The organism is Phycicoccus avicenniae (assembly GCF_018139485.1).
Classification (GTDB): domain Bacteria; phylum Actinomycetota; class Actinomycetes; order Actinomycetales; family Dermatophilaceae; genus Phycicoccus; species Phycicoccus avicenniae.
The window spans coordinates 55,635-97,407 of sequence record NZ_JAGSNF010000023.1; the positions used below are offsets into that span (position 1 = coordinate 55,635).

General features: G+C 71.9%; 39 protein-coding genes (1 of these 39 running past the window's edge). 22 read left to right on the plus strand and 17 right to left on the minus strand.

The annotated features are described in order from the left end of the window. On the minus strand, nucleotides 1-186 hold the 5' portion of the coding sequence (locus KC207_RS15745) for a molybdopterin-dependent oxidoreductase (protein WP_211604272.1). It extends 1,974 nt beyond the left edge of the window; only the first 186 of its 2,160 coding nucleotides appear in the window; the start codon lies at nucleotides 184-186; the stop codon falls past the left edge of the window. Beyond that, nucleotides 183-980, minus strand: a complete 798-nt coding sequence (locus KC207_RS15750; RefSeq protein ID WP_211604273.1) for a crotonase/enoyl-CoA hydratase family protein — start codon at nucleotides 978-980, stop codon at nucleotides 183-185. Before KC207_RS15750 ends, KC207_RS15745 begins: the two co-directional genes overlap by 4 nt. 74 nt (nucleotides 981-1,054) lie before the next feature. Here KC207_RS15750 and KC207_RS15755 point away from each other — a divergent pair, with 74 nt between their 5' ends. Continuing rightward, the gene (locus KC207_RS15755; RefSeq protein WP_211604274.1) at nucleotides 1,055-1,723 is read left to right on the plus strand and encodes an acetate uptake transporter family protein; all 669 of its coding nucleotides are present in this window, start codon (nucleotides 1,055-1,057) and stop codon (nucleotides 1,721-1,723) included. 77 nt (nucleotides 1,724-1,800) lie between these two features. On the opposite strand, the gene KC207_RS15760 is transcribed toward KC207_RS15755, so the two are convergent. Continuing rightward, nucleotides 1,801-3,021, minus strand: a complete 1,221-nt coding sequence (locus KC207_RS15760) for an MFS transporter (protein ID WP_211604275.1) — start codon at nucleotides 3,019-3,021, stop codon at nucleotides 1,801-1,803. A gap of 245 nt (nucleotides 3,022-3,266) precedes the next feature. Between KC207_RS15760 and KC207_RS15765 the strand changes: the two genes are divergently transcribed. The 3 genes from KC207_RS15765 to KC207_RS15775 are packed head-to-tail and all read left to right on the plus strand — an operon-like array spanning nucleotide 3,267 to nucleotide 7,403. After that, nucleotides 3,267-3,731 carry a DUF2231 domain-containing protein gene (locus KC207_RS15765; RefSeq protein ID WP_211604276.1) on the plus strand — a complete coding sequence of 155 codons (465 nt, stop codon included), beginning with the start codon at nucleotides 3,267-3,269 and terminating at the stop codon, nucleotides 3,729-3,731. Nucleotides 3,732-3,762: 31 nt separating this feature from the next. Further along, complete coding sequence (locus tag KC207_RS15770) at nucleotides 3,763-5,844, plus strand: NAD(+) synthase (RefSeq protein ID WP_211604277.1); 2,082 nt, start codon at nucleotides 3,763-3,765, stop codon at nucleotides 5,842-5,844. Next, on the plus strand, nucleotides 5,841-7,403 hold the full coding sequence (locus tag KC207_RS15775; protein WP_249138800.1) for a fused MFS/spermidine synthase: 1,563 nt from the start codon (nucleotides 5,841-5,843) through the stop codon (nucleotides 7,401-7,403). Before KC207_RS15770 ends, KC207_RS15775 begins: the two co-directional genes overlap by 4 nt. On the opposite strand, the gene KC207_RS15780 is transcribed toward KC207_RS15775, so the two are convergent. Together KC207_RS15780 and KC207_RS15785 are read right to left on the minus strand one after the other, a co-directional pair. After that, complete coding sequence (locus tag KC207_RS15780; protein ID WP_211604278.1) at nucleotides 7,373-7,891, minus strand: GNAT family N-acetyltransferase; 519 nt, start codon at nucleotides 7,889-7,891, stop codon at nucleotides 7,373-7,375. The genes KC207_RS15775 and KC207_RS15780 overlap by 31 nt on opposite strands. A gap of 9 nt (nucleotides 7,892-7,900) precedes the next feature. Beyond that, complete coding sequence (locus KC207_RS15785; RefSeq protein WP_211604279.1) at nucleotides 7,901-8,491, minus strand: antibiotic biosynthesis monooxygenase; 591 nt, start codon at nucleotides 8,489-8,491, stop codon at nucleotides 7,901-7,903. Between the two features lie 45 nt (nucleotides 8,492-8,536). On the opposite strand from KC207_RS15785, the gene KC207_RS15790 reads away from it, so the two are divergent. Continuing rightward, a complete protein-coding gene (locus KC207_RS15790) occupies nucleotides 8,537-9,337 on the plus strand; it encodes an HAD-IIA family hydrolase (protein ID WP_211604280.1) in 801 nt (266 codons plus the stop codon). A 107-nt stretch (nucleotides 9,338-9,444) separates the two neighbouring features. Beyond that, the gene (locus tag KC207_RS16980; protein WP_282958983.1) at nucleotides 9,445-9,636 is read left to right on the plus strand and encodes a type II toxin-antitoxin system RelE/ParE family toxin; all 192 of its coding nucleotides are present in this window, start codon (nucleotides 9,445-9,447) and stop codon (nucleotides 9,634-9,636) included. A gap of 34 nt (nucleotides 9,637-9,670) precedes the next feature. Here the strand turns inward: KC207_RS16980 and KC207_RS15800 are convergent, their stop codons facing one another. From KC207_RS15800 to KC207_RS15815, 4 genes are all read right to left on the minus strand, one after another. Then, nucleotides 9,671-10,000, minus strand: coding sequence for a hypothetical protein (locus tag KC207_RS15800; RefSeq protein ID WP_211604281.1), 330 nt, complete (start codon nucleotides 9,998-10,000; stop codon nucleotides 9,671-9,673). After that, complete coding sequence (locus tag KC207_RS15805) at nucleotides 9,997-10,662, minus strand: HAAS signaling domain-containing protein (protein WP_211604282.1); 666 nt, start codon at nucleotides 10,660-10,662, stop codon at nucleotides 9,997-9,999. The genes KC207_RS15800 and KC207_RS15805 overlap by 4 nt, the downstream gene beginning before the upstream one ends. Next, nucleotides 10,659-11,003, minus strand: a complete 345-nt coding sequence (locus KC207_RS15810; protein WP_211604283.1) for a PadR family transcriptional regulator — start codon at nucleotides 11,001-11,003, stop codon at nucleotides 10,659-10,661. The genes KC207_RS15805 and KC207_RS15810 overlap by 4 nt, the downstream gene beginning before the upstream one ends. Nucleotides 11,004-11,483: 480 nt before the next feature. Next, a complete protein-coding gene (locus KC207_RS15815; protein WP_211604284.1) occupies nucleotides 11,484-11,645 on the minus strand; it encodes a hypothetical protein in 162 nt (53 codons plus the stop codon). Between the two features lie 45 nt (nucleotides 11,646-11,690). Between KC207_RS15815 and KC207_RS15820 the strand changes: the two genes are divergently transcribed. After that, nucleotides 11,691-12,203 (plus strand): hypothetical protein, encoded by a 513-nt coding sequence (locus KC207_RS15820; RefSeq protein ID WP_211604285.1) that lies wholly within the window; start codon nucleotides 11,691-11,693, stop codon nucleotides 12,201-12,203. A gap of 401 nt (nucleotides 12,204-12,604) precedes the next feature. On the opposite strand, the gene KC207_RS15825 is transcribed toward KC207_RS15820, so the two are convergent. Together KC207_RS15825 and KC207_RS15830 are read right to left on the minus strand one after the other, a co-directional pair. Continuing rightward, nucleotides 12,605-12,943 carry a type II toxin-antitoxin system PemK/MazF family toxin gene (locus tag KC207_RS15825; protein WP_211604286.1) on the minus strand — a complete coding sequence of 113 codons (339 nt, stop codon included), beginning with the start codon at nucleotides 12,941-12,943 and terminating at the stop codon, nucleotides 12,605-12,607. Next, on the minus strand, nucleotides 12,927-13,124 hold the full coding sequence (locus KC207_RS15830) for a hypothetical protein (protein ID WP_211604287.1): 198 nt from the start codon (nucleotides 13,122-13,124) through the stop codon (nucleotides 12,927-12,929). Before KC207_RS15830 ends, KC207_RS15825 begins: the two co-directional genes overlap by 17 nt. 286 nt (nucleotides 13,125-13,410) lie before the next feature. Between KC207_RS15830 and KC207_RS15835 the strand changes: the two genes are divergently transcribed. The 4 genes from KC207_RS15835 to KC207_RS15850 all read left to right on the plus strand — a co-directional run bounded on the left by KC207_RS15835 (nucleotide 13,411) and on the right by KC207_RS15850 (nucleotide 14,674). Next, nucleotides 13,411-13,767: a nucleotidyltransferase family protein gene (locus KC207_RS15835; protein ID WP_249138801.1), complete on the plus strand. Its 357-nt coding sequence runs from the start codon at nucleotides 13,411-13,413 to the stop codon at nucleotides 13,765-13,767. After that, nucleotides 13,764-14,084, plus strand: a complete 321-nt coding sequence (locus tag KC207_RS15840) for a HepT-like ribonuclease domain-containing protein (protein ID WP_211604289.1) — start codon at nucleotides 13,764-13,766, stop codon at nucleotides 14,082-14,084. The genes KC207_RS15835 and KC207_RS15840 overlap by 4 nt, the downstream gene beginning before the upstream one ends. Before the next feature lie 117 nt (nucleotides 14,085-14,201). Continuing rightward, nucleotides 14,202-14,435 (plus strand): ribbon-helix-helix protein, CopG family, encoded by a 234-nt coding sequence (locus tag KC207_RS15845; protein ID WP_211604290.1) that lies wholly within the window; start codon nucleotides 14,202-14,204, stop codon nucleotides 14,433-14,435. After that, nucleotides 14,432-14,674, plus strand: a complete 243-nt coding sequence (locus KC207_RS15850; RefSeq protein WP_211604291.1) for a toxin — start codon at nucleotides 14,432-14,434, stop codon at nucleotides 14,672-14,674. Before KC207_RS15845 ends, KC207_RS15850 begins: the two co-directional genes overlap by 4 nt. A 198-nt stretch (nucleotides 14,675-14,872) precedes the next feature. Here the strand turns inward: KC207_RS15850 and KC207_RS15855 are convergent, their stop codons facing one another. Next, nucleotides 14,873-15,355 (minus strand): MarR family winged helix-turn-helix transcriptional regulator, encoded by a 483-nt coding sequence (locus tag KC207_RS15855; RefSeq protein WP_211604292.1) that lies wholly within the window; start codon nucleotides 15,353-15,355, stop codon nucleotides 14,873-14,875. Between the two features lie 104 nt (nucleotides 15,356-15,459). Between KC207_RS15855 and KC207_RS16985 the strand changes: the two genes are divergently transcribed. From KC207_RS16985 to KC207_RS15890, 7 genes are all read left to right on the plus strand, one after another. Next, nucleotides 15,460-16,986, plus strand: coding sequence for an MFS transporter (locus KC207_RS16985; RefSeq protein ID WP_282958982.1), 1,527 nt, complete (start codon nucleotides 15,460-15,462; stop codon nucleotides 16,984-16,986). Further along, entirely contained in the window at nucleotides 16,983-17,747 is a 765-nt protein-coding gene (locus KC207_RS15865) for a TspO-related membrane protein (protein WP_211604293.1), read from the plus strand. The genes KC207_RS16985 and KC207_RS15865 overlap by 4 nt, the downstream gene beginning before the upstream one ends. Nucleotides 17,748-17,826: 79 nt before the next feature. Then, nucleotides 17,827-18,273, plus strand: a complete 447-nt coding sequence (locus KC207_RS15870) for an SRPBCC family protein (RefSeq protein WP_211604294.1) — start codon at nucleotides 17,827-17,829, stop codon at nucleotides 18,271-18,273. Between the two features lie 293 nt (nucleotides 18,274-18,566). Further along, on the plus strand, nucleotides 18,567-19,097 hold the full coding sequence (locus tag KC207_RS15875) for a KwaA family protein (RefSeq protein ID WP_211604295.1): 531 nt from the start codon (nucleotides 18,567-18,569) through the stop codon (nucleotides 19,095-19,097). Beyond that, a complete protein-coding gene (locus tag KC207_RS15880; RefSeq protein ID WP_211604296.1) occupies nucleotides 19,087-20,034 on the plus strand; it encodes a Kiwa anti-phage protein KwaB-like domain-containing protein in 948 nt (315 codons plus the stop codon). Before KC207_RS15875 ends, KC207_RS15880 begins: the two co-directional genes overlap by 11 nt. Before the next feature lie 5 nt (nucleotides 20,035-20,039). Then, nucleotides 20,040-20,672: a hypothetical protein gene (locus KC207_RS15885; protein ID WP_211604297.1), complete on the plus strand. Its 633-nt coding sequence runs from the start codon at nucleotides 20,040-20,042 to the stop codon at nucleotides 20,670-20,672. 249 nt (nucleotides 20,673-20,921) lie between these two features. Further along, on the plus strand, nucleotides 20,922-26,024 hold the full coding sequence (locus KC207_RS15890) for a hypothetical protein (RefSeq protein ID WP_211604298.1): 5,103 nt from the start codon (nucleotides 20,922-20,924) through the stop codon (nucleotides 26,022-26,024). A gap of 199 nt (nucleotides 26,025-26,223) precedes the next feature. On the opposite strand, the gene KC207_RS15895 is transcribed toward KC207_RS15890, so the two are convergent. The 3 genes from KC207_RS15895 to KC207_RS15905 all read right to left on the minus strand — a co-directional run bounded on the left by KC207_RS15895 (nucleotide 26,224) and on the right by KC207_RS15905 (nucleotide 29,933). Further along, nucleotides 26,224-27,261 (minus strand): ABC transporter ATP-binding protein, encoded by a 1,038-nt coding sequence (locus tag KC207_RS15895; RefSeq protein WP_211604299.1) that lies wholly within the window; start codon nucleotides 27,259-27,261, stop codon nucleotides 26,224-26,226. After that, nucleotides 27,258-28,757, minus strand: coding sequence for an ABC transporter permease (locus KC207_RS15900; protein ID WP_211604300.1), 1,500 nt, complete (start codon nucleotides 28,755-28,757; stop codon nucleotides 27,258-27,260). Before KC207_RS15900 ends, KC207_RS15895 begins: the two co-directional genes overlap by 4 nt. A gap of 147 nt (nucleotides 28,758-28,904) precedes the next feature. After that, entirely contained in the window at nucleotides 28,905-29,933 is a 1,029-nt protein-coding gene (locus KC207_RS15905; protein ID WP_211604317.1) for an iron ABC transporter substrate-binding protein, read from the minus strand. Nucleotides 29,934-30,083: 150 nt separating this feature from the next. On the opposite strand from KC207_RS15905, the gene KC207_RS15910 reads away from it, so the two are divergent. Further along, the gene (locus KC207_RS15910) at nucleotides 30,084-32,651 is read left to right on the plus strand and encodes a non-ribosomal peptide synthetase (RefSeq protein ID WP_211604301.1); all 2,568 of its coding nucleotides are present in this window, start codon (nucleotides 30,084-30,086) and stop codon (nucleotides 32,649-32,651) included. On the opposite strand, the gene KC207_RS15915 is transcribed toward KC207_RS15910, so the two are convergent. Beyond that, nucleotides 32,626-34,428: an aminotransferase class V-fold PLP-dependent enzyme gene (locus KC207_RS15915; RefSeq protein ID WP_211604302.1), complete on the minus strand. Its 1,803-nt coding sequence runs from the start codon at nucleotides 34,426-34,428 to the stop codon at nucleotides 32,626-32,628. The genes KC207_RS15910 and KC207_RS15915 overlap by 26 nt on opposite strands. 190 nt (nucleotides 34,429-34,618) lie before the next feature. Between KC207_RS15915 and KC207_RS15920 the strand changes: the two genes are divergently transcribed. Both KC207_RS15920 and KC207_RS15925 read left to right on the plus strand, forming a co-directional pair. Further along, nucleotides 34,619-35,260, plus strand: a complete 642-nt coding sequence (locus tag KC207_RS15920) for a TetR/AcrR family transcriptional regulator (RefSeq protein ID WP_211604303.1) — start codon at nucleotides 34,619-34,621, stop codon at nucleotides 35,258-35,260. Between the two features lie 29 nt (nucleotides 35,261-35,289). Continuing rightward, a complete protein-coding gene (locus tag KC207_RS15925) occupies nucleotides 35,290-37,869 on the plus strand; it encodes an MMPL family transporter (RefSeq protein ID WP_211604304.1) in 2,580 nt (859 codons plus the stop codon). Nucleotides 37,870-37,947: 78 nt separating this feature from the next. On the opposite strand, the gene KC207_RS15930 is transcribed toward KC207_RS15925, so the two are convergent. Next, entirely contained in the window at nucleotides 37,948-38,736 is a 789-nt protein-coding gene (locus tag KC207_RS15930) for a L,D-transpeptidase (RefSeq protein ID WP_211604305.1), read from the minus strand. Between the two features lie 242 nt (nucleotides 38,737-38,978). Between KC207_RS15930 and KC207_RS15935 the strand changes: the two genes are divergently transcribed. Further along, nucleotides 38,979-41,528: a beta strand repeat-containing protein gene (locus KC207_RS15935; RefSeq protein WP_211604306.1), complete on the plus strand. Its 2,550-nt coding sequence runs from the start codon at nucleotides 38,979-38,981 to the stop codon at nucleotides 41,526-41,528. Nucleotides 41,529-41,773: the final 245 nt, after the last annotated feature.

Sequence of the window (41,773 nt, forward strand, 5' to 3'; positions counted from 1 at the left end):
GGGCAGCGCGAAGGCCTTGGGGCAGATGTGGCCCCGGGAGAGCGGGTCGCCCTCGTGGCCGCGGATGCGGTCGACGGAGCCGTCCGCCCCGAGGGTCACCTCGAGCCCGCACATCGCCTCGCACAGGGTGCACGAGGTGTACCGGGTGCTCGCGCCGCCCTCGGGCCGCGTGCCGGCATCGCTCATCGGCCCCTCGGTCCGTAGTCGGCGGTCTCCCGGCGCAGGGCGGCCTGGCGGGCCCGGGCGGTGTTGGCCCGGCGCAGCAGCACGGCCTGCTCGAACCGCTCCCGGGCGAAGGTGCGGCGCGGGCCGGAGGTCCACGTCCGCTCGAGCACCCGCTTCGTCGCGGCGACCGCGTCGGGGGACCGGGTCGCGACCTCGGCGAGGAAGGCGTCGGCGGCGGCGAGCGGGTCGGCGTGCACCTCGCTCGCGAGCCCGAGCTCGACCGCGCGCGACCCGTCCACGACCTCACCGGTCATCGTGAGCCGCTTGGCGACGTCGAGCCGCACCTGCTGGGACAGCGCCTGGATCCCGCTCATGTCGGGGACGAGCCCCCAGCGCGCCTCGAGGACGGACCAGCGGGCGTCCGGCGTCGTGAACCGCAGGTCGGCCGCGAGCGCGATCTGCAGGCCGCCGCCGTAGCAGTGGCCGTGGACCGCCGCGACGACCGGCACGGGCAGCCGGCGCCACGCCCAGCACGCCTCCTGGAACAGGTTCGTCCCCCGCCAGGGACGCGGCACGAACGCGCGGGCGACCCGGGGCGGCTCACGCAGGACGGTCGCGAAGTCGAGACCCGCGCAGAAGGAGTCGCCGGCCCCGGAGAGGACGACCCCGCGCAGCGTCCGGTCGGTCCGCAGGCCGTGGGCGGTGTCCCGCAGCGCCTCGAGCGTGTCGAGCGTCAGGGCATTGAGCTTGTCCGGTCGCTCGAGCCGGACCCGGGCCACCCCGCCGTCGACCTCGCACGTCACCGGACCCGTCATGGGGCCAGCCTACGAGTTGTCGCAGGCCACCCCCGGCGGGCTAGCGTTCCGGGGGACGTCCACGAGAGGAACCGATGTCCGACTCCACCGAGCAGCCCTACCGGATCGTGCTGCGGCCCATCGCCAACCCGCTCCCCATCGGCATGCTCGCCCTGCTCGTGTCGACGTCCAGCGTCGCCGCCCTCCAGCTGGGCCTCGTCCCCACCGACCAGAGCCAGGTCGTCGGCCGCGCCGTCGTCGCCCTCGCCCTGGCCCTCCAGCTGCCCGGCGCCTACCTCGGGTTCCAGGCCCGTGACCCTGCCGCCGGCACCGGCATGGCCGTCCTCGGGTCGACGTGGCTCGTCGTCGGACTCACCCTCGCCTTCGGCACCCCCGGAGAGCCCGCGCCGGGGCTCGGGATGCTCCTGCTCGCCGCCGCGGCGGCCCTCATCGTGCCGATCGCGGCGTCGATCGCGAAGCCGGTCACCGTCCTCGTGCTCGGGACGAGCCTCGTTCGGTTCGCCGTGACCGGCGTCGCCCAGCTCACCGGGTCCGCGGGGTGGGAGACCGCGGCCGGTGTCCTCGGGCTCGCCCTCGGGGCCGTCGCGCTCTACGCCGCGATGGCCTTCGAGCTCGAGGACGTCCACCAGCGCAGCGTCCTGCCGCTCGGCCGGACCGGCCCCGCGCACCACGCGATGGAGGGCGGGATGCGCGAGCAGCTGAGCGGCATCGAGAACGAGGCCGGGGTCCGCCAGCAGCTGTGAGCCACCGCTGGGGCCGCCCGACGGGTCGGGCTTCCGATCGCCCGTCCGGGCCGGCCCCGGTGGGGCGACCCCCGGCCTCAGACGGCCGCGGGCACCTCGGGCGCCGGCTCGACGGGCGCCTGCGCCCGGGCCCGGACGTCCCGGCGGTGCAGGTGCACCGACAGCCAGAGCACTCCGAGGCCGAGGGCGGCGAAGCCGACCCCGACGACCGCCGGGGCGCGGTAGCCGTAGCCCGCGGCGATGACGAGGCCGCCGACCCACGCGCCGAGGGCGTTGGCGAGGTTGAGCGCGGCGTGGTTGCCGGCCGCGGCGAGGGTCTGCGCCTTCCCCGCCACCTGCATGAGCCGCAGTTGGAGGTTGATGACGAGCACCGAGGCGAGGACCGACGCCGCGACGAGGACGACGGCCACGCCCACGGCGCTGCCGGCGACGAGGGCGAAGAGGCCGAGCGAGACGCCGAGCCCGACCATCCCGATGACGACCGAGCGCAGCACCGACCAGTCGCCCATCCGCCCGGCGACCATGTTGCCGACGAGGCCGGCCACGCCGAAGACGAGGAGGTACAGCGGGACCGCGCCCTCGGACAGCCCGGTGACCTCGGTGATCGTCGGCGCGATGTAGGAGTACATGGCGAACATGCCACCGAAGCCGATGGCGGCGACGCCGAGGGTCAGCATGACCTGGACGTTGCCGAGCGCGGCGAGCTCGGAGCGGACCGTCCGGCTGCGGTCGGCGGTGAGGCGCGGGATGCTCGCGGCGACGAGGCCGACGGTGACGACACCGACGAGGGCGACGAGCCAGTACGCGGCGCGCCACCCGGCCTGCTGTCCGAGCCACGTCGCGCCCGGGACGCCGAGGATGTTCGCGATCGGGATGCCGAGCATCACGGTGCCGACGGCGCGGCCGGAGCGACCGGCCGGGACGAGGTCGACGGCGACGAGCGCGGCGAGCCCGAAGAACGCCCCGTGCGGGAGGCCGGCGAGGACGCGGGCCGCGAAGAGGGTCTCGTAGGTCGGGGCGAGCGCGCTGAGCACGTTGCCGACGGCGAAGGCGGCCATGAGCCCGATGAGCAGGCCCTTGCGCGGCAGCCGGGCGCCGAGGGCGGCGATGAGCGGGGCACCGACGACGACACCGAGCGCGTACGCGGAGATCGTGTGGCCGGCCTCGGGGATGCTCACGCCGACGCCCTCGGCGATCTGCGGCAGGAGGCCCATCGTCACGAACTCGGTCGTACCGATACCGACCCCTCCGAGGATGAGGGCGGTGAAGGCGAACCAGGGGTGGCGGGGTCGGGGCACGATGTCTCCAAGGAGCACGAGGGGGCGGATGTTCCCGGCACCGTCGCCGACCTTCCCATCGTCCCAGGCTGCGGGGATCCCTCCAACTCGCCGGAGCCGCCGTCCCACGGCCCGGCCGCCGTTGCACGGTCCGGCCGCCGTCTCACAGGATCCTGACAGGCGGGGGACAGCCCGCGCCCCGTCCCGCTCGGCACGGTCGGGGCACAGGTGGCGGCGACCCGTCGCCCCGGTCCTCAGGAGGTCCCGTGTTCGACACCGTCCTCGGTCTGCCGCTGCACCCGCTCGTCGTCCACGCCGTCGTCGTCCTCGCGCCGCTCACCGCCCTGCTCACGGTCATGGCCGTCGCGTCGACGCGGCTGCGGGAGCGGATCGGGGTCGCCCTCCCGGTGCTCGCGACGGTGACGTGGGTCGCCGCGTTCGTCGCCGAACAGTCCGGCGAGGCCCTCGAGGAGGCCGTCGGCGAGAGCGCCCTCGTCCGCGAGCACGCGGAGCTCGGCGAGCGGCTGCCGCTCGCGCTCCTCGTCGTCACCGTCCTCACGTGGGCGATGTGGGTCCTGCACCGGCGGGCGTCCCGCGCCGGGGACCGCCCGGGCAGGGCCGCGCGGATCGTCGACGTCCTCGCCGTGCTCGCCGTCGTCGTCCTCACGGTGCTCGTCGTCCTCGTCGGGCACTCCGGCGCCGAGGCCGTCTGGAGCGGCACCGGCGCCTGACGACGGCCACTGCGGGCCATAGGCTTCCGGTATGGACTTCCGCAACGTCTACGCCCAGGGGTTCGCCCGGGTCGCGGCGTGCACGCTGCCGGTCGCCCTCGCGGACCCGGCCGAGAACGCCCGTCGGATCGTCGAGCAGGTCCGGGCCTGCCACGACGACGGGGTCGCCGTCGCCCTCTTCCCCGAGCTGTCGCTGTCCGGGTACGCCATCGACGACCTCCTCCTCCAGGACGTCCTCCTCGACGCCGTCGACGCCGCGGTCCGCACCGTCGCCGAGGCCACGGCCGCGCTCACCCCCCTCGTCGTCGTCGGCGCCCCGCTGCGCCACGGCCACCGCCTCTACAACTGCGCCGTCGTCGTCCACCGCGGCGAGGTGCTCGGCGTCGCCCCGAAGTCCTACCTGCCGACGTACCGAGAGTTCTACGAGAAGCGCTGGTTCGCCGAGGGCACCGGCCAGGACTCGCAGTTCCTCGTCCGCCCCCAGTGGCCCGGCGCCGACGCCGACGGCGAGGTGCCGTTCGGGCCCGACCTCGTCTTCACCGCCGAGGACGTCCCGGACCTGCTCGTCCACGCCGAGGTCTGCGAGGACCTGTGGGTGCCGGTGCCGCCGAGCCACGAGGCGGCGATGGCCGGCGCGACCGTCCTGCTCAACCTGTCGGCCTCCCCCATCACCGTCGGCCGCGCCGAGGACCGCCACCTGCTCGCCCGGTCGGCGAGCAGCCGCTGCACCGCCGCGTACCTGTACGCCGCCGCGAGCGAGGGCGAGTCGACGACCGACCTGTCGTGGGACGGGATGACGATGGCCTACGAGATGGGCGACCTGCTCGGCGACAGCGAGCGGTTCCCCGACGGCCCCCGCCGCACCGTCGTCGACGTCGACCTCACCCGCATCCGGCAGGAGCGGATGCGCCAGGGATCCTTCGACGACAACGCCCGCGCGTACGCCGCCGACGACGCCGGGTTCCGGCTCGTGCCGTTCCGGGTCAAGCCGCCGACCGGCGACCTCGGTCTGCGCCGCACCGTCGACCGCTTCCCCTTCGTCCCCGACGACCCCTCGCGCCTGGCCCAGGACTGCTACGAGGCGTACAACATCCAGGTCCACGGCCTCGAGCAGCGGCTGCGGGCGATCGGCGGCGGTGACCCGGCCCGGGCCCCGCGCATCGTCATCGGCGTCTCCGGCGGGCTCGACTCGACCCACGCGCTCATCGTCGCGGCGAAGGCCTGCGACCGGCTGGGCCTGCCGCGCACCCACGTCCTCGGGTTCACGATGCCCGGCTTCGGCACGAGCGAGGGCACCCGGACTAACGCCCACCGGCTCATGGACGCGATGGGCATCGAGTGGGAGGAGGTCGACATCCGGCCGCTCGCCACCCGGATGCTCGAGGACCTCGGCCACCCCGCCGGCCGCGGCGAGGAGGTCCACGACGTGACCTTCGAGAACGTCCAGGCCGGCCTGCGGACCGACCTGCTCTTCCGCGCCGCGAACCAGCGCGGAGGCATCGTCCTCGGCACCGGCGACCTGTCCGAGCTGGCGCTCGGCTGGTGCACCTACGGCGTCGGCGACCAGATGTCGCACTACGGCGTCAACGCCGGGGTGCCGAAGACGCTCATCCAGCACCTCATCCGGTGGGTCGTCTCGTCCGGCCAGTTCGACGACGCCGCGACCGACGAGACGCTGCTCGCCGTCCTCGACACCGAGATCAGCCCGGAGCTCGTCCCGGCCAAGGACGGCGTGATCCAGTCGACGGAGGACACGATCGGCCCGTACGCCCTGCACGACTTCACGCTCTACCACCTGCTGCGGCGCGGGTCGCGACCCAGCCGGATCGCCTTCCTCGCCGAGCACGCCTGGCGCGACCTCGACGCGGGCGCGTGGCCGGCGGGCTACCCCGAGGACGACCGCGCCGCGTACGACCTCGAGGCGGTGCGGCATTGGCTCGGGGTGTTCCTGCGGCGGTTCGTCGGCAACCAGTTCAAGCGTTCCGCGCTGCCGAACGGCCCGAAGGTCGTCGCCGGTGGGTCGCTCTCCCCGCGCGGGGACTGGCGGATGCCGTCCGACGCCTCGGCCGCCGCCTGGCTCGCCGAGCTCGACGCGAACGTGCCGACGCCGTGAGCGCCGGCTCCGACCCCGGCGCCCCCCGGACCGGCGGCTCCCCCACGCCCGACGCCCCGGACGCGACGGCCGACGGAACCGGGATCGGCGACGTCGCCGCGTCCGTCCTCGTCTTCGGCTCCTCGTGCGCCGTCCTCGTCGTCGAGATCGTCGCGCTGCGGTTGCTCGCCCCGTACTTCGGGCTGACCCTCGAGACCTCGACCCTCGTCATCGGGCTCGCGCTCGCCGCGATCGCCGCCGGTGCCTGGCTCGGCGGCCGGTGGGCCGACGGGCACGACGCCCGCGGGCTGCTCGGCCGGCTGCTGTACATCTCCGGTGCGGTCGTCGCCGCGACACCGTTCCTCGTGCGGGGCGCCGGGTCGGTCCCGGACAGCGGGCTGCTGCTGCCGGTGACGACGGCGTGCATCGTCGTCCCCGGCGCGCTGCTGTCGGCGATGACGCCGATGGTGACGAAGCTGCGCCTGGCGACCCTCGAGCAGACCGGGTCGGTCGTCGGGCGGCTGTCCGGCATCGGCACGGCGGGCGCGATCACCGGCACCGTCGTCACCGGGTTCGTCCTCATCTCGACGGTCCCGGTGACCTGGATCATGGTCGGCCTCGGGGTGCTCCTCGCGGCCGGCGGTGTCGCCACCGAGGTGCACAGCCGGCGCGCAGTCGCCGCCGCGACCGCCGCGGGCGTCCTCCTCGTCGGGGCGGGCGGGGCGCTGCTCCTGCCGTCCGGGTGCGACTACGAGACGACGTACCACTGCGCCGTCGTGCAGGCCGACCCCGACCGCGAGGGCGGGCTGTCGCTCGTCCTGGACAACCTGCGGCACTCCTACGTCGACGTGGGCGACCCGGAGTACCTCGAGTTCTCCTACGTCAAGGCGCTCGCCGCCGCGACCGAGGCGTCCTACCCCGCGGGCGAGGCGATCGACGCCCACCACCTCGGCGGCGGCGGGCTCACCCTGCCGCGCTGGCTCGCGACGACCCGGCCCGGCACGACGAGCACCGTCTCCGAGATCGACCCGGGCGTCGTCGAGGTCGACGAGGAGCGCCTCGGCCTCGAGACCGGCCCCGACCTCGAGGTGCGCGTCGAGGACGCCCGGACCGGGCTCGACGCCATCGACGACGACTCCCGCGACCTCGTCGTCGGCGACGCGTTCGGCGGGGTGAGCGTCCCGTGGCACCTCACGACGGTCGAGGTCCTCGGCGAGGTGCGCCGCGTCCTCGGCGACGACGGGCTGTACGCCGCGAACCTCATCGACTACCCGCCGCTCGGGTTCGCCCGCGCCGAGGTCGAGACGCTCGGCGCCGTGTTCGACCACGTCGCCCTCGCCGCGACACCCGCGTCGGTGCGGAACGAGTCCGGTGGCAACCTCGTCGCGCTCGCGTCCGACGCCCCCATCGACACGGCCGCGTGGCAGGAGGCGCTCGACGCACGCGACGTCGGCTGGCAGGTCATCGAGGGGGCCGAGCTCGACGCCTGGGTCGGCGACTCCCCCGTCCTCACCGACGACTACGCGCCGGTCGACCAGCTGCTGACGCCCTACCCCTCGGCGAGGGCCGTCAGCGGCTGACCGTCGAGCCGGTACGTCGTCCACTCCGACTGCGGGACGGCGCCGATCGACTCGTAGAAGGCGATGCTCGGGGTGTTCCAGTTCAGGACCCACCACTCGAGGCGGCGGTAGTCCCGCTCCCGGCAGACCTGCGCGAGGGCGGCGAGCAGGCCCTTGCCGAGCCCTCCGCCGCGGTGCTGCGGGTCGACCCACAGGTCCTCGAGCCAGATGCCGTTGCGGCCGGTCCACGTCGAGTACGTGAGGAACCAGACGGCCATCCCGACGACCTCGCCGTCGACCTCCGCGAGGTGCGCGAACGTCGTCGGCGCACCCTCGTCCGGGAAGAGCGCGGCGCGGACGTGGTCCTCGGTCGACTCGACGGCGTCGGGCTCGCGCTCGTACTCGGCGAGGTCGTGGACCATCCGCTGGATCGCGGGGACGTCGTCGGGGCCGGCGGGGCGGATCGTCCAGGAACGGCCGGCCGGGGTCGTGCCATCGGTGCTCGTCATGGCGCCACCCTAGGAGCGAGCGCGGCGCCAGGGCGGGGGCTGTCCGTGGAGGAACCACTCCATCCGCCTCGTGATCCACGGCAGTGCCGCGTACGTCATGACCGGCGTCATGACGAGGATCGTCGCGAGCACCCGCAGGACGAGCGGCACCCGGTCGAGGCCGACGAGCGGGATGCCCGCGTTGACGACCACGCTCAGCGGGAAGAAGACGAGGAAGATCGTCACGGCCTGCTTCCACCGCGGCGGGGCGGCCGGGGCGGGGCGCAGGTCCTCGACGTCGACGGAGGTGGGGGCGTCGAACCAGCCCTCGATGCCCGTGCGCCGCTCGACCCGGGACTCGACGACGCCGAGCCCGACGGCGGCGTCGCGCCACCAGGCCCGCTCGTCCGAGGACTCCCACCGGTCGAGGGCGTCCGCGTCGGCGAAGCGGTAGAGCATCTGCCACGTGCCGTCACCGGGGTCGGGACGGACCCAGCCGGCGCCGAGGAAGCCGGGGAACTGGCCGGCGAGGCTGGTCCCGGTCTGGATCCAGCTCGTCATCGCGGCCTCCCGTCCCCCGGGGACGTGGCGCGTGACGGAGACGGTGACGGGTCCGGTCATGGGCGACATCATCCCGTGCGGCCGGGGAGGCGGGATGATGGCCCCATGACGACCCCGCGCCCGATCGAGACCTGGCTCACCGACATGGACGGCGTGCTCGTCCACGAGGAGGAGCCGATCCACGGGTCCGCCGAGTTCGTCGAGGCGCTGAAGCACGCCGGGCGGCCGTTCCTCGTCCTCACGAACAACTCGATCTTCACCCCGCGCGACCTACGGGCACGCCTGCACCGCAGCGGCATCGACGTGCCGGAGGAGTCGATCTACACGTCGGCGCTCGCGACCGCGGACTTCCTCGCGGAGCAGCGGCCGAACGGGTCGGCGTACGCCGTGGGCGAGGCCGGCCTGACGACGGCGCTGCACGACGTCGGCTACGTCCTCACCGACACCGACCCGGACTACGTCGTCCTCGGCGAGACCCGGACGTACTCCTTCGAGGCGATCACGAAGGCGATCCGGCACATCGAGGCCGGCGCCCGGTTCATCGCGACGAACCCCGACCCGAGCGGTCCGTCGACCCAGGGCACGCTGCCCGCGACCGGGTCCGTCGCGGCGCTCATCAGCACGGCGACGAGGCGCAAGCCCTACTTCGTCGGCAAGCCGAACCCGCTCATGATGCGCAACGCGCTCAACCGGCTGCAGGCGCACTCGGAGACGACGGTGATGATCGGCGACCGGATGGACACCGACGTCGTGAGCGGGCTCGAGGCGGGGCTGCGGACCGTCCTCGTCTCGACCGGCTCCACCCGGCCCGACGAAGTCGAGACCTTCCCGTACCGGCCGACCCGGATCGTCGACTCCATCGCGGACCTCGTCGAGCTCGTCGAGAACCCCGACTCCGGCCTCTGACGCCTGGGGTCAGGCTCCACTGCCGGCGCCGGTACCCGCGAGGGTGCACTTCCTGTCGCTTCCCGGCCGAGCAGGCTCCACGAGCTCGACCATTCCGCCACCGCAGGATCCAGGCGGCCATCGAGTTTTCGGCCGACGAGCCCCGCCCGTCCGGCTCGACGGAGCTCGTCGGCGGTGACGGCGAGCGGCGCGTTCGCACCGGCGACCACCGCATCGTCCACGAGATCCACGACGACGTGCTGCTCCTCCTCGTCCTGGCGGTCGATCACCGGCGCGAGATCTCCCAGAGGCGGTCGTGACTCGGGTCGCTCCGCGGCGCCGACGCCCGCCGGGTCACACCTTCTCGAAGAACCCGGCCCGGTAGGTCCACGTCCTCTCGGTCGAACCTCGCGTCGACGGCTCGAGCGACTCCTCCAGGTGGACGGTCAGCATCCGAGCGGCCGCCTCGAGCGCGGAGGTCCCCGGCCACAGGTCTCGAGCGAGCTCGTCCCCGTCCGCGAGCAGACGACTCAGCTCCCTCTCCGGGAGGAGAATGACGAGGCGCTCTCCCCCGTGCTCGATGTGCAGGGTGCGTGAGCCCGTGGCTGCTGCCTCGACAGGTACCCCCTGGCTCCGGAGCCTCTCCGCGAAGAGACGGACGAGCGCGTCGACATCGGTCGTCACGGCCGCGGGCGGGCGACATCGTCCGTCACGAGCGAGGGCGACGGGCGCCCTTCCGGCCCACGGAGCGCCCTGCGGCTCAGCCGGTAGAGGATCGTTCCCGAGGCGCCGAGGACGACCGCGACGGGAAGCCAGGTGACCGGCGATGGGCCGAGGACGACGAAGAACGCCTGCGTGAGCAGGACCACGGCGACCAACGTCGTCGGACCCAGGGCAGCCGACGTCGCCTTCTGCCTCGTCGTCCACACCGCACCCATCGCGGACAGCACCGCGATCACGACCCACGGCAGGAGGAGGACGGGGATCCCCAACAGAAGCTCCGAGGGCGACGTGGCACGGACGAACAGCAGGGGCACGAACAGGAGTAGTCCGATGCCGTTGAGCGTCGACGCGACGACGGCGGGCCATCGCGCCGGTTCGGCCGGAGCGACCGTGCGAGGCGGTCGATCCGCGTACGCCTCGTCGGCGATGCTCGCGGGCGGGCCGAGGTCGGCGAGCACGGCCCGGACCTGCTCCCCGGAGGGCTCGGGTCCGAGGGCGGCGGCCAAGTGCTCGCGCACCCCTTCGAGGACCTCCGTCCGGGACAGGGGATCGAGCCCGTGCAGCATCAGCTCGAGGTCGCGGAGGTAGGCCGCGGCGAGCGGATGGTCGATGGCGGCGGTCATGGGCTCCCCCTCGAGATCGTGCTGTCGACGGCGTCGCGGAACGGCCCCCACGTCCGCCGGAAGGACTCCAGGGCCTCGCGCCCCTCGGGTGTGAGGCCGTAGTACCGGCGGGGTGGGCCCTCCGTCGACTCCTGCCACGTGGTGCCCACGAGTCCGGAGCGGCGCAGACGGGCCAGCAGCGGGTACAGGGTGCCCTCCCCATCCATCAGGACGCGGTCCTGACCGAGCCGGCGGGCGATGTCGAGCCCGTACAGCTCCTCGGGCTCGAGCAGAGCGAGCACGCAGTACTCCAGTGCACCCCGGCGCAGCTGCGTCAGAACGCCGCGCTCCCCAGGTACCATGCGACGCAATATAGCGTTGCCGTACCCCGTGCCGACGTTCTTGCCTCATCTCCGCGACGCGACGTCGCGACGTGGGGCCGCCTGTCATAGTGCCGCCATGGCGTCCTCCGGGCTCGAGCACCGTCGACAGTGGCGCTCCGTGTGGACCTCCGTATGTGCGGCGGCATGGCTGCCGATCTACGGAGGCTTCCTCGGTCGGTGGATACGCGATCGTGAGCCGTCGGACGCACTGTGGTGGCCGGTCGTGTGGACCGTCGCTGCCGCCCTCGCGGTCGCCGTCCTCATCGGCGAAGCGCGGGACCACCTCAGGAGACGCCGCGCGAGGAGAGACCTCGCCTCGTGAGCCCTGCATCCGCCGAGCCGGGCGACGAGCCCCGTCCGCGCTCCTGAGCCTCCTGCAGCAGGCTCATCACCCGGGACGGGGCTCGCGCGGGAGGTCGAGGCCCGACGACGCGCAATGAAGCAGGACGGTCGGGTCCGTCAGCGGTCGATGAGGTGGGGCTCGCCGTCGACGGTGACCGACACCCGGCTCCCCACCGGCGGGGTGAGCGGACCGATCGTCCGCGCCCGCAGCAGCGCCCCGTCGACCCCCTCGAGCGGCAGTGCGTGTCCGTGGGGACGAGTGACGTCGGGCGGTTGCACCCCGATCTCGGGAGCCGAACGTCGAGCCGAGGGCAGACTGCGGGCATGCCGACTCTGGACAGCACGGAGCTGGTGCCCCTGGATCGTGGCACGTCCATGTTCGTGCACGTCGCGACGGTCTCCGAGGCTGCCCTGCCTGACGCGGACGACGAGGCCGTTTCCCTCGTCATGTCGTGGCCGTGGTTCGCGTGGAACGGCCTCGGTGCCATGAGGGACGACGGGTCGGACGGAGTCCACGCCGAGTGGTTGCTGACGTCCTTGACCGCGACCAGCTACAGGAGGGTGAGCACCCAGCACGCCGAGAGGCGCTTGCGGTCTTGGGCCTCGGCCTTCGGGTGGCGCGACCGGGAACGGCAGTCGGAGGCAGCTCTGGAAAGAATGGCGGAGCGCGTCCACCCTCTTCTGCGCAGCGGCACCGTCTTCATGCTCGAACCACCCACGGATGATGAGTGCCGCTGGCCGTACAGCCCCCTCGGGTCGAACAGCGGCACCGTCGACCTCATCGTCCTCGACCGTGCGCGCGACCGAGTGCACCTGATCCTCGCAACGGACGACTAGGTCGCGCTCCCGCGCCCGGCGGGACCTGGTGAGTCCTGGTCACGGCACCCCGCGGTGCACGCCGTCACGGCGGGGGGTCGTTCGGGCGCTACCGGGCGCGGTCAGGCAGGTTGGCGAGCTGTCGAGCCGGCTCCCAGCCAACCGGTCGGCACCCCGCACGAGCTGCACTCTCACGGGCTGCAGCGCACAAGCGGCGACCGCTCGACATCCTCAGTCGCCGTGTGCTTGGTTCGATGGTCCGATCGACCCGGGCCGGAGGCTCTGTGTGCCCGGCCACGGAGAGCGACTCGCTGACCTGATGCATCACCGCTGGAGGGTCCGCGCTCGGGACGAAGCGAGTGCCAAGCCGCTCGTGCGTCGACGTGGGCCAGGTCGCGGTGCGACGAGACGGTGGGGAAGTGCTAGAGGTCCAGGAGCACCGCCAGGGTCTCGCGGACCTCGCCGAGGACCACGGGGCCGACGTTGCCGATCTGACGATGGATGCGAGCGGTGGCCACGGAACGCACGTGCTGGCACTGTGCCGACGAGGGCGCCGCGAGGCGGTTCTCGGCGTCGGGCTCGATGACCACCTCCGCGCCGCTCGACCGGATGGTGCGGGTCAGAGGCACCACGTGGACGACGTTCGGCCCGCCGGCCAGGACCCGGGCTGCGCTGATCACGATGGCGGGTCGGAGCAGGCCGGCCTCGCTGCCCGTCGGAGTGCCGAGGTCGAGCTCGACGATGTCACCCGGCGTCAGCATCGAGCCAGGCGGTCTCGTCCTCGGTGAGCTCCGCGGCGAGGTCGTGGCCCATGGCGTCCTGGCGCAACGCCCGAAGAGCACTGCGCACGGTCGTGTCGATCGACTCGTGTCGTTCCGCCGCCAAGCGGGTCACCCGGGCGTGGGTATCTCGACTGACGCGGATCGTCGTCGTTTCAGCCATACCGCCACGGTACGTCGTGTAGACGATTCCGTCTACACGACGAGGGAAGAACGCACCCCCCCTCATCGAGCCGACGCAGACCGAAACAACTCGCCGGCCAACACCAGGCGGTGGCGGACGGTGAGGCTGGATTGCACTTCTCATCGAAGGAGGGCGACTCGCTGACCTGATGCATCACCGCTCGTGGGTCTGCGCCCCGGACGAAGCGCGGACCGAGCCGCCCTTTCGTGGACGTGGAGCGCAGTGGGTCGCTACTCGTACTCCCGCTCTGACCGTTCGCTTCGGCGTGGACGACGCTGCCGTCACCGCTGGGGTCGGGCCCGTACGCTGGCGTCGTGAGGACCGTGGCCACGGACAGCAGTCGTTGCGTGCAGCGATCGCCAGCCATCGTCGCGCGCTCGAAGAGATCCTCGGTCGGTACGGAGCGACGAACGCGCGTCTGTTCGGTTCTGTTGCCCGTGGCGACGCCACACCCGACAGCGATATCGACCTGACACCCGACGGCGGCAACGAACTGCTGCGCGTGGCCGGCATCGCGGAGGAGCTGACCGGACTCCCCGGGACTCGGGTCGATGTCGTGGCGACCTCGCTGCTGCGTGGCGAGGTCTCCTCGAGCGCCCTCGCTGACGCGGTGGCGGTGTGAGCCGCTCCGAGGACGAGCGGTTTGCCGACATTCCGGGCGCCCTCGAGCGCTGCCCGGCGTACTCTCCCCACCCGCATTCCGACGAGCAGGGGTCGATGGCCTACGACGCGGTGGTGCGCAATCTCGCCGTCGTCGGCGGGGCCGTCCGCTCACTGTCAGGCGAGACCCACTCCACCATGCCGGAAGTGCCGTGGGCCTCGATCGCGGGTCTGCGCAATGTCGCGGTGCACGAATGCTCCCGGGTCAACCCCGACCTGGTCCGGGACATCGTCGATCATCAACTCAGCGACATGGCCAACGCCATACGCAACCGCTGACCCCAGCACCTGCACGTGTCGCCGGACCATGGACGGCTCGCGGCGCTGTGGGCTGACCTCCGCGCCGATCTGCCCGGAACTCCCTCACGAGAGCAATTTCGTTATACGATTTCGATCGTGGCTGGTGACGAGCAGATCCAGAAGTGGGCAGACGAGGCCGAGGCCGGTTACGACGTCGATGCGCTCAAGCGTCGCGGACGCGGCCGTCCCGGACGTGGAGCGGAGCCCATGCAGGTCGTCGCTGTCCGGCTGACGGCTGAGGAGTTGGACGCACTCGACGCGTCCGCCGCGAAGAACCAGATGAGCCGCTCCGAGGCGATCCGGGCAGCACTGGTGCACTTCGCCTCGTGAAGGTCCACCCCAGCGCACTCAAGCACGGGATCGACCCCGACGACGCGGTCCAGGCGGCCGAGTGGGCCATCTGGATCGAACCCCTCACCGACGACGAGACTCCCGCCCGCGAACTCCGCCTCGGCTTCGACACAGGCGCCCGACTGCTCGAGACCGTCGTGCTCATCCTCGACAGCGGCAACGAGCTGGTCATCCACGCAATGCCGGCCCGCAGGAAGTACCTCGACCTGCTGCCGTGAGCACCGCCGGTAGCCCGTCTGGCGGCAGAAGGACGTACTTCGGATCCCGAGCCGGAATCACGGCTGCAGTCGGCCGCGCGGAGGGCTGGACAGTCAGCACGCGACGACGTGGGACACCTTGCTCCCCGGCCGTCGTGGGTGAAGCCATCTCGATTCACAACATGAGAGCGCGGACCGGACCCGGAGAAGGTGAGCAAGTCAGCCTCTGGTGCTGGGTTGGTGTCGTTGGTAGAGGTCGACGATGTCGGACAGGAAGCGCCGGACCGCGTCGAGCTCCGCGGAGGTGTAGCCGCTGGACATCTCGTGGAGGTCGCCGGTCATGGGGTCGAGGGCGGCCAGGATCCGCTGTCGTGCTCTGGGGGTGAGGACCAGGATCTTGCGTCGCCGGTCGTGGGGGTGGGGGGCGCGCTCCAGCAGTCCGGCCCGGTGCAGCCGGTCGACCAGGACGGTCGCCGATCCCGAGGTGACGCCGAGAAGCCGGGACAGCTCGACCGATCCGATGGCGGGGTCGGCGACCATGACGTGCTTGACCGCGAGGTAGTCCGTCGCGCTGACTCCCAGGCCGGAGGCGACGCGTGAGTCCAGCGCCGCGCCGGCCACCGCCAGCCGGTGCAGCGCCCAGCCGATCTGGTCCTCGTCGGTCGCGCCGGTGTCGTCGGCGGTGGGGGGTTGATCGGGCACACCGGTCATCGTACAGTCGCTGGAGAAGCAGGTCGCTCGAATATCGAGGAGACGATGATGGGACGACGGTGGTGGGGTGCGGCGGCGTTGAGCTGGCTGTGGCGATGGTCGTGGTCGACGTGACGGTGGTGAACGTCGCGGTGCCGCAGATCGTGAAGGACCTCGGGATCGGGGCGGCGGCGACGCAGTGGGTCCAGAGCACGTACACGCTCACGGTCGCCGGTTTGCTGGTCGCCGCCGGCCGGGTGGCGGACCGGTGGGGACGTCGGCGCACCCTCCTGGCCGGGGTGGCGCTCTTCCTGGTCGGCAGCGTCCTGGCGGCGATCGCCACGACCGGCTCGTCCCTCGTCGTGGCCCGCGGGGTGCAGGGCATCGGCGGGGCGGCGATCCTGCCCTCAACGCTGGCTCTGCTCAACGCCACGTTCGAGGGCCCCGCCCGGGCGAGGGCCTTCGCGGTCTGGGGTGCCACCGTCGGTGGTGTCGCGGCCGCTGGTCCCCTGCTCGGGGGATGGTTGACCACGCAGCTGTCGTGGCGGTGGGCGTTCTGGGTCAACATCGGGCTCGGGCTCTCGGCCGCCCTCGGGGCCTGGGCGTTCGTGCCGGAGTCCCGGGACCGGACCGGGCGCCCGCTCTCGGACCCGGTCGGGCTCGCGCTCGCGGTCCTCATCCCGACCAGCCTGGTCACGGCCGTGCTGCTGGGGCGCACCCAGGGCTGGTGGGCTCCCGCTCCCGGGGCGCCCGAGGTGGCCGGGGTCTCGCTGCCGGCGGTGTGCATCGGCTCGTGCGTCCTGGCCGGGACCGCTCTGGTGCTGTGGGAGCGAGACCTGCTCCGCTCCGGTCGGAGGCCGCTGTTCGACCTCGACCTACTGCGCATCCCCACGTTCGCCCGCGGGAACCTCGTGGTCCTCGTCGTGGCCCTGGGACAGATCGGGCTGTTGTTCGTCCTGCCCCTGTGGCTACAGGGCGTCCTCGGCTTCTCGGCCGTGCAGACCGGACTGCTCTTCCTCCCGCTGGCGGTCGGCGCGTTCGCCGCGGCCGCAGTGACGCCGCTCGCAGCCCGCGCGGTCGGGGTCCGGACCGTGATCGGCGTCGGCCTCCTGGCGGAGATCGCGGTGCTGGCAGCCCTCGCCCTGACCCTGTCACCGTCCTCGAGCCCCATGGCCCTCGTCCCGTTGCTGTTCGGGTACGGCGCGGGGGTCGGCACCGCCGAAGCCCAGCTCCCCGGACTGCTCCTGGCCCACATCCCGGCCGACACCGGCGGATCCGCCGCCGGCATCCAGAGCACCTCCCAGGAGCTCGGCAGCGCACTCGGCGTCGCACTCCTGGGCACCGTGCTGCTCTCGGCCACAGCCGCGGACCTGCACGACCGCCTCGCTGCACACGACATGACCGGCGCGCAGCAGCAGCGGCTCACCCGCACCGTCACCGACACCAGCGGCACCGCCATCCCCACACTCCCCGACGCCCTGGCGCGCACGCAGGCCCGAGCCGCGTTCACCCACGCCACCGCCACCGCCGCCGCAGCCGGGGCCCTGACCCTCGCCCTCGGCGCGGCCACCCTCTTCGCCCCCACCCGCCGACGTCGCCGCAACGACGACACGCCCCGACCCCTGGAGGTAGGCCGAGCATGACCCCCCGCACGCACCAAGCACGCGACCGGCACCGCGCCGAGCACCGGGCGGACATCGTCCGCACCATCGCCCTGGCCGGCTCCTGCGCCGCCTTCGTCGCCGTCCCCAACCTCGGAGCCGTCCTGGGCGAGGGTGAGGAGACCGACCGCTACGACACGGTCATCACCCCACCGGGCTACGCCTTCACCGTGTGGGCGCCCATCTTCGCCGGATGCGTCGCCGACACCGTCGCGCAGTGCCGTGCCACCGGACGCAGAAGAGAGGCCAGCCGCCGCACCGGATGGCCGCTGGCCGGCGCCTACACGCTCAACACCCTGTGGTCCCTGGCCGCCCAGCAGGACCGGTTCGCCCTCACCCCCCTCCTGCTCCCCACCGCGACCGCCCTCACCGGGGTGGCGCACCGGCGACTGCAACACCTGCAGGACCCACCACGCCTCACGGCCCTCGCGACAGGGGCGCTGCTCGGATGGACCGCCCTGGCCAGCACCGTCAACCTCGCCGCCGCCGCCCGCCTGCTCGGGGCACCGAAGGCCTCACCCGCGGCCATCGCGGCCACCAGCGCCGGACTGTCCCTCACCACTGGAATCCTCGCTCGCTACATCGCCGGCAACCCGCGAGGAGCTACAGCGACCGCCACCACCAGCGCCTGGGGACTGGCCACCACCGCCCTCACCCCGAGCCGCCCCCCGGCGACCCGCGCCACGGCGGCCGCCGCCACGCTGGCCGTCATCGCCACCGCTGCGCGGCGGCGGCGCCGGTGAACGCGCAGGGGCGGACGCCCGCCCGGTCCGAGGTCGCGGTGCAGGTCCGGGGCGCGGAACAGCGTCTAGGGTCGAACCCGTGACAGGCGCCGACCACGACCGCATCGACCTCACCGTCACCATCGACGGCACCAACGTCCCGGCCGCATGGGAGCTCGTCAGCGAGCCCGGCTGGTACATCAACGAGGGCCGGCTCGTCGAGCACGACATCGCCTGGGACGCAGACGTCGCGACCGTCGTCGACCGGGACCACGGCGAGTTCAGCTTCCAGCGAGAGACCTCCGACCCACCTCACTACCTCGCCGACCGAGCCGTCGACGACGGCACCGCCTCCAGCCGACTGGTCCAGTTCTGGGTCGAGGACTGCGGCACAGCCGTCACGATCCGCGTCGTGGAGTCCGGCTTCGCCTCGATGCCGATCCCGGTCGACGAACAGACCGCACAGCACGCGCAGAACACCAAGACCTGGCGCCACCAGCTCGACCTCGCACGCGACCGACTGCAACGAACCACCCCGCACCCCTAGTGCCCATCAGCGTGGCGGTCTCGCGATCCCACGCGCGCCAGCCGACGACGCCCCGGTCCGCGCCGCGACGCGGGAACTCACCCGCACGTCAGCACAGACCCGCTCCTACCGCGACACCGACGGGTGAGACCCGCGATGAGCCAGTGCGGCTCGGCGCCCTCTCGCGGCGATATGACGCAGCGTCGGCAGTGCTTCAGAGGGGGCCTCGGGATCTCTCGATTATTGGCGCGGAGCGACCTGGGCGGGATCGATGGTGGCACCCACTTGACGGTGGTCACCAATAGAGTCGAAGCATGACGCGGCTTGTCGGTCTCGGATTGCTCGCATCGGCGTTCGCGCCGATGGTGGCTCTGCTCGCGGTCGTGAGGTTCGACGAACTGGGGCGCGCCAGCTGGGTGATTCTTGCCGCGTGTGGGGTTGCTGTCCTCCTCCTCGTTCTGGTTCTGCGTAGCGTGGCGGGTGTCCAAGCGCGAACCATCGACTGCCAGTCGGTGCGGAGCGCAGACGAGCGCGTGCTGGCATTCACCTCGAGCTATATCGTCCCGCTCGTGATTGCCGTCTTCGGTGAGTCCGACGTCCCAACGCTGGTTGCGACAGCGGCTTTGGTTGCCGTGATGGCCACCATCTACGTTCGCGCTGGGCTGTATCACTTGAACCCCACTCTGGCCCTGGCGGGTTACCGCCTGTACGACGTGACGGCCACAAATGGCACCGTCACCATGGTCCTCACCAAGGAGCGGCACCTGCGACAAGCGGGAGCAGTAGTCTGCCGATACGTTGGTGAGAACGTGGCCATCCAAATGGGGGAAGACCGTGACGGCTGAATCGGCCCGACAAGCTCTCGTCACCGCTGTTGCCACTGGTGCCGGGGCGCTGGACAACTTCGTCCTGCGCGGTGAGGTCATCGCGGAGGCAGAGGTCACCCGGTTCGACCTCATCGAGGACATGGCCGGCCAAGTTCGCGCCGACGTTCATAAGAGCGTTGAGGCGCTCACCAAGAAGCAGTTCCTGGACTACGACCCCTCCTACCAGACCAGCACCTCCCAAGTGCTAGTCGAGAACCTGGACCAGATCCCAGAACTCGCCGCGGTTGACGCCGAGATCCGACGAGGAGACGTGCCGTATACGGCTGACGGGCCTTCCGTGGTTGCCATGGCTCACGCTGTCGGCCAGGGGGGCAACCAGGTCGTCGCCTACAGGCTCAAGGGTCGGGGCATTGCCACGCGGCGGACAGGAGGCTTCACGCTCATCCCACGCGACGGTGTCTACCGGCCTGTAGGCGGCGATGTGCTCTTCTACGAGCCACGTTTCGACGCGTTCACGTGCGCGGGTGTCGTCTATTTCACCACCGTCACCCTCATCCAGACCAAGCTGCAAGCCGACGATAAGGCGCGCCAGCTGGCGAAGGACACGCTGGCCGCAGTGACATCGAAACTGACCATCCATGGGTTCGCCGACCTGGAGAAGGCGGTGATGGATGACCCGAGCATGCGCGCCAAGATGGCCTCGGTCGCGCGCCTGATTCAGACCGACCCTGACTACGCAAAGAATCTGACCACCAGCAAGCTGGTGAAGTTCGTCGAGGCCTACCCGGACTACGACATCCCGGTGACCACGCTAAAGGGCAAGAAGGTCCTTGCCTTCGACCCCTCACCCCAGCACCGGCACCAGATACCGCGCCTGCTGGCCGATGACTACCTACACAGCTACCTCACCGACCGCAACTACGAGGCCGGGTCGAAGCAACGCCTCCAGAGATAGCCAGCATGCCCAGTCTGGTTCGCGCCGTGACACAACTCGCACTGCGCCGAGCCACGGAGTTCACGATTCCCGAGGAGACGCTTCAGGGGACACTGACAGCGACCCCGGTACTGATTCGAGACCCAGAACGTCTCGCGTTGCTCGAGGCCGCAGTCAAGGAAGTCCTGACCGAGGGCGCTCCGTTACCGGCCGCCGTTCGCTCATCTGCTCTGCCCGTGCTGGGGAACATCGCTGAGGCCGTCGTCGAGACTTTGCTTGCCGACCACGGATGGCAACCGGTGTATGACGACAGCCAAGGGTTCTCATCTGGGTCAGGAGTCGACCTGCTCATGCTGGATCCGACGCTGTCCCGTTTGGTCGCGATTGAGGTCAAGTCGACCATCCAACAGGGACGTTGGCCGCGCTTGGCACGTGGACCCTCGAAGCAGCTAACTCCCCATTGGCTCGACGGGCCAAGGAACACAGGTATGGCTGAATGGGGTGTGCCATCAGCCAGCGTTTACCTAATGGTCGCGCAGGTGCACTTGCGACGCCGCAGATGGCGGTGTTGCCTGGCTGGCGATCCGATGGCGCCGCAGCCAGTCACAGAGGAGCAGCAACTCGACGATCTTGACTGGCTTGCCGCGATCTCGACCTGACGTCACCTGAAGCCCTCACTCCCGGAGCGTCATCAGGACAATCAGCCGCGACCGGCACCTGCGGCGAAGTGGGCTACTCCGGCGCCGACGCGGGTCAGCGGATCCGAGCGAGCCGCCGAGGCGGGTAGCGAGCGGCGACAGCGTCGGCACGGGTCGCTACGGTCGAGGTGCTGACCGACGAGCACAAGACTGACTGGGGAGATCATGGACGAGCCTGCTGAGCCGGCAGGTGCCACGGACGGGTCGCCGGTGGGCGACCACGATCCTGATGCGCCTCCCGAGGGAACGGCTACTCTGGGCGGCGAGCGGCCGTCCGTGAGCGGGAAGGCGAAGGCGAAGTCACCGTCCGGCTCGAGCCCTTATGCGACCGGTGGCGGCGGTGCCTCGTTTGCGAGCTCGGTCGCAACCACCTATCTGGCGAGCATGCTGACTGGGTCTCGACGTCCAGAGGCATCTGAGTTGCCGGTCCGCCGGGTCGCGTTCCAGACCGGCCCGGATCACCCGGTCGATGACCTGCTCGTCACCTGCAGCGATAACGAATCCGAGGTGACGCTGGCGGTCGCTTGTCGGGCCACCCCCAATTTCGTTCAGAGTGACGACGAAACCGTGAAGTTGGTCGGTTCTCTGCTCGCTGAGGTAGAGAAGTTCGACGACGACACGCACCGGGTGGCGGTCGCTGCGGCCGGGCGCTCGAATCAGTGGACAGAGCTCGGCACATTAGCCGACATCGCTCGGGCACACGCGGATGCGGGCGCGTTTGAGGCGTCGATATCAGTGGATGGCCGCTGGTTGAAGGCGGTGCGTGACCGCTATTCCCAGTTTCAGGGCATGGTCAAGAGGGCCTGCGGAAGCGAGGTGACCGATCTCAAGGTGTCGCAACTGACGTGGGGCCTGCTGAGCCGCCTCCACGTGCTCACGTTCGCCGTGCAGACCCCTGATGAAAGTGACCGCACAGCGGTCGCGACCATTCTCGATGCCCTTGCGGACGCCGCTACCGACGGGGTGACGCTGCGAGACAAGATCGAGGTCGAGACTGTCCGTTATGACCGGACCGGCGCCGTGGTCGACCTTAAAGTTCTGCGCCGAGACCTGCACCGCGCGCTGAACGTCGCGAAGGTCCGTAGTCGGTCCTCGTGGAAGATGCTGGAGGAGCACCGGCAGTTATTGGCAGCTGGCGTGCGCGCCAGCATCGGTGACGACACATCGGGCGGCGCCGTGAGGATCTCCTTTTCTGACCGGCGGCGCGAACGCCTCACCACGGCACTGCTCGCGGCTGGCGCCGATGGTGGGTCGGCTGTGCTCGTCCATGGGGAGTCAGGTATCGGCAAGAGCGCATTGACACTGTCTACCGTCGCCGAGTTGGAGGCCGCTAACCCTGGCGGGTTCGAGGCCGTCGTGTTGAGCTTCATAAGCCTGCCGCACTCGACCCTAGAGTTGAGTACCGCTCTTGGGATGTCAGTTCAGGATGTGCTCGCGGAGCTTTCTGCACCCCACAGGATCTTGGTCATCGACGGGGCCGACGCGGGTCTGGAACGTTCTGCGCCGCTACTGAGCGACCTGGTGGTAGCTGCAAAGGAGGCTGGCGTGGGCCTTGTCGCGGTGAGCTCCGATGTGGCATCGGATTTCGTGTCGGAGCAGTTGGCGACGGGTTGGGGGCAGGCTGCCGTCCCGTTCAAGGTCGCACCGCTTAGTGATGACGATGTCGCCTTCGTTGCAGAGCAGTTCCCGCTGCTTCGTCCGGTTCTGCGCGATCTGCCGGAGAACTCCTTGCTGCGTCGACCGGTCGTTCTCGACCTCTTGGCGCGGACTGGAGTGAAACTCGACGGGAAACTCAGCGAGTGGGAATGCCTCAACCTGGTGTGGACCAACGTCGTACGCAGCGAGAGTCGTTCGGGCGGGGGGTCGGCGCAGGCGCGGGAACAGACTCTTCTCGCAGTCGCTGCCTCCGTAGCCCAACTCCCGCTCGAATTCCGGCCCATCGCCGGCACAGACGCCGAGGCGATCGATGCGCTGAGGCGAGATCATCTCCTCGCCCCCGCTAACCCTTATCGAGAACAACCCGAGTTCGCCCACGACGAGGTCCGCCGCTACGCAACCGCCATCCTTCTGGTTCGTGCCCAAGACCTGACGCAGGTGCTCGCACGCTTCGCGGTCCCGCGGTTGGCCCTCTCAGCCGCGACGCTGGCGTGCAAGGGCCTATTCCACGACACTGCCGTGCCGTCGGAGCAACGGTTCCTCCGCCTCCTCGGCACGTTTCAGGAATTCGCTTTCGAACACGGAGCTCGGTGGGCAGATGTTCCGGTCGAAGCCGTTCTAGAGACACCGAACGCGTACCAGTGCCTGACAGTTGCACTCGCCGACAAGTCCACCGATCTTGACCTCGCCGACGTGGTTCGCATCGTGGTGCAGAGGCATAAGGACGGTGGGCTCATCGACCCAGCCGTTGCGGGCGCGGTGGTCCGAATACTTCTGGACTACGAAAAGCCGTGGGACGTTTCAAAGGAATCGTTCGAGCTACTCGCGGACTGCCTCCAGGCGCTCATCCTTGCGGATGCTCCAGAAGGAAACGAGCTACGCATTGCCCTGCGGGCACGTCTTCTCGAGCACTGGAATGCATATCCACCGCGTGAACCGCAGGAAGACGACGAGATGACGGCAGCGCTGCGGTCCTCGGGTTTCCCGACCGAGCGTCGCCGTCGCCGGCGCGGCGATCTGGACTACCACGTGACCCAAGAAGAGTTCGTCGAGACATTGGCGCTCTTAGGGCCCGATCTCGACGACGAGGCCGAGGCCTGCCTGCGAGTTCTCGCCGATGACGCGCCCGCTTTCCTCGCACCGGCTGCGGACTCTCCTGTGAGTGCCCGGGCTGTCGCCCAACGCGATCCCGAACTGCTCGCCACGCTGATGGAGGCCTATTACATCGACGACGAGCACCGCTGGCATCGCGACGAAGGCGTCAGGATGCACCAAGGCAGGTGGACGGGCTTCGGCGGACCCTTCTTCATGTACTACTTCGGTGGTTTCTGGCAGTTGTTCCAGTCCGCACCCGTCAAGACTCGGGTGCGCGTTCTGAACAACATTCTGAACAGCGGGGCTCGCGCACGAGTCAACACGCTGGCGAGACACAACAGCCCGGACCCTTTCTCTCTTCCGGTCGACGGCAAAGGCGGCCGGGTCACCGCGGACCAGGGAGCCGCGGGCGAAGATCAAGGGCTTGTCTTGAACCTGGACGGCACCCCGCGGCTCTACATCGGCGACTCCCACGTCTGGAGCTGGTATCGCGGTACCACCGTCGGCCCCTACTCGGCGATGAGTGCGCTCCAGGCGATGGAACGTGTCATCGACACGTGGCTAGAGCACGGAATCCCGGCCAGCCGAGTGATGGAAGTCGTTCTCGAAGGCTGTGAGAACCTAGCGGTTCCCGGGATGCTTTACGGCGTCCTCGTCCGCCATCTCGACAAGGTCGGCGACGCTCTCGACTCCTTCCTCGCGGAACCGGTTGTGTGGGAGCTTGAGTTTGCACGCAGTACTCACGAGTACTCCGGACTCGCTGCGTCGACCGAAGGGCTCCGAAACCTTGAGCGGCGCCGGTGGACGCCTCGCGAGGTCGCCGCCGCCTTACTTACCGGTGGCGGTGAGGAGCGCGCAAAGGTGCTGAAGGAGGTCGGTGAGAAGCTGATCGAGAACGGCGACAGCATGGGCCTCGGCCGGGACCTGACGATGAATTGGGCAGCAAGTCTCGATGCAGACCGGTACAAGCTGACAGTCGTGCCTGAGGGTCTGCTCATCGAGGTTGAACCGCCCCCCGAGCTCCTTGCCGCACAAGAAGTTCGTGCCGCCTATCAGGAGACGGTTAACACCACCTTGAGGCTCCAGAACCGCTATTGGGGTTCGGCCAAGCACGACGCCGACTACGTTGCGCCGACGTCCGGGGAGATCGCCGCAGACTTGGTGACCGGGCATTCGCTCCTTGAGGTCGAGGAGGGCTTGCTGCCGAACCAGCCAGCGGACGCGGTGGCACACGTCATCCGTGCCGCGGTCGAGCGCGCTGCCGCGGGTGATCCTGCCGCGCTCGGTGGCGAGGCCGCGTTTGCAGCCGAGTTCGTTCTGGGCCTCGCCTCGTCGTTCCGTGCCGTCGAAGATCAGCGCGAAGAGGGTCAGTACTTCGATCTGGGTGCCGACCGAGCTGTCGCTCATGCCCTTCCGGCGTTCCTCACCCCTGGCCTCTCCGCGGCACTGGGCGACGGGGGTGCCACCGTCGGCGACGTGGCGGACGTCGGACTCGCGATGGCAGGCAAAGCCTCCCTCGAGACGCGACTCTTCCTCGCCCGAGGCTGCGATGTCGTCTGGTCCGCAGCATGCAACCATGAGCCGTGTATCCACCAGACCGCGCTGGACTGGCTCCTCGAGACCGCCCGCAGCGCCGAGCTTGGCCCATGGGACGAAGGCGGCTTCCGCCGTGAGCCGGCACCTATCGAAGGTGACGTCGCCGCCCGACTCGAAGAGCTCCCCGGAGATTCGGTGTACATCGGGGTGCTTGATGCGGCCATCCGCGGTCTTGGCGCCGCCGCGGCCACCGAGCACTGCTGCACGGTGGACGCATTGGCGCTCCTCGCGAGGCTTCTCGCGGTCCAGAGCCAGTGCATGGTGCTGCACGAAGAGCGTCGTTGGAGCGCCGACGACCGCGGCACCCACAGCCTCGTGGCCGCACGAGCACTACTCCAGAGTTACGCGAGGGACGGCGACCCCGCACCAGTGCTCGCGCACCTCGACGTCCTGCGCGCCGACGCGGGCATCATGACGAACTTCCTTCACGGGCTGATGGCTGCAGGCGCTGAGAATGCGAACCTCGCCGACGCCGCGCGGCGCCTATGGCCGACCGTCCTTCGCCACGGCCTCACCTATCAAGGCGATGACCAGAACCCCTATAACAAGCGCCATTGGGGCGACTGGGCAGCCGCCGCGCTCCTTCCCGATCCGCTTCCATGGACGTCGGGCCTCTACAACGAAGTATCAGGTGCACCCATCGACTGGGTCAGTGCCGAAGATCTTGTCGACCTCATCGACGATTGGCTGCCCGTCGGACGCGGTGAGGTTAAGAGCGTTGACGCACTCATCGGGCTCCTACGCAGGCTTTCTCTGGATGTGCAGGCGACGCGTGGCGTCGGATGGGTAGCGAACCTCTGCATCCAGTCAGGTCGCGTCACCGTTAGCCGGTCGTGGTTCCTGGACACCTGGCTTAAGGAAGTGCGCAACGCCGCCGAGGAACTCGGGCGCCTAGACGAGTGGCAGATGTTGGTCGATTCACTGGTTGTCGCCGGCAACGAGGGGCTGGCTCCCTACAGCCGCTAATGACGTCGATCCGCAGGCCCACCTTCCCGATGTGCCCCAAGGTGCCAATTGAGAGGCCGATCCGGGCCACAGCCGTTGCCATGGCCCTCCTTCGGCATGTGACCGAAAGACTGGCTCCGCGGCATAGCCCTAACTGGGCGCAGTGACGCAACTGGTGGGTGACCCCATTTCGGCGGTGCGACCGACTCGACCGCGCCGGTCAGCGGTCGATGAGGTGGGGCTCGCCGTCGACGGTCACCGACACCCGGCTCCCCACCGGCGGGGTGAGCGGACCGATCGTCCGCGCCCGCAGCAGCGCCCCGTCGACCCCGTCGAGCCGCAGCTCGACGAGCGCGTCGTGGCCGAAGAACTCCGTCCGGGTCACCTGCGCCGGGCACCCGGCACCACCGTCGACGCCGAGGTGCAGCTGCTCGGGCCGGATGAGCAGGTCGACGTCCCGCTCCCCCGACGCCCCCCGCACCGGCAACGACCCGAGCGCGCACGTGACGACCCCGTCGCCGGTCCGCCCGGCGAGGAAGCACGCCTCCCCGAGCGACACCGCCGACCGGCGGTCCGTCGGCGCCCGGTAGACCTCGACCGGCGCGCCGGCCTGGGTGATCCGCCCCTCGTGCATGATCGCGACCTGGTCGGCGAACGACAGCGCCTCCGCCTGGTCGTGCGTCACGAGCACGACGGTGGCCTTCTCCGCCGCCAGGGCGGCCGCGACGGCGTCCCGCGTCGCGACCCGCAGCTCCGGGTCGAGCGCCGAGAACGGCTCGTCGAGCAGGACGACCCGCGGCCGGCGGGCCAGCGCCCGCGCCAGCGCGACGCGCTGCTGCTGCCCGCCGGACAGCTGGTCCGGCCGCCGCCCGGCGTGGTCGCCGGGCAACCCGACGAGCTCGAGCAGCTCCGCCACCCGCGCGGAGTCCTTCCGGTCCCGGCGCGGCAGGCCGTACGTGATGTTCGCCGCGACCGTGAGGTGCGGGAAGAGGTTGCCCTCCTGCGCGACGTAGCCGAACCCGCGCTTCTCCGGCGGCACCCACGTCCCGCCCCCGGCGACGAGGTCGGACCCGATGTGCACCTCGCCGGCGTCGGGACGCATGAACCCCGCGACGACCCGCAGCAGCGTCGTCTTGCCGCAGCCGGACGGGCCGAGCACGGCCGTCGTCGAGCCGGACGCGACCGAGAGGTCGACGTCGTGGAGCACCGGCGTCCGCGGGTGCGAGGCGCTGATGCCGGAGAGCCGGAGGTCGCTCATCGGGAGGGCTCCTCGTGGCTGCTCCGCAGCAGCAGCCAGGTCAGGGGTGCGGAGAGGACGACGAGGGCCGCCGCGTAGGGCGCCGCCGCCGCGTAGTCGAGGGACGAGCTCGCCGACCAGAACGCCGTCGCGAGCGTCTCCGTTCCCGTCGGGGCCAGGAGCAGCGTCGCGGTGAGCTCGGTCGAGACGGCGATGAAGACGAGCGCCGCGCCGGCGAGCGTCCCGCGGAGCATGAGCGGCAGCTGGACCCGCAGGAAGGTGCGCGCCGGGCCGTCGCCGAGGGCGCGGGCAGCGTCCGACAGCTCCGGCGGGACGGCGGCGATGGCGGCGCGTGTCGTCACCATCGCCCGGGGGATGAAGAGGATGACGTAGGCGAGGACGAGCACCGGGGCCGTCTGGTAGAGCGGGCGGACGAACCCGATGGCGAGCGCGATGAGCGCGAGCGCGACGACGACGCCCGGCAGCGACGAGGCGAGGTACGTGACCCGCTCGAGGACGACGGCCAGCCGCGACCGGCTGCGGGCGACGAGCCACGCCGCGGGGAACGTCGCCAGCGTCGTGACGAGCGCGGCGGCGAGCCCGAGCACCACCGTCGACCCGACGGCCGGGCCGAGGTCGATGCTCTCGTACGCCTGGTCGGTGCGGGTCAGCCACGTCCCGATGCTCCACGCCGGCACCCCGAGCGCGAGGACCGCGAGCGCCGTCACCGAGGCGAGGGCGAGCGGCAGGCCGCGGCCGAGCCGGGCCCGCGGGGGACGCCGGGCCGCGCCGCCGCCGACCCGGGCGTGCCGGGTACGCCCGCGGGCGAGCATCTCGAGGGTGAGGACGGTGACGGCGAGCACCATGAGCGCGAGCGCGAGGACGCTGCCGGACCGGGAGTCGAACGCGACCTCGTACTGGTCGAGGATCGCCGTCGTGAACGTCGGGAAGCGCAGCATCTCGAGCGCGCCGAACTCGGCGAGCAGGTGCAGCGCGACGAGGAGCAGCCCGCCGAGCAGCGCCGGCCGCACCTGGGCGGTCCCCACCCGGGCGGCGGTCCGCCACGGCCCGAGCCCGAGCGAGCGGGCGGCCTCCTCGAGCCCCGGGTCCGTTGAGCGCAGCAGCGCCGCGACGGGGAGGAAGACGAACGGGAAGTAGGACAGCGTCGTGACGATGACCGCGCCGCCGAGCCCCTCGAACCCGGGCACGAGCGCCGACCACGCGAAGCTGTTGACGAACGCCGGGACGGCGAGCGGCGCGACGAACGCGACCCGCCAGAAGCCCGCCCCCGGCAGGGCCGTCCGCTCGACGAGCCACGCAGCGCCGACGCCGAGCACCGCCGACAGCGTCCCGGTGAGGACGACGAGGGCGACGGTGTTGCGCAGCAGCTCACCGACCCGGGGGCGCCACAGCAGCTCGGCCGCCTCGGCCGGCCCGGACTCCAGCGCCTTCGCGGCGACGACGACGAGCGGCAGCAGGCACAGCGCCGCGACGAGCACCGCGGCCCCCCGCAGCACCCACGACGGGCGGTCGCCACCGCCCGAGGACCCACCCGCCGACCCGCCGGACCACCCGCGACGACGGTTACTGGGCGACCCCGGGGACGCCGACGACGGCGCCGGACCACGGGGGTCGGACGCCGTCGGGGCGGGGGCGAGGCTCACCTAGAGCAGGCCCGCCTCGGTCATGAGGTCGAGGACCTTCTGCTGGTCGAGCGTGAACGGGTCGATGTCCGGCGGCTCGAGCGACTCGACGGTCGGCAGCGCCGGGTCGGACTCGTCGCCCTTGCCGACGGCGTACTCCTTGACGTCCTCGGTCATGAGGACCTCCTGGCCGGCCGGGCTCGTGACGTAGGCGAGGAAGGCCTGGGCGTCCTCCTGCCGGTCGCTGCTCGCGACGACCCCGCCGCCGGAGACGCTGACGAACGCGCCCGGGTCCTGGCCGCGGAAGTAGTGCAGCGCCGTGTTGCCGCTGCTCACCTTCTCCAGCGCCTGGTCGCGGTACCAGTAGTAGTGGTAGATGATCCCCATCGCCGACTGGCCCTCGTTGACGGCCTTCATCGTCGCGATGTTGTTCTGGTAGACCTTCGCGTCCGACTTCAGCGCCGCGAGCCACTCCGCGGTCGCCTCCTCGCCCTCCTCCTGGAGGATCGCCGAGACGATGGCCTGGAAGTCGGCGCCGCCGGCGGCCGCGCTCCACTGCCCGGCGTACTCCTCGTCGGCGAGGTCCATGATCGACGCCGGCAGCTCGTCCTCGGAGATCATGCTCGGGTTGTAGACGAGGACGGTGGAGCGGGCGGCGATGCCGACCCATTCGTTGCTCGAGGGGACGAAGCGGTCCTCGACCTGGTCGATCGTCGCGCCGTCGACCTCGGCGAGCAGGCCCGCGTTCTGGACGGTCGTCATCGCCGGGGAGTTCTCGGTGAGGAAGACGTCGGCCGGGGAGGACTCGCCCTCCTCGACGATCTGCGCGCCCATCGAGGAGTCGTTGCCGTAGCGGACCTGCACCTCGATGCCGGTCTCCTCCTGGAAGGCCTTCCCCCAGGCCTCGGTGAGGTTCTCGTGCTGCGCGCTGTAGATCGTCAGCTTGTCCTCGTCGAGGTCACCGGTCGCCTCGAGGCTGTCGCTCCCGCACCCGCTGAGGCCGACGGCCATCGCGGCCGCGGAGGCGAGGAGGACGGTACGGCGGCGCATCACGGGGGTGCTCCTTCGGTCGACGTCGGTGGCCACGAGATAGGCAAGGCTGCCCTCACTTCCATCGCGGATCGTAGCCCCGTCCCGCTCCGCGGCCCAAGTCGCCGTCACAGGTTGACTTAGGGCAGCCTCACCTTATTCACTACGCGCGTGACCGCTCTCGCCGCGACCCCCACGACCCGGGCCCTGCCGTGGGTCCACAGGCTGCGGGCGCACGGGGACCGGGTCGCCCTCCACACCCCCGACGGGCCGGTGACGTACGCCGGGCTCGCCGCCCGGGTCGGGGAGGCGGCGGTGCACCTCGCCGGGCCGCGCCGGCTCGTCCAGGTCGAGGGCCGCTCGACGCTCGCGTCGGTCGTCGCGCTGCTCGGCGCGCAGGCCGCCGGGCACGTCGTCCTCCTCGGGGCTCCGGGGTCGCCGGCCGCCGCGCTGCGGGAGGCGTACGACCCGGACGTCGTCGTCGACGCCGCCGGTGGGGTGGACGTGCGACGAGCGGAGTCGGCGCACGTGCTGCACCCCGACCTCGCCCTCCTCATGAGCACGAGCGGGTCGACGGGGTCGCCGCGGCTCGTCCGGCTCTCGGCCGAGAACCTCGCCGCGAACGCCGCGCAGATCGACGCCGCCCTCAGCATCCGGGCCGACGACTGCGCCGCGCTCACCCTGCCGCTCACGTACTGCTACGGCCTGTCCGTCCTGCACACCCACCTCGCCGCGGGCGCGTCCGTGCTGCTCACCGGGCTGTCGGTCGTCGACGAGTGCTTCTGGCGGGAGGCGGAGGATGCCGGGGTCACGACGCTGCCCGGCGTCCCGCACACCTTCGACCTCCTCGACCGGCTCGGGGCCGAGGGGACGCTCGCCCGGCTGCCGCGGCTGCGCTCGCTGACCCAGGCCGGCGGACGGATGGCGCCGGACCGGGTCCGCGACCTCGCCGCGCTCGGCGAGCGGCAGGGGTTCGGCCTCTGCGTCATGTACGGACAGTGCGAGGCGACGGCGCGGATCGCATGCCTGCCGCCGGAGCTGGCTGCCGAGCACCCGGACGCCGTCGGGCTGCCGGTCCCCGGCGTCGGGGTGGAGGTCGACGACGGCGAGATCGTCGTCCGCGGCCCCAACGTCATGCTCGGGTACGCCGAGGGCCCCGCCGACCTCGCGCTGGGGCGGACCGTCGACGCGCTGCGGACCGGCGACCTCGGGGAGGTGGGACCGGACGGCCTCATCCGCGTCGTCGGGCGGCGGGCCCGGTTCGTCAAGGTCCTCGGCCACCGGGTCGACCTCGACGCCCTCGAGCGCCGGCTGCGTGACCTCGGCGAGACCGCGCTCGTCGGCGGCCGGGACGGGCTCGTCGCCGTCGCCGCCGAGGGCGTCCCGAGCGCCCCCGCCCGCGAGCGGGTCCGCCGCGCGACCGCCCGCGCCGCCGGGGTGCCGCTCGACGCCGTCCGGGTCGCGACCGTCGACGCGCTGCCGATGCTCGCGAACGGCAAGCCGGACCACGCCGGGGTGCTCGGGATCGTGGACGTCGCGGCCTCGGCCGTCGACACCGCGGAGGTGGCCGAGGCGCCGCACGCCGTGGCCGACCTGTACGCCCGGCTGCTCGACCGCCCGGTCGGGCCGGACGACACCTTCGTCACCCTGGGCGGCGACTCGTTGTCCTACGTCGAGGTGTCCGTCGGGCTCGAGCGGCTGCTCGGCGACCTGCCGCCGTCGTGGCACGTGACCCCCGTCGCGCAGCTCGAGCGCGCCCGGGCCGCAACGGCCACCACGACCGCCCCCGACGGCGCGACCGCCGCCGCCCGCCGCCCTCGGTGGCAGGCGATGGAGACGGGCATCTGGCTGCGGGCGCTCGCCATCGTCCTCATCGTCGGCACCCACGCCGACCTCTTCACCCTCCAGGGCACCGCGAACGCCCTCCTCGTCCTCGCCGGGTTCCAGGCCGCCCGCTTCCAGCTCGCCGACCCCGACCGGCGCGCCCGCTCGCGGCGCCTCCTCGTCAGCGCCGCGAAGGTCGCCGCCCCGACCGTCGTCGTCATCGCCGTCGCCCACCTCGCGTGGGGGATGTACGAGCCGCGCAACCTCGTCCTGCTCAACTGGGCGCTCGGCGAGGACGCACTCGGGCCGCCGCTGCGCTTCTGGTTCGTCGAGGCGATCGTCCTCGCGCTCGTCGTCGTCGCCGCGCTCGTCCGGCTGCCCGCGGTCCAGCGGCTCGACGCGCGGTACCCGCTCGGGCTGCCGCTCGCCCTGTCGGTCCTTGCGTGGGGGCTGCTGCGCTGGCCGGTCCTGCCGCTGCCGGTGCCGCACATGCACGGGTCGGCGCTCGTCGTCCTCCACCTCGTCCTGCTCGGCTGGGCGCTCGCCCGGGCGCGCACGACGCTGCACCGCTGGCTGCTCAGCGGCGTCGTCCTCGGGATGGTCATGACGTTCTCGTTCAACGAGGCCCGGGACGCCCTGACCGCCGCGGTCGTCCTCGTCCTGCTGTGGCGGCCGGTGACGCGGGTGCCGTCGGCGGTCGTCCCGCTCGTGCAGGTGCTCGCCGCGGCCTCGCTCTACGTCTACGTCGTCCACTGGCAGCTGCTCGAGGTGCTGTGGCCGCTCGACGTGCCGCTGCTCGCGACCGCCGGCTCCCTCGCGCTCGGCGTCGCCTACTGGTGGCTGTGGACCGGGCCGGTCACCCGCGCCGCCCGCCGGGTCCGAGGTCTCGTCAGGTCGGCTGCACCGGCCGGGTGACCGTCCCGACCGGCAGGTCGAACCAGCGCAGGTGCTCGAAGTCCGCCGAGACGTCGGCGTCGTGCATCGACAGGTCCGGCGGGGTCGCCGCGGCGAGGATGCGGGCGGCCTCGTCGAGCTGGTCGGCGAGGACCTCCTCCCCCGCCCGGCGCCGGGCCCGCGGCGTCGTCACCGTGCCGTCGGCGCCGAAGACGACGTCGGTGAGCCGGACCGGTGGCTCGACGACCCCGTCGCGGTGCCGCCACAGCCCGCTCGCGGGGTCGAAGACGTAGTCCCCGATGAGCCGCCAGCCGTCGCGGGCGACCATCCGCACCGCCTCGATCACGTAGTCGACGACCGCGTCGGACAGGAAGTAGTTGAAGTTCACCCGCACCCAGCCGGGCTTGATGCCCTCGCAGCCGCCGGTGATCTCCCGCTCGAGCTCGAGGCTGCGCTCGAGGTCGATCCCGAGCAGCCGGTGCCCGTACGGGCCGGCGCACGAGCATCCGCCGCGGGACTGGATGCCGAACAGGTCGTTGAGGATCGCGACGACGAGGTTGTGGTGCAGGTGGCTGCCCGACGGCGACCGGACGACGAACGAGACGATCGAGAGGCGGTCGGCGTCGAGGCTGCCGAGGATCTCGACGCCGGGCTCGTCCCGCCACGCCGCGACGGCGCGGGCGAGGAACTCCTCCTCGCGGGCCCGGATCGTCCCGACCCCGACCGCCTCCTTGAGCCGGAAGACGAGCCCGGCGCGGATCGAGTCGATGATCGCCGGCGTCCCGCCCTCCTCCCGGTGCGCCGGGTCGGCGAGGTAGACGTGGCTCTCGGGGTTGACGTAGGCGACGGTGCCGCCGCCCGGCACGTCGGGGACGCGGTTGCCGAACAGCTCGCGGCGGGCGACGAGCAGCCCCGGCGTCGACGGCCCGCCGATGAACTTGTGCGGCGAGAGGACGATCGCGTCCTTGTAGGCGAGCGGGTCGGCACCCTCGGGCGCGGTCATCTCGATGTCGACGTACGGGCCCGCCGCGGCGAAGTCCCAGAACGCGAGCGCCCCGTGCTCGTGGAGCAGGGCCGAGATGCCGTACGTGTCGCTGACGATGCCGGTGACGTTGGACGCGGCGCTGAACGAGCCGATCCGCAGTGGCCGGTCGGCGTACTCGAGCAGCCGGTCGCGCAGGTCGCCGATGTCGACGAGCCCGTCGGCGTCGGCCCGGATCGTCACGACGTCGGCGATGCTCTCGCGCCACGGGATCTCGTTGCTGTGGTGCTCGAACGGTCCGATGAAGACGACCGGCCGCTCGTCCTCGGGGACGTGCCGGGACAGGTGCCAGCGGTCCTCGAGGGCGGACGGGATGCGCAGGCCGAGGACGCCGATGAGCTTGTCGAGCGCGCCGGTGCATCCCGACCCGGCGAAGACGACGACCGTGTCCTCGTCGCCGTGGACGGCGTCGTGGATGATCCGGCGGGCGTCCTCGCGCAGCCGCGTCGTCTGCAGCCCGGTGCCGCTGGACTCGGTGTGGGTGTTGGCGTAGGCGGGCAGGACCTCGTCGCGGATGAAGTCCTCGACGAAGGACAGCGCCCGGCCGGACGCGGTGTAGTCGGCGTACGTCACCCGGCGCGGGCCGTACGGGGTGTCCATGACGTGGTCCTCGCCGATGACCGACTCGCGGACCAGCCGCAGCAGACCGTCGTCCGGCACCGGGAGGTGGAGCCCGTCGGCACCCTCGCCCGGCCGGGGCCCTCGCCCGTCGGAACCCTCGCCCGTCCCGTCGCTCCGACCGCCGTGCTCCGCCATGCTGGCATGCTCCCACGCCCGTCCACCCCTCTGCCGGAGTCGCGTGCTACGGCGCAGTGACTGCTGCGATCACGACCAGTCCTGCGGGGTAGCACGCACGACAGCGGGCGTCGGCGGCGCTGGTGGCGCCATCGGAGTGCACTGACATGCAGGTTTGCACTGCCGTGCACCGGACACCTACGCTGACCACGTGACAACCACGCCCTGCCGGACGACCTCGCTGCGCGAGCGCAAGCGTGCGGAGACCCGCCGCACCCTCGCCCTCGCCGCGTACACGATCGTGCGGGACGAGGGCGTCGACGCCGTGACCGCCGAGGCCGTCGCCGAGCGCGCCGGCGTCTCCCGCCGGACCTTCTTCAACTACTTCCCCTCCGTCGAGCAGGTCCTCACCGCGAGCGTCGCCGAGTTCTTCACCGCGCTGAGCCGCCGGCTTGACGAGCGCCCGCAGGACGAGCCGCTGCGCGCCAGCCTGCTCGCCGTCGTCGACGACCCGAGCGACCTCGACCTCGTCGAGCGGATCGGTGTCCTCGTCGAGGCCGGCGAGTCCAGCGCCCACGCGAAGTCCCTCATCCTCGGTGAGCTCCACACGTGGCTCGACTGGCTCGAGGGCTGGCTGCGCGGCCGGCTCGGCGACGCACCCTCCGAGCTGCACGTCGCCTTCGTCGCGACCTCGATCCTCGCGTGCGGCGAGGCCGCCCTGCGGGTCTGGGCGCGGCACGCCGCCGGCAGCGAGACCCCGACCCGGTCCTTCCAGGCCGCCTTCACCGAGGCCATCGCGCTCCTCGGCACCGACCTCCTGCCGGACGACACCGTCGTCGCCGGTCGTTCCTGACCAGCCCACTCCCAGACCCCGGAGGGTCCATGTCCACCGCCTTGTACCGCCTCGGCCGCTGGTGCGCCGCCCACGCCTGGCCCGTCGTCGCCGCGTGGCTCGTCCTGCTCGCCGTCGTCGGCACCCTCGCCGGGACGATCGGCAAGCCCCTGACGAGCCAGATCACGATGCCCGGGACAGAGTTCGAGCGCGTCCTCGACCAGCTGTCCGAGGAGATCCCGGCCGCTGCGGGAGGTGCGGCCCGCATCGTCCTCACGACCGAGGACGGGTCGGCGTTCACCGACGCGCAGCAGCAGGCGGTCGCCGAGGCCGAGGAGGCCTGGCGCGGCGCCGACCGGGTCACCGAGGTCACCGACCCGTTCGAGGCGCAGGAGCAGATCGACGGCTCCGCGGCGCAGCTGGAGGAGTCCCGGCAGCAGCTCGCCGAGGGCCGGGAGCAGCTCGAGGACGGGCAGGAGCAGCTGGCGCAGGCCCGTCAGCAGGTCGAGCAGGGTGAGGCCGGGCTCGAGCAGCTGCGCGCCGCGAACCCCGACGACCCGCAGATCCCGGCCCTGGAGCAGCAGCTGGCCGAGGGTCGCCAGCAGGTCGAGGACGGTGCCGCGGAGCTCGCCGCGAACGAGGAGCGGCTCGTCGCCGGCGAGGTGCAGCTCGCCGACGGCCGCGCCGTCGCCGAGGCCACCGACGGCACCCGGCTCGTGTCCGAGGACGGCTCCGCCGCCGTCGTCCAGGTCCAGTTCGACGAGAACCCGCAGTCCATCCCCGCCGAGGACCGCGAGCGCGTCGTCGAGCTCGGCGACGAGGTGTTCGCCGGAACCGGCGTCGTCCCGAGCTACTCCGTCGAGCTGACCCAGGAGCTCGAGTTCGTCGGTCCCGGCGAGATCCTCGGCCTCACCGTCGCGCTCGTCGTCCTCGTCGTCGTCCTCGGCAGCCTCGTCGCCGCGGGGCTCCCCCTGCTCGTCGCGTTGCTCGGCGTCGGCGTGGGGCTGGGCGGCGCCGTCGCCCTCACCTCGCTCGTCGAGCTGAACTCGACGACCCCGGCGCTCGCCCTCATGCTCGGCCTCGCCGTCGGCATCGACTACGCCCTCTTCATCGTCAACCGGCACCGCACGAACATCCTCGGCGGGATGCCGCTGCACGAGTCGGTGGCCCGGTCGGTCGCGACCGCCGGCAGCGCCGTCGTCTTCGCCGGCGCGACGGTCGTCATCGCCCTCGCCGCCCTCGTCCTGTCCGGCATCCCGATCCTCGCCCAGATGGGTCTCGTCGCGGCGGCCACCGTCGCCGTCGCCGTCCTCGTCGCGGTGACCGTCGTGCCGGCCGTCCTGCGGCTCATGGGCACCCGGGTCGTCTCGCGCCGCGGGTGGCGCACCGCCGGCTTCGACGCCCCGGGCGTGCGCGGCGACGCCCCCACGCACCACGCGGACGGGGACGTCCACGGCGCCGGCTACGTCAGGGCCGTGACGCGGCACCCGTGGCTCACCCTCGTCGGGGTCGTCGCCGCCGTCGGCGTCCTCGCCGTCCCGGCCCTCGACATGCGGCTCGGCCTTCCCGACGGCGGCAGCGAGCCCACCGGCTCGAGCGCGTACGAGGCGTACACGACGGTCGCCGAGGAGTTCGGCCCCGGCGTCAACGGCCCGGTCGTCGCCGTCGCCGAGCTGCCCGAGCAGGACGAGCCGCGCACCGAGGCCGAGGTGCTGTCCGCCCAGGCCGACGTCGCGACCGCGCTGTCCGACGTGGACGGCGTCGTGAGCGTCCTGCCGTTCGGGGTGAGCGAGGACACGAACACCCTCGCCTTCCAGGTCGTCCCCGACACCGGACCCGCGGCCGAGGAGACGACGGCCACCGTCGACGCCCTCGACGACGTGCGGTACGCCCTCGACCAGAACGGCGTCGAGCTGGGACTCACCGGCCAGACGGTCGCGAACATCGAGATCTCGCAGAACCTCTCGGACGCCCTGCCGGGCTACCTCGCGGTCGTCGTCGGGCTCTCGCTGCTCATCCTCATGGTCGTCTTCCGCTCGGTCGTCGTGCCGCTCGTCGCGACCGGGGGGTTCCTCCTGTCGGTGGCGGCCGCGTTCGGCGCGACCGTCGCGGTCCACCAGTGGGGCTGGCTCGGCGGTCTCCTCGGGGTGACCCAGCCGGGGCCGCTGCTGTCCTTCATGCCGATCATCCTCATCGGGGTGCTCTTCGGCCTCGCGATGGACTACCAGATGTTCCTCGTCTCCGGGATGCACGAGGCCCGGGCGCACGGCCAGGACTCCCGGACCGCGATCCGCACCGGCTTCACCCACGGCGTCAAGGTCGTCGCGGCGGCGGCGATCATCATGACCTCGGTGTTCGCCGGCTTCGCCTTCAGCCACCTCGTCATGGTGCGGCCGATCGGGTTCGGCCTCGCGGTCGGCGTGCTCGTCGACGCGTTCGTCGTCCGGATGACGCTCACCCCGGCCGTCATGCAGCTGCTCGGCGACCGCGCCTGGTGGATGCCCCGGTGGCTCGGGCGGGTCCTGCCCGACCTCGACGTGGAGGGTCTGCGGCTGTCCGAGCGGCTCGCCGCCGAGGACGAGGCCCGGACGGTGCGGGACCAGGACCGCGAGCGGGTGCCGACCGCCTGACGCCGACGCCCGCGACGGCCTCGGTACTCGACGGTCCGTGACCTGTCCGTCACGGACCGTCGAGCACCCGCTCGCCGGTCAGGCCCGGATCGTCACCGGCGTGCCGAGCGGCAGGCCGACCTCCTCGACGAGCCGGGTGATCGTCTCGTTGGGCATCCGGATGCAGCCGCTGCTCACGTCGGTGCCGACGAGGTCGGGCTCGTTCGTGCCGTGGATGCCGATGACGCCCTCGCCGTCGCGGAACTCGGTGAGCACCGTCGAGAAACCGGACAGGCCGTAGGCGTACGGGCCGTAGACGCCGTCCGGGTCCGGCGGGGACAGCAGTTCCTTGACGTAGTAGTCGCCGCCTGGGGTCGGACGGTCCGAGCGGCCGACGCCGACGGGGGTGCGCAGCACCTCGCGGCCGCCCTCGGTGACGACGAGCTCGTGGTCGGCGATGGCCACCTCGAGGGCGAACCGGTGGGTCGTGAGCCGGACGTCGCCGGCGTCGACCCAGCCGGTCGTCCCGTTCGGGCGGACCGGCAGCTGCACCTGGAGCCGGTCACCCTCGTCGGCGAGGACGAGGAGGACCACCTCGCCGGAGATCTCGTCGTCGCGCTCGAGGACGAGCTGCTCGGCGGCGTCCTCGTCCGCCGACTCGAACACCGTGAGGCTGCCGACCCGGGCGGTCGCGACGGTCGTCACCGTGGGGTCGGGCGTCTCCTCCTCGCTCGGCGACGCGGACGGCTCGGCCGCGGACGACTCCGTCGGGTCGGGCTGCGCCGCACGGTCGTCGGAGCATCCGGCGAGCCCGAGCAGGGCCAGCCCGCCGAGCCCTCCGAGGGCTGATCGACGGGACGGTTCACCGAGGGTGCGGGAGGCGTTCACGGCGTTCACCCTACGTCGCGGCGACGGACCTGCGAGGCTGACCGCATCGCGTCCGACGGGGGGTGTGACGTTCGGCCCCCCACGGACATGAACCCACGTGGGCGGCCCCTGCCGCCCACGTTCCGACCCCGAAGAGGAAGAGGACGACGATGCGCCGATGGACCTACGCCCTGGGGGTGCCGACCCTCGTGGGTGCGTCCCTCGTGGCGACGCCACTCGTGAGCAGTGCTGCGACGTTTACCGTGACCACGACCACCGACGACGCCGCGGACCCCGAGGCCCTGCGCGGCGCGATCGTCGCCGCCAACGGCAACGACGAGGCCGACACCATCACCCTCGAGGCGGGCCAGACGTACGCGCTGACCGTCGGCGGGGCCGGCGAGAACGCCGCCGCCACGGGTGACCTCGACATCACGAGCGACATCACGATCGACGGCAACGGTGCGACGATCGACGCCTCGGGCATCGACGACCGCGCGCTGCACGTCGCCGCGGGCGGCAGCCTCACCCTCGTGAACGTCACCGTGACCGGCGGCGACGCCGCGGACGCCCCGAGCGGCGACGGCGGCGGCTCCGGCGGCGCGGTCCTCAACGGCGGCACGCTCACCGTCGAGGACTCGACCCTCACCGGCAACTCCGCGCTGCGGGCCGGCGGCGCCGTCGAGGCGTCCGCGGGCAGCACGACGACGATCACCGGCACCGACCTCACCGACAACTCGGCCGGGGACGCCCCGGGCAACGGCGGCGCCTTCCACCTCACCGGCGCCGGCACCGTCGCGATCAGCGGGGGCACCGTGTCGGGCAACACCGCGACCGCCGAGGGCGGCGGCGTCTGGAACTCCGGCGCGGGCACGATGACCCTCACCGACGTCGAGGTCACCGGCAACACCGCCTCGGGCGCCGAGGCGACCCAGGGCGGCGGCGGTCTCTTCCAGGAGGCCGGCGAGGGCACCCTCACCGTCAACGGCGGCTCGGTCACCGGGAACGTCGCGGACGGCGCGGCCGGGTCCGGCGGCGGCATCCTCAACGACCAGGGCACCCTCGTCGTCGACGGGACGACGATCTCCGGCAACACCTCGGTGCGCGCCGGCGGCGGCATCGAGGCCAACGTCGGCTCAACGACCCTCACCGGCGTCGACCTGTCCGACAACTCGACCGGCAGCTCCCCCGGCAACGGCGGCGGCCTGCACATCACCGGCGCGGGCGACGCGAGCATCAGCGGCTCGACGGTCACCGGCAACGAGGCGGCGCTCGAGGGCGGCGGCCTGTGGAACGGCTCCGGCACGATGACGGTCACCGACTCCGAGGTGAGCGGCAACACCGCCTCGGGTGCCGCGGCCGACGACGGCGGTGGCGGTCTCTTCAACAACGGCGGCACCCTCGTCGTCGAGGGCAGCACCGTCTCCGACAACGTCGCCGACGGCGACGCCGGCTCCGGCGGTGGCATCCTCACCCTCGGCGGCTCGCTCGAGGTCACCGGCTCGCTCGTCCAGGACAACAGCGCCGTGCGCGCCGGCGGCGGCATCGAGGCCACCGAGGGCAGCACGACCACGATCGCGGACAGCCGCCTGCAGTCCAACGAGACCGGCGCGGCCCCCGGCAACGGCGGCGCGTTCCACCTCACCGGCTCCGGCACCGTCGACGTCACGGGAACGCTCGTCGCGTCGAACGTCGCGGCCAACGAGGGCGGCGGCCTGTGGAACTCCGCGGCGGGCACGATGACCGTCTCGAACAGCACGATCAGCGGCAACCTCGCCTCCGGTGACGACGCCGACTCCGGCGGTGGCGGCCTCTACAACGACGGCGGCACGCTCACCGTCTCCGACAGCACGATCGAGACCAACGCGGCCGACGGCGCCTCCGGCTCCGGCGGTGGCCTGCTCAACGTCGGCGGCACCCTCGAGGTCACCGGCACCGACATCGTCGAGAACGTCTCGGTGCGCGCCGGTGGCGGCGTCGAGGCGGCGGGCGAGAGCTCGTCGACGAGCCTGTCCGACGTCCTCCTGTCGCAGAACAGCACGGGCGGCAACCCCGGCAACGGCGGCGGCCTGCACCTCACCGGCAACGGTGACGTGACCGTCGACCTCACCCTCGTCGAGGAGAACGACGCGACGAACGAGGGCGGCGGCCTGTGGAACTCCGCGGCGGGCACGATGACCGTGACCCGCACGACGCTCGTCGGCAACACGACCGACGGCATCGGCGGCGCGCTCTACAACGACGGCGGCACCCTGACGGTCGACACCTCGACGGTGAGCGGCAACGCCGCCGCCGGTGGCGGTGCCGGCGTCGCGGTCGCCGAGGGCACGGACGCCGGGGCCACGATCCTCGTCCACGTGACCCTCGCGGCCAACGACAGCGGCGCCCTCGGCGACCTGACGATCGGCAACTCGGTCCTCACGATGAACGAGGACGGCAACGCCGACGGCACCGTCGCCTCGCTCGGCGGCAACGTCGTCGGGACCGACGTCTCGACCGGCGAGTCCAGCGACGTGCAGACGGACGACGCGATGCTCGGCGAGCTCGGTGACAACGGCGGTCCGCTGCCGACGCACCTGCCGGCCGACGACAGCCCGGTCGTCGACGCGGGCCTGGCCTCGGTCGAGAGCCTCGTCGACACCGACCAGCGGGGCGCCGAGCGTCCCGTCGGCGACGCCCCCGACGCGGGCGCCGTCGAGGTCGCGGCCGAGATGGACGACGACGACGACGTCACGCCCCCGGGCAACGACGCCGGCGGCAACCCGGCCGGACCGGCCACCCCGGTCCCGGGCCAGCCGAGCTACACCGGCTGACGTCCGACGTCACACCGACGTGGGGGGGGGGCCCCCCCCGGGGGGGGGCGGGGCGGGGGGCGGGGGGGGGGGGGGGGGGCGGGGGGGGGGGGTGGGGGGGGGGTGGGGGGGGGGGGGCCGGGGCGCGGGGGCGCCGGGGGGGGGGGGGGGGGGACGGGTCAGGACTCGAGCGGCGCGTGGTGGTCGCGGCCGGCGACGCCGTGGCGCCAGTAGCCGTGCACCTCGAGGGCGTCCGGGGCCACCCC

Excerpts from the sequence above, each read along its gene's own strand:
- KC207_RS15750 (WP_211604273.1), bottom strand. The coding sequence starts at position 980 with ATGACGGGTCCGGTGACGTGCGAGGTCGACGGCGGGGTGGCCCGGGTC.
- KC207_RS15755 (WP_211604274.1), top strand. The coding sequence starts at position 1,055 with ATGTCCGACTCCACCGAGCAGCCCTACCGGATCGTGCTGCGGCCCATC.
- KC207_RS15770 (WP_211604277.1), top strand. The coding sequence starts at position 3,763 with ATGGACTTCCGCAACGTCTACGCCCAGGGGTTCGCCCGGGTCGCGGCG.
- KC207_RS15780 (WP_211604278.1), bottom strand. The coding sequence starts at position 7,891 with ATGACGAGCACCGATGGCACGACCCCGGCCGGCCGTTCCTGGACGATC.
- KC207_RS15785 (WP_211604279.1), bottom strand. The coding sequence starts at position 8,491 with ATGACCGGACCCGTCACCGTCTCCGTCACGCGCCACGTCCCCGGGGGA.
- KC207_RS15790 (WP_211604280.1), top strand. The coding sequence starts at position 8,537 with ATGACGACCCCGCGCCCGATCGAGACCTGGCTCACCGACATGGACGGC.
- KC207_RS15805 (WP_211604282.1), bottom strand. The coding sequence starts at position 10,662 with ATGACCGCCGCCATCGACCATCCGCTCGCCGCGGCCTACCTCCGCGAC.
- KC207_RS15810 (WP_211604283.1), bottom strand. The coding sequence starts at position 11,003 with ATGGTACCTGGGGAGCGCGGCGTTCTGACGCAGCTGCGCCGGGGTGCA.
- KC207_RS15820 (WP_211604285.1), top strand. The coding sequence starts at position 11,691 with ATGCCGACTCTGGACAGCACGGAGCTGGTGCCCCTGGATCGTGGCACG.
- KC207_RS15825 (WP_211604286.1), bottom strand. The coding sequence starts at position 12,943 with ATGCTGACGCCGGGTGACATCGTCGAGCTCGACCTCGGCACTCCGACG.
- KC207_RS15830 (WP_211604287.1), bottom strand. The coding sequence starts at position 13,124 with ATGGCTGAAACGACGACGATCCGCGTCAGTCGAGATACCCACGCCCGG.
- KC207_RS16985 (WP_282958982.1), top strand. The coding sequence starts at position 15,460 with ATGGTCGTGGTCGACGTGACGGTGGTGAACGTCGCGGTGCCGCAGATC.
- KC207_RS15865 (WP_211604293.1), top strand. The coding sequence starts at position 16,983 with ATGACCCCCCGCACGCACCAAGCACGCGACCGGCACCGCGCCGAGCAC.
- KC207_RS15875 (WP_211604295.1), top strand. The coding sequence starts at position 18,567 with ATGACGCGGCTTGTCGGTCTCGGATTGCTCGCATCGGCGTTCGCGCCG.
- KC207_RS15885 (WP_211604297.1), top strand. The coding sequence starts at position 20,040 with ATGCCCAGTCTGGTTCGCGCCGTGACACAACTCGCACTGCGCCGAGCC.
- KC207_RS15895 (WP_211604299.1), bottom strand. The coding sequence starts at position 27,261 with ATGAGCGACCTCCGGCTCTCCGGCATCAGCGCCTCGCACCCGCGGACG.
- KC207_RS15905 (WP_211604317.1), bottom strand. The coding sequence starts at position 29,933 with ATGCGCCGCCGTACCGTCCTCCTCGCCTCCGCGGCCGCGATGGCCGTC.
- KC207_RS15915 (WP_211604302.1), bottom strand. The coding sequence starts at position 34,428 with ATGGCGGAGCACGGCGGTCGGAGCGACGGGACGGGCGAGGGTTCCGAC.
- KC207_RS15925 (WP_211604304.1), top strand. The coding sequence starts at position 35,290 with ATGTCCACCGCCTTGTACCGCCTCGGCCGCTGGTGCGCCGCCCACGCC.